At 61.6% G+C, this 57671-nt stretch carries 47 protein-coding genes, 3 tRNA genes and 2 pseudogenes (1 of these 52 running past the window's edge); 28 read left to right on the top strand and 24 right to left on the bottom strand.

All coding sequences use genetic code 11. The features are described from left to right. From ACLEJR_RS23335 to nudC, 18 genes are all read left to right on the top strand, one after another. A protein-coding gene (locus ACLEJR_RS23335; protein ID WP_440816803.1) for a transposase crosses the window boundary here: on the top strand, positions 1-126 show its final stretch. The gene continues 477 nt to the left of window position 1, outside the view; 126 of the gene's 603 nt are visible here — the last part of the coding sequence; its start codon lies beyond the left edge, outside the window; the stop codon is at positions 124-126. 68 nt (positions 127-194) lie between these two features. Continuing rightward, entirely contained in the window at positions 195-1757 is a 1563-nt protein-coding gene (locus ACLEJR_RS23330) for a ShlB/FhaC/HecB family hemolysin secretion/activation protein (protein ID WP_440816816.1), read from the top strand. A 17-nt stretch (positions 1758-1774) separates the two neighbouring features. After that, on the top strand, positions 1775-3574 hold the full coding sequence (locus tag ACLEJR_RS23325; protein ID WP_440816800.1) for a DUF2341 domain-containing protein: 1800 nt from the start codon (positions 1775-1777) through the stop codon (positions 3572-3574). A gap of 10 nt (positions 3575-3584) precedes the next feature. Continuing rightward, complete coding sequence (locus ACLEJR_RS23320; protein ID WP_003201710.1) at positions 3585-4010, top strand: ExbD/TolR family protein; 426 nt, start codon at positions 3585-3587, stop codon at positions 4008-4010. 2 nt (positions 4011-4012) lie between these two features. Further along, a complete protein-coding gene (locus tag ACLEJR_RS23315; RefSeq protein WP_440816797.1) occupies positions 4013-4717 on the top strand; it encodes an energy transducer TonB family protein in 705 nt (234 codons plus the stop codon). 38 nt (positions 4718-4755) lie between these two features. After that, on the top strand, positions 4756-6447 hold the full coding sequence (locus ACLEJR_RS23310) for a putative porin (protein ID WP_440816795.1): 1692 nt from the start codon (positions 4756-4758) through the stop codon (positions 6445-6447). Between the two features lie 15 nt (positions 6448-6462). Then, positions 6463-7110 carry a DNA repair protein gene (locus ACLEJR_RS23305; RefSeq protein ID WP_440816793.1) on the top strand — a complete coding sequence of 216 codons (648 nt, stop codon included), beginning with the start codon at positions 6463-6465 and terminating at the stop codon, positions 7108-7110. An 18-nt stretch (positions 7111-7128) separates the two neighbouring features. Then, a complete protein-coding gene (locus ACLEJR_RS23300) occupies positions 7129-7608 on the top strand; it encodes a YbjN domain-containing protein (RefSeq protein WP_440816790.1) in 480 nt (159 codons plus the stop codon). Continuing rightward, positions 7605-8549, top strand: a complete 945-nt coding sequence (locus ACLEJR_RS23295; RefSeq protein ID WP_440798438.1) for a peptidylprolyl isomerase — start codon at positions 7605-7607, stop codon at positions 8547-8549. Before ACLEJR_RS23300 ends, ACLEJR_RS23295 begins: the two co-directional genes overlap by 4 nt. Before the next feature lie 233 nt (positions 8550-8782). Beyond that, positions 8783-9766, top strand: a complete 984-nt coding sequence (locus ACLEJR_RS23290; RefSeq protein ID WP_440798440.1) for a LysR substrate-binding domain-containing protein — start codon at positions 8783-8785, stop codon at positions 9764-9766. 238 nt (positions 9767-10004) lie between these two features. Next, entirely contained in the window at positions 10005-10676 is a 672-nt protein-coding gene (locus tag ACLEJR_RS23285) for a DUF3313 domain-containing protein (protein ID WP_440816788.1), read from the top strand. A gap of 247 nt (positions 10677-10923) precedes the next feature. Continuing rightward, positions 10924-11424 (top strand): thiol peroxidase, encoded by a 501-nt coding sequence (gene tpx, locus ACLEJR_RS23280; protein ID WP_440798444.1) that lies wholly within the window; start codon positions 10924-10926, stop codon positions 11422-11424. Positions 11425-11617: 193 nt separating this feature from the next. Continuing rightward, the gene (locus ACLEJR_RS23275; protein ID WP_440798446.1) at positions 11618-12934 is read left to right on the top strand and encodes an MdtA/MuxA family multidrug efflux RND transporter periplasmic adaptor subunit; all 1317 of its coding nucleotides are present in this window, start codon (positions 11618-11620) and stop codon (positions 12932-12934) included. After that, positions 12931-16026 (top strand): MdtB/MuxB family multidrug efflux RND transporter permease subunit, encoded by a 3096-nt coding sequence (locus tag ACLEJR_RS23270; protein ID WP_440798448.1) that lies wholly within the window; start codon positions 12931-12933, stop codon positions 16024-16026. The genes ACLEJR_RS23275 and ACLEJR_RS23270 overlap by 4 nt, the downstream gene beginning before the upstream one ends. A 175-nt stretch (positions 16027-16201) precedes the next feature. Then, positions 16202-19306 carry an efflux RND transporter permease subunit gene (locus ACLEJR_RS23265; protein WP_440798450.1) on the top strand — a complete coding sequence of 1035 codons (3105 nt, stop codon included), beginning with the start codon at positions 16202-16204 and terminating at the stop codon, positions 19304-19306. Continuing rightward, positions 19303-20787, top strand: a complete 1485-nt coding sequence (locus ACLEJR_RS23260; RefSeq protein WP_440816785.1) for an efflux transporter outer membrane subunit — start codon at positions 19303-19305, stop codon at positions 20785-20787. Before ACLEJR_RS23265 ends, ACLEJR_RS23260 begins: the two co-directional genes overlap by 4 nt. A gap of 244 nt (positions 20788-21031) precedes the next feature. After that, positions 21032-21844: a crotonase/enoyl-CoA hydratase family protein gene (locus ACLEJR_RS23255; RefSeq protein ID WP_440816783.1), complete on the top strand. Its 813-nt coding sequence runs from the start codon at positions 21032-21034 to the stop codon at positions 21842-21844. A 6-nt stretch (positions 21845-21850) separates the two neighbouring features. Continuing rightward, a complete protein-coding gene (gene nudC, locus ACLEJR_RS23250) occupies positions 21851-22681 on the top strand; it encodes an NAD(+) diphosphatase (RefSeq protein ID WP_440816780.1) in 831 nt (276 codons plus the stop codon). Here nudC and ACLEJR_RS23245 read toward each other — a convergent pair. The 3 genes from ACLEJR_RS23245 to ACLEJR_RS23235 all read right to left on the bottom strand — a co-directional run bounded on the left by ACLEJR_RS23245 (position 22649) and on the right by ACLEJR_RS23235 (position 25556). Continuing rightward, positions 22649-23428, bottom strand: a complete 780-nt coding sequence (locus ACLEJR_RS23245) for a TSUP family transporter (RefSeq protein WP_440816777.1) — start codon at positions 23426-23428, stop codon at positions 22649-22651. The two genes, nudC and ACLEJR_RS23245, sit on opposite strands and share 33 nt — an antisense overlap. Before the next feature lie 134 nt (positions 23429-23562). After that, the gene (locus tag ACLEJR_RS23240; RefSeq protein ID WP_440798460.1) at positions 23563-24735 is read right to left on the bottom strand and encodes a zinc-dependent alcohol dehydrogenase; all 1173 of its coding nucleotides are present in this window, start codon (positions 24733-24735) and stop codon (positions 23563-23565) included. Further along, a complete protein-coding gene (locus ACLEJR_RS23235; RefSeq protein ID WP_440798462.1) occupies positions 24735-25556 on the bottom strand; it encodes an SRPBCC family protein in 822 nt (273 codons plus the stop codon). Before ACLEJR_RS23235 ends, ACLEJR_RS23240 begins: the two co-directional genes overlap by 1 nt. Positions 25557-25905: 349 nt before the next feature. On the opposite strand from ACLEJR_RS23235, the gene ACLEJR_RS23230 reads away from it, so the two are divergent. Continuing rightward, a tRNA-Cys gene (locus ACLEJR_RS23230) sits at positions 25906-25979 on the top strand. Positions 25980-26165: 186 nt separating this feature from the next. Continuing rightward, positions 26166-26252, top strand: a tRNA-Leu gene (locus ACLEJR_RS23225). An 84-nt stretch (positions 26253-26336) separates the two neighbouring features. On the opposite strand, the pseudogene ACLEJR_RS23220 reads toward ACLEJR_RS23225, so the two are convergent. Beyond that, positions 26337-27367: pseudogene (locus ACLEJR_RS23220) on the bottom strand (site-specific integrase). 61 nt (positions 27368-27428) lie between these two features. Next, positions 27429-27578, bottom strand: a complete 150-nt coding sequence (locus tag ACLEJR_RS23215) for a DUF4224 domain-containing protein (RefSeq protein WP_440816774.1) — start codon at positions 27576-27578, stop codon at positions 27429-27431. 416 nt (positions 27579-27994) lie between these two features. On the opposite strand from ACLEJR_RS23215, the gene ACLEJR_RS23210 reads away from it, so the two are divergent. After that, on the top strand, positions 27995-28489 hold the full coding sequence (locus ACLEJR_RS23210; protein ID WP_440816771.1) for a hypothetical protein: 495 nt from the start codon (positions 27995-27997) through the stop codon (positions 28487-28489). A gap of 328 nt (positions 28490-28817) precedes the next feature. Here the strand turns inward: ACLEJR_RS23210 and ACLEJR_RS23205 are convergent, their stop codons facing one another. Continuing rightward, entirely contained in the window at positions 28818-29240 is a 423-nt protein-coding gene (locus ACLEJR_RS23205; protein WP_440799505.1) for a type II toxin-antitoxin system HicB family antitoxin, read from the bottom strand. A 70-nt stretch (positions 29241-29310) separates the two neighbouring features. Between ACLEJR_RS23205 and ACLEJR_RS23200 the strand changes: the two genes are divergently transcribed. Then, the gene (locus ACLEJR_RS23200) at positions 29311-29787 is read left to right on the top strand and encodes a hypothetical protein (RefSeq protein ID WP_440816769.1); all 477 of its coding nucleotides are present in this window, start codon (positions 29311-29313) and stop codon (positions 29785-29787) included. A 16-nt stretch (positions 29788-29803) separates the two neighbouring features. On the opposite strand, the gene ACLEJR_RS23195 is transcribed toward ACLEJR_RS23200, so the two are convergent. Next, the gene (locus ACLEJR_RS23195; RefSeq protein WP_440799441.1) at positions 29804-30166 is read right to left on the bottom strand and encodes an NUDIX hydrolase; all 363 of its coding nucleotides are present in this window, start codon (positions 30164-30166) and stop codon (positions 29804-29806) included. A gap of 245 nt (positions 30167-30411) precedes the next feature. Here ACLEJR_RS23195 and ACLEJR_RS23190 point away from each other — a divergent pair, with 245 nt between their 5' ends. Next, positions 30412-30597, top strand: coding sequence for a hypothetical protein (locus tag ACLEJR_RS23190; protein ID WP_440816766.1), 186 nt, complete (start codon positions 30412-30414; stop codon positions 30595-30597). An 89-nt stretch (positions 30598-30686) separates the two neighbouring features. Further along, positions 30687-30914 carry a PLD nuclease N-terminal domain-containing protein gene (locus tag ACLEJR_RS23185; RefSeq protein ID WP_440799447.1) on the top strand — a complete coding sequence of 76 codons (228 nt, stop codon included), beginning with the start codon at positions 30687-30689 and terminating at the stop codon, positions 30912-30914. Positions 30915-30931: 17 nt separating this feature from the next. Here ACLEJR_RS23185 and ACLEJR_RS23180 read toward each other — a convergent pair whose 3' ends face one another. Then, positions 30932-31162, bottom strand: coding sequence for a hypothetical protein (locus ACLEJR_RS23180; RefSeq protein WP_440799450.1), 231 nt, complete (start codon positions 31160-31162; stop codon positions 30932-30934). Between the two features lie 150 nt (positions 31163-31312). Continuing rightward, positions 31313-31567 carry a DUF6555 family protein gene (locus ACLEJR_RS23175; RefSeq protein WP_245145449.1) on the bottom strand — a complete coding sequence of 85 codons (255 nt, stop codon included), beginning with the start codon at positions 31565-31567 and terminating at the stop codon, positions 31313-31315. Between the two features lie 236 nt (positions 31568-31803). Here ACLEJR_RS23175 and ACLEJR_RS23170 point away from each other — a divergent pair, with 236 nt between their 5' ends. After that, on the top strand, positions 31804-32703 hold the full coding sequence (locus ACLEJR_RS23170) for a polysaccharide deacetylase family protein (RefSeq protein ID WP_440816763.1): 900 nt from the start codon (positions 31804-31806) through the stop codon (positions 32701-32703). 111 nt (positions 32704-32814) lie between these two features. Continuing rightward, a complete protein-coding gene (locus ACLEJR_RS23165; RefSeq protein WP_440799456.1) occupies positions 32815-33006 on the top strand; it encodes a DUF2188 domain-containing protein in 192 nt (63 codons plus the stop codon). A gap of 121 nt (positions 33007-33127) precedes the next feature. On the opposite strand, the gene ACLEJR_RS23160 is transcribed toward ACLEJR_RS23165, so the two are convergent. From ACLEJR_RS23160 to ACLEJR_RS23150, 3 genes are all read right to left on the bottom strand, one after another. Then, positions 33128-34921 carry a DAHL domain-containing protein gene (locus ACLEJR_RS23160; RefSeq protein WP_440816761.1) on the bottom strand — a complete coding sequence of 598 codons (1794 nt, stop codon included), beginning with the start codon at positions 34919-34921 and terminating at the stop codon, positions 33128-33130. A 192-nt stretch (positions 34922-35113) separates the two neighbouring features. Continuing rightward, positions 35114-35968 carry an SPFH domain-containing protein gene (locus tag ACLEJR_RS23155; protein WP_440799458.1) on the bottom strand — a complete coding sequence of 285 codons (855 nt, stop codon included), beginning with the start codon at positions 35966-35968 and terminating at the stop codon, positions 35114-35116. 131 nt (positions 35969-36099) lie between these two features. Next, positions 36100-36187, bottom strand: a tRNA-Ser gene (locus ACLEJR_RS23150). 124 nt (positions 36188-36311) lie between these two features. Here ACLEJR_RS23150 and ACLEJR_RS23145 point away from each other — a divergent pair. Continuing rightward, positions 36312-36983 carry a Bax inhibitor-1/YccA family protein gene (locus tag ACLEJR_RS23145; protein WP_440799461.1) on the top strand — a complete coding sequence of 224 codons (672 nt, stop codon included), beginning with the start codon at positions 36312-36314 and terminating at the stop codon, positions 36981-36983. Between the two features lie 205 nt (positions 36984-37188). Here ACLEJR_RS23145 and ACLEJR_RS23140 read toward each other — a convergent pair whose 3' ends face one another. Continuing rightward, a complete protein-coding gene (locus ACLEJR_RS23140; RefSeq protein WP_440799464.1) occupies positions 37189-37629 on the bottom strand; it encodes an Lrp/AsnC family transcriptional regulator in 441 nt (146 codons plus the stop codon). A gap of 134 nt (positions 37630-37763) precedes the next feature. On the opposite strand from ACLEJR_RS23140, the gene ACLEJR_RS23135 reads away from it, so the two are divergent. Beyond that, complete coding sequence (locus ACLEJR_RS23135; RefSeq protein WP_440816758.1) at positions 37764-38657, top strand: DMT family transporter; 894 nt, start codon at positions 37764-37766, stop codon at positions 38655-38657. Positions 38658-38664: 7 nt separating this feature from the next. On the opposite strand, the gene ACLEJR_RS23130 is transcribed toward ACLEJR_RS23135, so the two are convergent. From ACLEJR_RS23130 to glgA, 11 genes and pseudogenes are all read right to left on the bottom strand, one after another. Then, entirely contained in the window at positions 38665-40290 is a 1626-nt protein-coding gene (locus ACLEJR_RS23130) for an NADP-dependent glyceraldehyde-3-phosphate dehydrogenase (protein ID WP_440816756.1), read from the bottom strand. A 184-nt stretch (positions 40291-40474) separates the two neighbouring features. After that, a pseudogene (locus ACLEJR_RS23125) lies at positions 40475-41041 on the bottom strand (autotransporter domain-containing protein); the annotation flags it as partial. A gap of 111 nt (positions 41042-41152) precedes the next feature. Then, complete coding sequence (locus ACLEJR_RS23120; RefSeq protein WP_440816754.1) at positions 41153-43606, bottom strand: autotransporter family protein; 2454 nt, start codon at positions 43604-43606, stop codon at positions 41153-41155. Positions 43607-43785: 179 nt separating this feature from the next. Then, a complete protein-coding gene (locus ACLEJR_RS23115; protein ID WP_440816814.1) occupies positions 43786-44550 on the bottom strand; it encodes an endonuclease/exonuclease/phosphatase family protein in 765 nt (254 codons plus the stop codon). 495 nt (positions 44551-45045) lie between these two features. Next, a complete protein-coding gene (locus tag ACLEJR_RS23110) occupies positions 45046-45810 on the bottom strand; it encodes a PIG-L deacetylase family protein (RefSeq protein ID WP_440799481.1) in 765 nt (254 codons plus the stop codon). A 248-nt stretch (positions 45811-46058) separates the two neighbouring features. Further along, positions 46059-48218, bottom strand: coding sequence for a glycogen debranching protein GlgX (gene glgX, locus ACLEJR_RS23105; protein WP_440816751.1), 2160 nt, complete (start codon positions 48216-48218; stop codon positions 46059-46061). 224 nt (positions 48219-48442) lie between these two features. Beyond that, positions 48443-48790, bottom strand: a complete 348-nt coding sequence (locus ACLEJR_RS23100; protein ID WP_440816750.1) for a DUF2934 domain-containing protein — start codon at positions 48788-48790, stop codon at positions 48443-48445. Between the two features lie 19 nt (positions 48791-48809). Continuing rightward, positions 48810-51596: a malto-oligosyltrehalose synthase gene (locus ACLEJR_RS23095; RefSeq protein ID WP_440816748.1), complete on the bottom strand. Its 2787-nt coding sequence runs from the start codon at positions 51594-51596 to the stop codon at positions 48810-48812. After that, entirely contained in the window at positions 51593-53671 is a 2079-nt protein-coding gene (gene malQ, locus ACLEJR_RS23090) for a 4-alpha-glucanotransferase (protein ID WP_440816745.1), read from the bottom strand. Before malQ ends, ACLEJR_RS23095 begins: the two co-directional genes overlap by 4 nt. Continuing rightward, the gene (gene treZ, locus ACLEJR_RS23085) at positions 53668-55470 is read right to left on the bottom strand and encodes a malto-oligosyltrehalose trehalohydrolase (protein ID WP_440816743.1); all 1803 of its coding nucleotides are present in this window, start codon (positions 55468-55470) and stop codon (positions 53668-53670) included. The genes malQ and treZ overlap by 4 nt, the downstream gene beginning before the upstream one ends. Positions 55471-55477: 7 nt before the next feature. Then, positions 55478-57049: a glycogen synthase GlgA gene (gene glgA, locus ACLEJR_RS23080; protein ID WP_440799499.1), complete on the bottom strand. Its 1572-nt coding sequence runs from the start codon at positions 57047-57049 to the stop codon at positions 55478-55480. Between the last annotated feature and the right edge of the window lie 622 nt (positions 57050-57671).

The following is a 57671-nucleotide window of genomic DNA, read 5'->3' as shown; positions in this document are numbered from 1 at the left end:
ATCCAGAAAATCATCGGTGAAGTGTTCTGTGGCGCCTTGCTGCAAATGCCCGAGTTCTCCTTGAACTTCGCGCTGCTGCACACCTGGCTGGCTCGGCACGCCACGACGTCGACTGCAAGCAATTGAGCCGTACTTTGAACTCAGGGGGTGGTGTGGAGCATTTTTTCAAATCGCGGCCGGCGCTGTGGGGCTGGCTGTTGCTGGCGGTCGGGGGGCCGTCGGCATTGGCTGGCGAAGCAGGGCAAGACGCTGCCGAACCCGCAGCGCGCCTGGTGGACGTGAACGAGTATTTCGTGCGCGGCAACACCGTGCTCGATGCCCGGGCCATCGAGGAGGCGGTATACCCGTTCCTCGGTCCACAAAAGGCCTTGAGCGACATCGAAGGCGCCCGGGACGCCTTGCAAAAGGTCTATCAGGCGCGTGGCTATCAATCGGTGTTCGTCGAGTTGCCGGAACAGAAAGTCGAAGACGGCATCGTTTACCTGCAAGTCAGCGAGACCAAGGTCGGTCGGGTACGGGTGGTGGGCGCCAAACACTATTCCCCGGTGGAAATCCGCGAAGAAGTACCGGCCCTCCAGGAAGGCCAGGTGCCCGATTTCGCCCAGGTCCAGAGCGAGCTGGCGCAGTTGAACAAGACGCCCGGCCGCCAGGTCATGCCGTTGGTCCGTGAAGGGCAAAGACCAGGCACCATGGACGTGGACCTGCAAGTGGAAGACCAGAATCCCTGGCAAGCCAGCCTGGGCCTGAACAACGACTACAGTGCCGACACCGAGAGGCTGCGGACCGTCGCCAGCCTCGGCCACAACAACCTTTGGCAACTGGGTCACAGCGTTTCGCTGACCTTCTTCACCGCGCCTCAGGACACCGACAATGCCAAGGTCTGGTCCGGTTCATATACCGCACCACTGGACGAACGTTGGAGCGTGCAATTTTCCGGCTACCAGTCCGACAGCAACGTGGCGACCGTCGGCGGCAGCAACGTGTTGGGCAAAGGGCATTCGTACGGGGTTTCGGCGATTTACACGCTGCCATCCAGTGGCGCCTGGGCCAACACCTTGTCCGCCGGCGTGGATTTCAAGGATTTCGATGAAGAACTGACCCTCGGTGGTTCCAGTGACAAGGCGCCGCTCAAGTACGCGCCGTTCACCTTCGCCTATAACGGGCTGCGTTACACCCAGGACAGCCAATTGGGTCTGGGCCTGAGCCTGGTGGCCGGTACTCGCAGCCTGCTGGGCTACGGCAGCTCCGACGAAGATTTCGACTACAAACGCTACCGCGCCAGCCCCAGCTTCGCCGTGCTCAAGGGGGACGCCAGCTACACCTTTACCTTCGGCAACGACTGGCAAACCGCATCCAAGGCGGCCTTCCAACTGGCCTCCGGACCGCTGGTCTCCAACGAGCAGTTCTCCGCCGGAGGCGCGACCTCGGTGCGCGGTTATCTGGCGGCCGAACGCACCGGGGACGACGGCTACCTGCTGTCCCAGGAGCTGCGCACGCCATCCCTCGCCAGGTTTCTTGGCAGCTACGTCCAGGAGTGGCGCTTCTATGCCTTTGCCGAAGGCGCGCAGTTGTACCTGCGTGACGAGCTGCCCGACCAGGACGCCGACTACGCCCTTGCCAGTGTTGGCCTCGGTACCCGGGCGAGCCTGAGCAAGTGGTTGTCCGGGAGTGTCGATTGGGGCCTCCCGCTGCTCGACGGGCCGAACACCTCGAAAAAGGAATCGCGCCTGCACTTCAACCTGCAAGCGACGTTTTGAACCCAGGAGTCATGTCCATGCAACGCTTATTGTTATCTCTGTTGATTTGCCTGGGGCTGGTTCTTCCGGCAACCGCCAATGCCTGGTGGCAGGACGATTGGCACTACCGTAAACAGATCTCGGTGGACACCACGCCTCAGGGCGCGGCTATCGCCCAGGCTCTGGGGCGCAGCGCATTGCTGGTGCGCCTGCACACCGGCAACTTTACCTTCGACGGGGTCAAGGAGGACGGTTCCGACCTGCGCTTCGTCAGTGCCGACGACAAGACCGTGTTCAACCACCAGATCGAAAGCTTCGACCCGCTGATGGGCATGGCGTTGATCTGGGTCGATGTGCCGAGTGTGGAGGGCGGTCAACGCCAGGACCTGTGGATGTACTACGGCAACCAGAAGGCGCCGGCCGCCGGCAGCGGTCAGCTGACCTTCGATCCGGATTACACCGCGCTGTACCACTTCGACGGTGCCACCGGCGTGCCGCCCAAGGACACCACGGCGTACGGAAACAATCCCCAGGGCGCGGTCGGCACCGGCATCGATGGGGTAATCGGCCGTGCCCTGCAATTCAATGGCCAGCCACTGTTGCTGCCGGCCAGTGCGTCATTGCAGCACAACGCCGGTGGCGCGTTCACCTTCAGCGCCTGGTTGCGCCAGGACCAGGCCAGTGGCGAGCAGGTCGTCCTGGCCCGGCATGAAGCCGCCGCCAGCCTGCTGATCGGCGTCAATCAAGGCACGCCGTTCGTGGCCATCAATGGTCAGCGCGCCGTCTCGACCCAGCCGTTGAACCCAGGCCAGTGGCAGCACCTGGCGTTGACGGCCTCGGGCGACCGGGTGGTGCTGTACCTCAATGGCCGGGAAACCGCGAGCCTCGCCGTGGCGATGCCGGCATTCAACTCGCCGATTGCGCTGGGCGCCGACATTTCCGCCGGTGCCTTCGCGCCGTTCAGCGGGGCGATGGACGAAGCACGGCTGTCCAAGGTCGCCCGCCCGGCGCCGCTGTTGCTCGCCGACGCCAACGCCCAGGGCGCCGAATCGAAACTGGTGGCGTACGGCGTCGATGAGGAACAGTCCGGCTTTGGCTTCGGCAGCCTGGGTTTCCTGCTCAATGCCGTGCCGATGGATGCCTGGGTGATCATCGCGATCCTGGTGCTGATGATGTTCCAGTCGTGGATCATCATGCTGCGCAAAAACCGTATGGTCAGCCGGGTCAGCCGTGCGAACGAGGCGTTTCGCGAACAGTTCGCCCGGATCGGCACGCGCCTGGAAATGTTCGCCGACGACCAGGAACTCGCCCAGCGCCTGCAACATTCGTCGCTGTGGCGATTGTACCTGGTGGCGGTCAAGGAGATCCGCACCCGCCGTGAGCAGGGCGCCGACACGTCAAGCGTCTCGGCGGCCACCATCGAAGCGATCCGTTGCTCCATGGACGGCGTACGCACCCGGGAAAACCAGCAGCTCAGTTCGAAACTCTCGACCCTGTCCAACGCCATCGCCGGCGGCCCCTACATCGGCCTGCTCGGCACCGTGCTGGGGATCATGGTGGTGTTCCTCGGCACGGCGATGGCCGGCGATGTGAACATCAACGCCATCGCTCCAGGCATGGCTGCGGCACTGCTCGCCACCGCCATGGGCCTGTTCGTCGCGATCCCCGCGCTGTTCGGCTACAACCGCTTGATCACCCGCAACAAGGAAGTCAGTGCCGACATGCGGGTGTTCGTCGACGAATTCATCACGCGCCTGGCGGAGCTGCACGGCGAAGGCCAGCCCGGCGAAGCGACCCCGCGCCGTGACCATCACGCTCAATCGTTCGTACCGGCCTGAGGACATCGCGATGGCTAGCGTAAACGCTTCACACGATGACGACGATGATGCCGCCGTCGACAGCATCAACATCACGCCGCTGGTGGATGTGCTGATGGTGGTGCTGGTGATGTTCATCCTCACCGCTACGGCACAGGTCTCGGGCATCCAGATCAACCTGCCCAAGGCCAGTGCCTCGGTGTCGCTGTCGGAGGCCAAGACCAAGGCAATTTCGGTGAATGACGGTGGCCAGGTGTTCCTCGATGCCTACCCGGTGACATTGGCTGAACTGGAAGAACGCCTGCGCATCGAGAAGGCCCAGAGCCCGGACTTCCCGGTAATCGTGCGCGGTGACGCCACGGTGCAGTACCAGAAAGTCATCGAGGTGCTGGACCTGTTGCGGCGCCTGGAACTGTCCCAGGTCGGTCTGGTGACCGGCAAACCGAGCCAGGGCTGACCATGACCGCCAGACTTCCCATTAATCCGCCCCCGGTGAAGCCCTCGCCACTGCGCCTGTTCAAGTGGGCCGCTGCCCTGGTGCTGGGTGCCGTGGCGGCATGGCTGCTGTGGCAGTGGGCCAACGACATGAGCGGCGTACGCCGTGAAGCGCCGAAAGTGCCGACCATCATCCCGCTGCCGCCTCCACCCCCGCCACCCCCGGAGAAGCCCAAGGAACCGGAGCCCAAGGTCGAGGAGAAGGTGGTCGAGCCAGAGCCGACCCCGGAACCCGAAGAGGTCAAGCCCGAGGAAGAAGCGCCGCCGTCACCGGTGGATGACCTGGCCAACCCGATGCAGATGGACGGCGACGCCCAGGCTGGTAACGACGCCTTCAACATCGGTGCCGGCAAGGGCTCAGGCATGGCCGGGGCAGGGGGCGGGCGCCTCGGTAATGGCACCTACAGCCAGTTCCTGGCGTTCACCTTCCAGCGTTTGCTGCGGGAAAACCCTGAGCTGCGCAGCCTGGCGTTCTCGCTGCAGGCCGACGTCTGGCTCAGTGCCGTGGGCGAGATCACCCGGGTCGAGCTGGTCAAGTCCAGTGGCAACCCGCAGGTGGATGAGCAAGTGATTTCCGCCCTGCGTGCCGCGCCGCATTTGAGCGAACGGCCACCGGCCTCCCTGACTCTGCCTGTGCGCCTGTCCTTGCAGGGACGGCGTCCGGGTTAACCGAATATTGAAAGTTTGCCAACAGGAGTTGTGTGCAGATGATTTCCAATGTGAATCGATTGTCGTGGGCGGTCGGCCTGGTGGTGCTGGGCCTGGCCGCACATGCGACGGCAGCCCCGGCGCCTTCGGAAAACGCCACGATCAATCTGATCCGCTTGCTCGTGCAGCAGGGCGTATTGAAGCAGGACCAGGCTGATAGCCTGATTGCCCAGGCCGAGCGCGAAGCCGTGCAGGCCCGCCAGGCCTCGGCAACGGTTGCCGCAGCGCCCACGGGCGCGCCGGGCGACGTGCGCGTGCAATACGTGCCGAACATCGTGCGCGAGCAGATCCGCGATCAGGTCAAGGCGGAAGTCATGGCCACCGCCAGGCAGGAGAACTGGGCCCAGCCCAACACGTTCCCGGATTGGGTCTCGCGCATCAGTTTCGATGGCGACATTCGCCTGCGCGATGAGTCACGCTATTACTCGGGGACCAACAGCAACCAGATCGTCGACTTCGCCCGGCTCAACGACAAGGGCCCGTATGACGTCAACCCCAACAGCAGCGCCAGCCTGCCGCCGTTGCTCAACACCCGCGAAGACCGGGAAAACCTGTTCCGCCTGCGAGCACGCCTGGGCATGAAAGCGGTGATCGCGCCGCAATGGACCGCCGGTATCCGGATCGGCACCGGCTCGGACAACAACCCGGTGTCCACCACCCAGACGCTGGGCGGTGGTTTCGGCAAGAAGGACATCTGGCTCGACCAGGGTTACCTGACCTGGAAGCCGTCGGATGAGTTGACCTTGACCGGCGGGCGCATTGCCAACCCGTTTTTTTCCACCGACCTGTTGTATTCCGGTGACCTGAACTTCGACGGCGTGGCGGCGATTTTCAACCACAAGCTCAACCAGGATTGGGGGCTGTTCGGCACCGTCGGTGCGTTTCCGGTGGAGTACACCAACGACACCAGCACCAGCAACGGGACAGACAAAGAGGAGAGCGACACCAAGTGGCTGTACGGTGCGCAATTGGGGGCCAACTGGGCGATCAACGACAGCAACCGTATCAAGGGCGCAATGGCGTATTACCGCTTCGACGACATCGAAGGCCAGCGTTCGTCGCCGTGCCAACCGTGGGCCGGTGATCCGGGTTGCGACAGCGACGGTTCGCGCGTGGCCTTCATGCAGAAGGGCAACACGGTGTTCCTGCTACGCGACATCCTGCCCAACCCACTCAACCCGTCCACCACGCCACAACCACAGTACGTCGGCCTGGCCTCGGAGTTCAATCTGCTGGACCTGAACCTGGCGCTGGATACCGACCTGCCCGCGGACCTGAAACTGCGCAGCCAGGCGCATTACGTACACAACCTGGGCTATGACGAAGGCGAGATGCGCAAGCGCTCGGCCGGGCAGTTCGCCAACAACCTGGACAGCGATGGCGAGGTGGAAAGCGGCGCCAACGCCTGGATGCTCCAGTTCACCCTGGGCAACGCGCTGGAGCTCAGGCGCGAAGGCGACTGGAACCTGTTCGCCGGCTACAAGTACATCCAGCCGGACGCCTTGCCGGACGGTTTCAACGATTCGTCCTTCCACCTGGGCGGCACCAATGCCAAGGGCTATTTCCTGGGCGGCAACTACGGCCTGGCGAGCAACGTCTACGCCACCGGTCGCTGGTTGAGTTCCGAAGCGGTGTACGGCGCACCGTACGACATCGATGTCTTGCAGCTTGAAATCAATACGCGCTTCTAAGCGCAGGGAGGCCTCATGAAAAGGCGAGCCATGAATCCGTATCCCGCCGCATTGTTGATGCTGGGCTTGCTGGTCAATGCCAGTGCCCACGGCGAGGGCCTGGAGGAGCGACTGCGGGCGCAGTTGCGCAGCACCACTGCACAGTTGCAGACCCTGCAGAGCGAACAGGCCCAGGCCAGTGCTGCCCGGCAGGCCGCGGAAAACCAGGCCAGGGAGGCCCAGGCGCAGATCAAGCAACTGACTGCGCAATTGAACAAGGCCCAGGCCTTGAACGAGCAGTTGGCCGGGCACCAGCAAAACCTGCAAAACCAGGCCCAGGCCCAAGTGGCGGCCAGCAACGAACAGATCGGCAAGTTCAAGAAAGCTTATGACGAGCTGTTGACCCTGGCCCGTGGCAAGGAAACCGAGCGGGCCCGTCTGGAGGCGCAATTGACCGAGCGTGACACACAAGTGCAGCAATGTTCGGTCAAGAATCAACAGATGTACGAAGTCGCCAAGAACCTGCTGCACGCTTACGAAACCATCGACGTGGCGGACGTCATGAAAATCCGCCAGCCGTTCGCCGCCAGGACCCGGGTGCGTTTCGAGGAACTGGCCCAAGGCTTTGGCGATGATCTCTACAAGAACCGTTTCGATGCGCCCCAGGCCTCGATCACTCATTGATTCGCAAGGAAGAATGACATGACCTCAATGGTTGAACACGTCAGCGCAAAATCCCTGACCGAACTGTTGCAAGCCGCCGGTTACCGGGTCAACGAAACCGAGCAGAACGGCATCGTGCAATTGCTCAGCGCCAGCCAGGGCATCGGTTTCGCCGTGCGTTTCGGCAACCCGACGGCGACCCCAGGGCATTACATGGACTTTACCTTCAGCTGCGCACTGCGCGTGCAAGGTGAACTGCCGGCCGGTTTGGCCGAGCTGTGGAACGCCTCGCGACGCTTTGCCCGATTGTCGTTGCAAGGTGAGTTCCTGCTGATGGAAATGGATGTGGTGGTCGCCGCCGGCGTCAGCGCCGATCACTTGCGCAGCAACCTCGAACTCTGGGATCGACTGTTGCAGGAATTCATCGTGTACCTGCGCGAGTACAGCCAGAACGCCGCACGTTCGCAGACCCGGGCCGAGCCTGCCGAAACCGCGCTGGAAGAGGCGAGCGCATCGTGAAAAAGCCGACCTTCGTCATCAGCGCCGCTGCGTTGGGCCTGGTCGCTACGGCGGTGGTGCTTGGCCTGCGTCCGGGCAACGATCCGGTGGCGGCGGTGCAGACTGCCAGTGTGTTGCAAGCCGACTCGCCAAGCCTGGCCCGGCTGGGCAACCAGCAAGTCAGCCCGGAAGAACTCAAAGCCCTGCTGGCGGCCCTGGCTCCTGAGGTTCGTCAGCAGATGCGTGGCAATCGGGCCGCGCTTGAGGGTTGGATTCGCGCACGCCTGGCGGAAAAAGCCGTGTTGGAACAGGCGGATGCCCAAGGTTGGCGCCAGCGCCCTGAGGTGGAGCGTCAGACCCGTGCGGCCACCGAGCAGATTGTGTTTCGCGATTACTTGCAGTCTGTCAGTCAGGTTCCGGCCGGGTACCCCAGCGAAGAAGAGTTGAAACAAGCTTATGACGCCGGGAAAGCCAACTGGACCGCGCCAGCGTTGTACCGTGTCAGCCAGATTTTCCTGGCGGCCAGCGAGCCGCAAACGGTTGAGGCGGTACGTCGGCAGGCGATGGACCTGAGCAAGAAGGCCCAGGCTTCACCGGCCGAGTTCGCTGCGCTGGCGACTCGTTTCTCCCAGGATCGCACCAGCGCGGAGCGGGGTGGCGACAGCGGTTTCCAGCCCTTGCAGCAGTTGGTCCCGCAGGTGAGGGAGGCAGTGGCGCGCTTGAAGGTCGGCTCGGTGTCGGATCCGGTGCAGAGCGCGGCGGGGTTTCACGTCATCAAACTCACCGAGCAGCAACCGGCCCGGGAAGCGACCCTCGACGAAGTCCGCGAGCGCTTGACCCAGGCCCTGCGCGCCCAGCGCCAGGAGCAGATCGCCAAGGCTTACCTGGACGGCATGCTCGATACGGCGACGCTGAGTATCGACGGCGCTCAGCTGAGCAAGGTGCTAGAGGAGGTGCGTTAGTTTCTCGCTCCTGATCCCGTGACGAGGGAGCTTGCTCCCGCTGGGACGGTCCGACGCCTCGGGCGAAGCGGCCCCAATAAACTTGACCGCGTTCTTTTCAGGAATCAATCGATGCCGGCTTTAGGGCTGCTGCGCAGCCCAGCGGGAGCAAGCTCCCTCGCCACAAGGGGATGTGCCTGGGTCGAGTCATCGCGCAGCCCTCGCTTTTTTGAACAACCGACAGGGAGTCACCCATGACCTTTACCGAGCCCGCAGGACGCCAGGCCATCATCAGCCCCTACCGCACGCCGCTACGGTCCGCCGATCCCTGGCTGGCATCGGCCGGCAGCATCGAGCCTGCGGTGGCCCAGTGCTTCCTGGTCAGTGCCCGTTGTGGCTGTTTCATGCAAGCGGCCCGTAGCCTCAACGTCAAGGCGACCTGGTTGCGCAAACAGTTGGCGCAGCTCGAAGCGCGACTGCAACGGCCGCTGTTCAGCTTCCAGGGCAGCGCCTTGACCCTCAGCCGCGAAGGCCGGCAATTGCAGGCGCGCTTGATCGCCCTGATGAACGACGGCCCACCGCCGCACGACGAGCAGCCATTGATTCGCCTGGCCGTGGCCGAGCCGATCCTGCATGACATTCTGGGGCGCGACCTGATCTCGTTGCTGCGACGCAACGCCAGCGCACGGTTGCAGATCCTCACGCTGGACAGCGAAATGGCCTTGCACGCCGTCAGCGCCGATCTGGTGTTGTGGTTAAGCGATGCGCAGGTGTCGGCGCCGGGGCCGAGCTTCGCCACGCTGCCGGCTGACCGATTGGCAAGCCTGAATTACGTGCCGCACATCGCCAAGCGCTATTCCCGGCCAGCCACCCGCCCGGACTGCCTTGACGGCCTGAGCGACTACATGCTCGTGCAATGGCAGGCGGACCAGCAGGTGGACAGCTTTGCGCCGTGGAATACGCTGCTGGAGCAACGCCGGGCCGGCGTGGTGCAGGTGCAATCCTACGAGCTGATGCTGGAAATGATCCGCTGCAGCGCCTGCATCGGACTGTTGCCGCAGTACATCAGTCGCTTCGACCGAGGGCTGGTCGCCTTGCCGGGGCTGTTCGAGCAAAACATGCAGCGGCATTTGTGGATGACGGTCAATGCCCAGGCCGAAGCTTCGCCCGAAGTGCAGATGCTCATCGAACTGATTCGCCACACGCTGGATGAGCGCAGGGACTGGTTTCAAACCTGACCGCCCCACAGGGGAGACCCGCATCCATTGTGGGAGCGAGCCTGCTCGCGATAGCGGTGTGTCAGCCAACGTCGATGCCAACTGAACCACCGCCATCGCGAGCAGGCTCGCTCACACAATGGTGGGTGATGCGAGCCCCGGGACAGGCAAATCCCCATGCATTGGCTATACCTGTGGCTATACCTGTGGCTATACCTGTAGTTCCGCCCCGTCTTGTGTGGCTTAAAGGAGTGACAGCATGAAGCTCGCGTCAGTGATTGGAACCGTGTGCATCGCCTCGCTTGTCCTGGCGGGTTGCTCCAGCAAAGTCACCCAGCCGGATGAGTACTCGGGATTTCTCGGCGACTACAGTCGTCTGAAGGAAGAAAAATCACCGTCGGGGGCCGAGGTGATGCGGTGGGTCGATCCGAAGATCGATCTGGACAAATACACCAGCTTCTATATCGAGCCGACCCAGCTGTACCCCAAGCCCCAGCCAACCGTGAAAATCCCCCAGGCGACCCTGTCCGGAATAACCGGCTACTACGACCAGGCGCTCCAGCGCGAAGCGGGAAAATCCTTGCCCCTGGCAACCGCGCCGGGCCCCGGTGTCCTGGTGATGCGTGCGGCCATTACGGCGGTCAGCAGCAAGACCGAAGGCCTGAAACCCTATGAAGTGGTGCCGATTGCGCTAGTGGCGGCGGCGGTCAGCACCGCCAGCGGCATCCGTGACCAGGAAACCACCCTGGGCACCGAAGCGGTGTTCCTCGACGGCGGCACCAATGCCGTGGTGGCCCAGGTCGTGCGTAAGGGCACGGGCAAGCCCTTGTCCAACGAATCCCAGGTGATGAAGCCCGACGACGTCAAGGGCGTGATCGATGGCTGGGCAGCGGATCTGCAACAGTCATACCTCAAGCTCAAATCCAAATAAGCAACCTGAGCAAATCGCCGGCCCCCTGCGGCGAGGGAGCTTGCTCCCGCTGGGCTGCGCAGCAGCCCTATGTGAGTGCTGCGCACTCAAGCGGGAGCAAGCTCCCTCGCCACAGTGTTCGTCCAAACCTTCAGCCAGTAGCGTGGTCCACACCATGACTTTTTGTCTCCAACCATAGGTCGCGCAACCATTTCATGGTTAACTTCCGGCCTCAGCCTTTTTCAAACCTGTCAGAAGGAATCCGTTCATGGCTACAGTCACGCTCAAAGGCAATCCGGTGCAAGTCAACGGCCAGCTGCCGCAAGTCGGCTCCAAGGCGCCAGCCTTTTCCCTGGTGGCCGGCAACCTGTCCGACGTCACCCTGGCGAGCCTCGCCGGCAAGCGCAAAGTGCTGAACATCTTCCCAAGCGTCGACACGCCGACCTGCGCCACCTCGGTGCGCAAGTTCAACGCTCAGGCCAACGGCCTGGATAACACCGTCGTGCTGTGCATCTCCGCCGACCTGCCGTTCGCCCAGGCGCGCTTCTGCGGTGCCGAAGGCCTGGAAAATGTACAGAACCTCTCGACCCTGCGCGGCGCCGAATTCATTCAGGACTACGGCGTGGCGATTGCCGACGGCCCACTCAAAGGCTTGACCGCCCGTGCCGTGGTCGTGCTGGACGAGAACGACACCGTGCTGCATAGCGAACTGGTGAAGGAAATCGCCGAAGAGCCGAACTACGACGCTGCTCTGGCTGCCTTGAAATAAGTTTCCTGATATAAGCATTTATTACATTTGTTGACGGCCCGGGCCTTGAGTCCAGGCCGTTTTCATTTGTGTTTCAACGTCTTAGCTGACTTCGGGATCCGTAAGCCCAAGGTAAATTGCCGGTAAAGGCGCTTTGCTAAATATCCGACAGTGCTTATCGTTCAGCCTTCCGTAAAAGAAGCCCACGCGCCCAATGGTTGACCACTCCATGCCATCCTCTGTTTCCCGCAATTCCCGTCGCTGGCTGTTCGGCCTGTTCATCGTCCTGGTCGTCGCGCTGCTGGCCTGGAAGTTCTGGCCCACCGCCACAGGCCAGAAGCCTGGGGCAGGGCAGAAGGCCGCAGCCGGGCACATGGGACGCTCGGGCGGCATGCGACCTGGATTTGGCGGCGCAACGGGGCCGATCCCGGTTCGGGTGGCGCCGGCGGTCACCGGGGATTTCCCGCTGTATTACAAGGCATTGGGCACGGTCACTGCCCTCAACACCATCAATGTGCGCAGCCGGGTCGGCGGTGAACTGGTCAAGGTGGCTTTCGAAGAAGGGCAGATGGTCAAGGCCGGCGATTTGCTGGCTGAAATCGATCCGCGCCCCTACCAGAACGCCTTGCTCCAGGCCGAAGGCACGTTGTTGCAGAACCAGGCGCAGTTGAAGAATGCCCAGGTTGATCTTGAGCGCTACCGTGGCCTCTACGCCGAAGACAGCATCGCCAAGCAGACCCTAGATACGGCCGCCGCGCTGGTAGGTCAGTACCAGGGCACGGTCAAGACCAACCAGGCAGCGGTCAACGACGCCAGGCTCAACCTGGAATTCACCAAGATCCGCGCTCCCATCTCTGGGCGGGTCGGCCTTCGGCAACTGGACATCGGCAACCTGGTGGCGGCCAATGACACCACCGCCCTGGCGGTCATCACCCAGACCCAACCCATCAGCGTCGTGTTCACCCTGCCCGAAAACAACCTGGAAACCGTACTCGCACGCTACCGCAGCGGTGCGAAGCTGCCGGTGGAAGCCTGGGACCGTGGCGACGTGAAACTCCAGGCCAGCGGTGTGCTGCAAAGCCTCGACAACCAGATCGACGTCACCACCGGTACGCTGAAGTTCAAGGCTCGCTACGAAAACCGCGATCAGTCGCTGTTCCCCAACCAGTTCGTCAATGTGCGCCTGCTCGCCGACACCCTCAAAGGCGTAGTGCTGGCACCGACCGCGGCCATTCAGTTCGGCACCAATGGCACCTTCGTCTACGCCCTGGAAGGCGACAAGAAAGTGACCATCCGGAAGCTGAAGGTCGGGGCCAGCGACGGCGAGAACACCGTGATCACCGAAGGCCTGGCCGCCGGTGACCGAGTCGTGCTCGAGGGCACCGACCGCTTGAAGGAAGGCAGTGAGGTGGAGGTGGTCAATGACAGCCGGGACGTGCCCACCACGCCGACCGAGCACCTGCAGGGCAAGACCGCGGCAGCCCCGGATGAGCCGGCTGCGGCCGACAAGGCGAAAAAGGACGGCGCATGAATCTCTCGCGGCTGTTCATCCTTCGCCCGGTCGCCACCACGCTGAGCATGCTGGCCATTGTCCTGGCCGGCCTGATCGCTTATCGACTGCTGCCGGTGTCGGCCTTGCCCCAGGTCGACTACCCGACCATCCGCGTGATGACCCTGTACCCCGGTGCCAGCCCCGACGTGATGACCAGCGCCGTAACCGCCCCCTTGGAGCGGCAATTCGGGCAGATGCCGGGCCTGACGCAGATGGCGTCCACCAGCTCCGGCGGTGCGTCGGTGATTACCCTGCGCTTCAACCTCGAAACCAACATGGATGTCGCCGAACAGCAGGTGCAGGCGGCGATCAACGCGGCCACCAACCTGCTGCCCGACGACCTGCCGGCGCCCCCGGTCTACAACAAGGTCAACCCGGCCGATACCCCGGTCCTGACCCTGGCGATCACCTCCAAGACCATGCTGCTGCCCAAGCTCAATGACCTGGTCGATACGCGTATGGCGCAGAAGATCGCCCAGATCAGCGGGGTCGGCATGGTCACCATCGCCGGAGGCCAGCGCCAGGCCGTGCGGATCAAGGTCAATCCCGAGGCCCTGGCGGCCAACGGGCTCAATCTGGCGGACGTACGTACGCTGATCAGCGCATCCAACGTCAACCAGCCCAAGGGTAACTTCGACGGCCCGACCCGGGTCTCGATGCTCGACGCCAATGACCAGTTGACCTCGCCCAAGGACTACGCCGAACTGATCCTGGCCTACGCCAACGGCGCGCCGTTGCGGCTCAAGGACGTGGCACAGATCGTCGACGGCGCGGAAAACGAACGCCTTGCCGCCTGGGCCAATGAAAACCAGGCCGTGCTGCTGAATATCCAACGCCAGCCAGGGGCCAACGTTATCGAAGTGGTGGACCGGATCAAGGCCCTGTTGCCGAGCATCACCGACAACCTGCCGGCCGGCCTGGACGTCACCGTGCTGACCGACCGGACCCAGACCATCCGTGCCTCGGTCACCGACGTGCAGCATGAATTGCTGATCGCCATCGCCCTGGTGGTGATGGTGACGTTCCTGTTCCTGCGCCGTTTCAGCGCCACCATCATTCCTTCCGTAGCTGTACCGCTGTCGCTGATCGGCACGTTCGGCGTGATGTACCTGGCAGGGTTCTCCATCAACAACCTGACGCTGATGGCCTTGACCATCGCCACCGGGTTCGTGGTGGACGACGCCATCGTCATGCTGGAGAACATTGCCCGCTACATCGAGGAAGGCGACAGCCCGTTGCAGGCCGCGCTCAAGGGCGCCCGGCAGATCGGCTTCACCCTGGTGTCCCTGACGTTGTCGCTGATTGCCGTGCTGATTCCGCTGCTGTTCATGGCCGACGTGGTCGGGCGGCTGTTCCGCGAATTCGCCATTACTCTGGCAGTGGCGATCCTGATTTCGCTGGTGGTGTCGCTGACCCTGACGCCGATGATGTGCGCGCGGTTGCTCAAGCGTGAGCCCAAGGAAGAAGAGCAGGGCCGCTTCTACCGCGCCAGCGGCGCCTGGATCGACTGGTTGATTGCCGCCTATGGGCGCAAGCTGCAGTGGGTGCTCAAGCACCAGCCGCTGACCTTGCTGGTGGCGGTGGGCAGCCTGGTCTTGACGGTGGTGCTCTATCTGGCGGTGCCCAAAGGGTTCTTTCCGGTGCAGGACACTGGAGTGATCCAAGGCATTTCCGAAGCCCCGCAATCGATTTCCTTTGCTGCCATGAGCGAGCGCCAGCAGGAGCTTGCCAAGGTGATCCTTGCCGACCCTGCCGTGGACAGCCTGTCGTCCTACATCGGCGTGGATGGCGACAATGCGACGCTCAACAGCGGCCGCTTGCTGATCAACCTCAAACCCCACAATCAGCGGGATGACAGCGCAACGGCGATCATTGCCCGCTTGCAGCCGCAGCTGGACCGGCTGGTGGGCATTCGGCTGTTCATGCAGCCGGTGCAAGACCTGACCATTGAAGACCGGGTCAGCCGCACCCAGTACCAGTTCAGCCTGTCGTCGCCGGACGCCGAGTTGCTCAGCCTCTGGAGCGGCCGTCTCGCCGAAGCCCTGGCGCGCCAGCCGGAACTGACCGATGTCGCCAGTGATTTGCAGGACAAGGGCTTGCAGGTCTATCTGGTGATCGACCGCGACGCGGCTTCACGCCTGGGCGTCTCGGTGGCGAACATCACTGACGCGCTGTATGACGCCTTTGGCCAACGGCAGATCTCCACCATTTACACCCAGGCCAGCCAATACCGCGTGGTATTGCAGGCCCAGGCCGGCGAGCGGATTGGCCCCCAGGCGTTGGATCAGATCCACGTCAAGACCACCGATGGCGGCCAGGTGCGGCTGTCGAGCCTGGCCCATGTCGAGGAGCGCCAGGCGCAACTGGCGATTGCCCACATCGGCCAGTTCCCGGCGGTGATGATGTCGTTCAACCTGGCGCCGGGCGTAGCCCTCGGGCATGCAGTGGACGTGATCGAAAAGGTCCAGCAGGACATCGGCATGCCGATAGGCGTACAGACGCAATTCCAGGGAGCGGCCCAGGCCTTCCAGGCATCGTTGTCGAGTACGCTGCTGCTGATCCTGGCGGCGGTGGTGACCATGTACATCGTGCTGGGCGTGCTGTACGAGAGCTACATCCACCCGATCACCATCCTGTCCACCTTGCCCTCGGCGGCCATCGGCGCCTTGCTGGCATTGATACTCAGCGGTAACGACCTGGGCATGATCGCGATCATCGGGATCATCCTGCTGATCGGCATCGTCAAGAAAAACGCGATCATGATGATCGACTTCGCCCTCGACGCCGAACGCAATCAGGGCGTGGACCCGCAGACGGCGATCTATCAAGCCGCGCTGCTGCGTTTCAGGCCGATCCTGATGACCACCCTGGCGGCCTTGTTCGGTGCAGTGCCGCTGATGCTGGCCACCGGCTCCGGCGCCGAACTGCGCCAGCCATTGGGGTTGGTGATGGTCGGTGGGTTGCTGGTGAGCCAGGTGCTGACGCTGTTCACCACCCCGGTGATCTACCTGTATTTCGATCGCTTGGGGCGGCGCTTTGCCCGGGTTGATGGGAAAGAGGTGCAGGCATGAGGCGCAGCGTGGGCCGGCCGCATACCCTGTGGCGAGGGAGCTTGCTCCCGCTGGGCTGCGCAGCAGACCTTTTGGTGAGTGCTGCGTACTCAAGCGGGAGCAAGCTCCCTCGCCAAAAAAGCGTCGGCCACAAAAGTGTTTGCTGCATGGCGCCTGATGGCTGGAGCGCTTGCCCATGAACCTCTCCGGCCCCTTCATCCGCCGCCCCGTGGCGACCATGCTCCTGAGCTTCGCGATCATGCTGCTCGGCGGCGTGTGTTTCGGGCTGTTGCCTGTCTCGCCGCTGCCGCAGATGGATTTCCCCGTGATTGTCGTCCAGGCCAACCTGCCAGGCGCCAGTCCCGAGGTGATGGCGTCGACGGTGGCCACGCCGCTGGAGCGTTCGTTCGGCGCCATCGCCGGGGTCAACACCATGAGCAGCCGCTCCAGCCAGGGCTCCACCCGGGTGATCCTGCAATTTGACCTTGATCGCGACATCAACGGCGCCGCCCGGGAGGTACAGGCGGCCATCAACGCCTCGCGCAATTTGCTGCCCAGCGGCATGCGCAGCATGCCCACCTACAAGAAGGTCAACCCGTCCCAGGCGCCGATCATGGTGCTGTCGCTGACCTCGGACGTCCTCGAAAAAGGCCAGCTCTACGACCTGGCATCGACCATCCTGTCTCAGAGCCTGTCCCAGGTCTCCGGAGTCGGCGAGGTGCAGATCGGCGGCAGCTCCCTGCCGGCGGTGCGCATCGAACTGGAGCCGCAGTTGCTCAACCAGTACGGCGTCGCGCTGGACGATGTGCGCACGGCCATCGCCAACAGCAACGTGCGCCGGCCAAAGGGTTCGGTGGAGGACGACCGGCGCATGTGGCAGGTCCAGGCCAACGACCAGCTGGAAAAGGCCAAGGACTACGAAACGCTGATCATCCGTTACCAGGACGGTTCGGTCCTGCGGCTCAAGGACGTGGCGAAAGTCGCCGACAGCGTCGAGGACCGCTACAACAGCGGCTTCTTCAATAACGACGCGGCCGTGTTGCTGGTGATCAATCGCCAGGCCGGGGCCAACATCATCGAGACGGTCAACGAAATCAAGGCACAACTGCCGGCCTTGCAGGCGGTGCTGCCGGCCAGCGTCAAGTTGAACCTGGCGATGGATCGTTCGCCGGTGATCAAGGCGACGCTGCATGAAGCGGAAATGACGTTGCTGATCGCCGTAGCGCTGGTGGTGCTGGTGGTGTTCCTGTTCCTGGGCAACTTCCGCGCTTCGCTGATCCCGACCCTGGCGGTGCCGGTATCGCTGGTGGGTACGTTCGCGGTGATGTACCTGTACGGTTTTTCCCTGAACAACCTGTCGTTGATGGCGTTGATCCTTGCCACCGGGTTGGTGGTGGACGACGCCATCGTCGTGCTGGAAAACATTTCCCGGCACATCGACGAAGGCGTGCCGCCGATGCAGGCCGCGTACCGCGGCGCCGAAGAGGTGGGCTTCACTCTATTGTCGATGAACGTTTCGCTGGTGGCGGTCTTCCTGTCGATCCTGTTCATGGGCGGGATCATCGAGAGCCTGTTTCGCGAGTTTTCCATCACCCTGGCGGCCTGCATCGTCGTCTCGCTGGTGGTTTCCCTGACGCTGACACCGATGCTCTGCGCCCGCTGGCTCAAGCCCCACGTGCCCGGACAGGAAAACCGTCTGCAGCGCTGGAGCCTGCGCCTCAACGACCGCATGGTCCGCGGCTATGCCACGAGCCTTGACTGGGTGCTGCGCCATCGGCGACTGACCTTGCTGAGCCTGCTGCTGACCATCGGTGTGAACGTCGCCTTGTATGTGGTAGTGCCGAAAACCTTCATGCCGCAACAGGACACAGGCCAGTTGATCGGCTTCGTACGCGGCGACGACGGGCTGTCGTTCAATGTGATGCAGCCGAAGATGGAAATCTTCCGCCGCGCGGTACTCAAGGACGACGCGGTGCAGAGCGTTGCCGGTTTCATCGGCGGCAACAACGGCACCAACAACGCGTTCATGCTGGTGCGCCTCAAGCCGATCAAGGAGCGCAATATTTCCGCGCAGAAGGTCATCGAGCGCCTGCGCAAGGAAATGCCCAAGGTGCCGGGTGCGCAGCTGATGCTGATGGCTGACCAGGACCTGCAATTCGGTGGCGGCCGCGAGCAGACCACGTCGCAATATTCCTACATTCTGCAAAGCGCTGACCTGGCGTCGCTGCGCGAGTGGTATCCCAAGGTCACGGCAGCTTTCAGGGCCCTGCCGGAGCTGACCGCCATCGATGCCCGCGACGGGGGCGGGGCGCAGCAAGTGACGCTGGTGGTGGATCGCGACCAGGCCAAGCGCCTGGGCATCGACATGAGCATGGTCACGGCAGTGCTCAACAACGCCTACAGCCAGCGGCAGATCTCCACCATTTACGACAGCCTGAACCAGTACCAGGTGGTGATGGAGGTCAATCCCAAGTATGCCCAGGACCCGAACACCCTCGAACAGGTCCAGGTAATCACCGCCGAGGGGGCGCGGGTGCCGCTGTCGACGATCGCGCATTACGAGAACAGCCTGGAGGACGACCGGGTCAGTCATGAGGGCCAGTTCGCCTCCGAGGGCATTTCGTTCGACATGGCCGAGGGCGTGACCGTGGAGCAGGGCACGGCGGCCATCGAGCGGGCCATTGCCAAGCTGGGGATGCCCGAGGATGTCATCGCGAAAATGGCCGGCACCGCCGATGCGTTCGCCGCCACCCAGAAGAGTCAGCCGTTCATGATCCTCGGGGCATTGCTGGCGGTGTACCTGGTGCTGGGCGTGCTGTACGAAAGCTATATCCACCCGCTGACGATCCTGTCCACCTTGCCATCGGCCGGGGTCGGTGCGCTGCTGTCGATCTACGTATTGGGGGGGGAGTTCAGCCTGATCTCGTTGCTCGGGCTGTTCCTGCTGATCGGCGTGGTGAAGAAAAACGCGATCCTGATGATCGACCTCGCCCTGCAACTGGAACGTGGCGGCCAGTCACCGCAGGAGTCGATCCGCAGTGCCTGCCTGCTGCGGTTGCGACCCATCCTGATGACGACCCTGGCCGCAATCCTCGGTGCCTTGCCGCTGCTGCTCGGCAGCGCCGAAGGCGCGGAGATGCGCCAGCCGCTGGGCCTGACCATCATTGGCGGGCTGGTGTTCAGCCAGATCCTGACCCTGTACACCACGCCTGTGGTTTATCTCTATCTCGACAAACTGCGCCATCGTTTCAATCGCTGGCGCGGCGTGCGCACTGATGCTGCCCTGGAAACTCCGCTATGAACGACCGTTCGCTTTTCAACCTTGCCACCGCGCTCACGACTGCCCGTGGTTCGCGGGCGCTGAGCCTGGCGCTGTGCGTGGCGCTGCTCAGTGCTTGCGCCATCGGCCCGGATTATCAGCGCCCGGAGGCTGCCGCACCGGCGCAATACAAGGAGGCCCAGGGCTGGCGCCAGGCCAACCCCAGCGACGCACTTGCCCGTGGCGCCTGGTGGGAGCTGTACGGCGATGCCCAACTCAACGGCCTGGTGGAAAAGCTCAACACCTCTAACCAGACCGTGGCCCAGGCCGAAGCCCAGTATCGCCAGGCCCAGGCCCTGGCTCGCAGTGCCCGGGGCGCATTTTTCCCGACCGTGGACCTGACCGTCGGCAAGAACCGTTCGAGCCAGGGTACCGGCAGCAGCAATTCAAGCCTCAGCAGCTCGGCCAGCGGCATCCGCGACACCTACAGTGCCCAGGCCGGCGTGAGCTGGGAGGCGGATGTCTGGGGCAAGCTGCGGCGCACGCTGGAAGCCGACGAGGCCAGCGCCCAGGCCAGTTTTGCCGACCTGGCCGCGATGCGCCTGAGCCAGCAGTCCGAGCTGGTGCAGAACTACCTGCAGTTGCGGGTGATCGATCAGCAGAAGCGGTTGTTGCAGACCACCCTGGACAACTATCAGCGCTCGTTGAAGATGACCGAAAACCAGTACCGTGCCGGCGTTTCCGGCAAGGACGCGGTGGCCCAGGCGCAGAACCAGCTAAAGACCACCCAGGGCGATTTGATCGACCTGATCTGGCAGCGGGCTCAATTCGAAAACGCCATTGCCGTGTTGATGGGCCTGCCTCCGGCCGAATTCAGCCTGGGCGAAACCCAGGACATCCCGTCATTGCCGCAGATCCCGGTAGCGTTGCCGTCGCAGCTGCTGGAGCGCCGGCCTGACATCGCCTCGGCCGAGCGTTCGGTAATGGCCGCCAATGCCAACATCGGCGTAGCCAAGGCCGCCTATTACCCGGACTTCACCCTCAGCCTGAGTGGCGGCTACAGCAGCAGTACCTACGACAACTGGATCAGCGTACCTAACCGTTTCTGGTCGGTGGGGCCGCAGCTGGCCATGACCTTGTTCGACGGCGGCCAGCGCTCGGCGGAGGTCGACCGCACCATCGCCGCCTACGACCAGACCGTCGCCACCTACCGCCAGACCGTGCTCGACGGCCTGCGCGAAGTGGAAAACTACATGATCCAGCTCAAGGTGCTGGAAGACGAAGCCCGCGTGCGCCAGGAAGCCCTGGATGCCGCCCGTGAATCCCTGCGCCTGACCCAGAACCAGTACAAGGCCGGGCTGATTGCCTACCTCGACGTGGTGACCGTCCAGGCCACGGCCTTGAGTAATGAACGCAGCGTGCTGAGCTTGCAGCAGAGCCGGCTGATCGCCAGTGTGCAACTGATCGCCGCGCTAGGTGGGGGTTGGGATGGGCAGATGGAAGCGGGGGAGAAGCCCGAGTAAATGGGGCATACCGTTCTTCACTGGGAGTCCGGTAAACCCGTGGCGAGGGAGCTTGCTCCCGCTGGGCTGCGCAGCGGCCCCATTTTTATGAGCGCTTCGCGCTCAAGCGGGAGCAAGCTCCCTCGCCACGGGTGATTTTTATTACAGCCACCAAGTCCCGCATTTGGCCGATGCACTGTCTACGACCTGTCTCATAGCCTTGCTATAGTTCAAGCCTCTTTTCAACCGGTAAAGGATCACTGCCATGTCGCAATACCAAGCGTTCACCGTCGAACTTGCAGACAACATTGCCCATGTGCAAATCAACCGCCCGGAAAAGATCAATTCGATGAATGCCGCGTTCTGGAGCGAGATCATCGAGATTTTCCAGTGGATCGACGACACCGACGAAGCTCGGGTGGTGGTGCTCAGCGGTGCCGGCAAGCATTTTTCCTCCGGGATCGACCTGATGATGTTGGCGGGGGTGGCCAATGAACTGGGCAAGGATGTAGGGCGTAACGCGCGCGTGCTGCGGCGCAAGATCGTGCAACTGCAAGCCTCGTTCAATGCCGTGGACAACTGCCGAAAACCGGTACTGGCGGCGGTCCAGGGTTACTGCCTGGGCGGCGCCATCGATCTGATAAGCGCCTGCGACATGCGGTATGCAGCCCAGGATGCGCAATTCTCCATCAAGGAGATCGACATCGGCATGGCGGCCGATGTTGGCACATTGCAACGCTTGCCCCGGATCATCGGGGACGGCATGCTGCGTGAACTCGCTTATACGGGGCGCACCTTTGGTGCTGACGAAGCGCGCAGCATCGGCCTGGTCAATCGTGTCTACAGCGATACCGCCAGCCTGCTTGACGGTGTGATGGGCATTGCCCGGGAAATAGCTGCCAAGTCGCCGATTGCCGTGACCGGTACCAAGGAAATGATCAGCTACATGCGCGATCACCGCATCGACGACGGGCTGGAATACGTCGCGACCTGGAACGCCGCCATGCTGCAATCGACTGACCTGCGCGTGGCCATGGCCGCCCATATGAGCAAACAGAAACCCGAATTTCTGGATTGATTGATCATGATTGAACGCTGGACCACCGCAGTACTCGATACCGATCTTCCTGGCGGCTGGGCGGTTGCCCGAAGCCCGGAAGGCTTTCTGTACGATGCCAATGGTGCGCTGTTTCCCCGCGACTGGCTCAAGCGCCAGGAACTGTCGGTTCTGGCCGAGCATGGTATCGGGCACCTCGATGGCGAGCCGGTCTATCTGCTGGAACTACACAGCTCGCTGGACATTCCCGGTTGCAACTGGAAAGGCCTTCGGGCGTTTATGCTCGAGGACGATCACGCCTTGTACAAGGTGCTGGGCTACGCGGCGCAGATCGGCACTTGGGCCCGGGAACATCGTTTCTGCGGAAGTTGCGGCAAGCGAATGAGCCAGATCCCAGGGGAGCGGGCCATGTATTGCGACGGTTGCGATCTGCGTCACTACCCACGGATTTCGCCGAGCATGATCGTACTGATCACCCGCGGCGACGAGATTCTGTTAGGGCGTTCCTACCGCTTCGTTCCGGGCGTCTACAGCACGTTGGCCGGCTTCGCCGAGCCGGGCGAGTCGATGGAGGATTGTTTGATTCGCGAGGTGCGCGAAGAAGTCAGCATCGAAGTGAAGAATATCCAGTACATGGGCAGCCAGTGCTGGCCGTTTCCTCATTCGATGATGCTGGGGTTCCACGCGGAATACGCCAGTGGCGAGATCGTTTGCCAGGAAGAAGAAATCGAGGATGCCCAGTGGTTCAGCATCCACAACTTGCCACCGCTGCCGGCCTCGCGCTCCATTGCACGCTACCTGATCGATCTCTACGTGGCGCGGCGTCTAGGCCATGCTGAACCAGTGCTGCCAGGCTAGGCGCACGGTCAACCCCAGGACCACGGTGATGAACACCGGTCGGATGAACTTCGCGCCGCCGCTGATGGCGGTGCGGGCACCGAAGAACGCTCCGACCATGACCGACAGGCCCATGCTCAGGCCGATCACCCAATCCACCTGTCCAGAAAAGATGAACACTGCCAGCGCCGCGATGTTGCTGACGAAGTTCATGCTACGCGCCACGCCGCTGGCCTTGACCAGGTCGATGGGGTAGAGCAGCAGGCTGCTTACCGTCCAGAACGCCCCGGTACCCGGGCCGGCCACGCCGTCATAAAAGCCCAGGGTAAAGCCTTGGGGCGATTGCCACTTCTTCTTGATCGGCGCATTGCTGTCCAGCGGTGCCTTGGGCGTACCGCCAAACAGCAGATACAGGCCACAGGCGAAGACGATCACCGGCAGCATCTTGTTCAGCCACTCGGCGGGCAGGTAATGCGCAACGATGGCACCGGTCAAGGCGCCGACCAGGGTGCCGACCAGGGCGTGGGTCCACTGCCGGGGGTGGAACAGCTTGCGCCGGTAGAATGTAAAGCTGGCCGTGGCCGAGCCGAAGGTCGAACTGAGCTTATTGGTCCCCAGGACCAGATGGGGCGGCAGGCCGGCAGTGAGCAGGGCGGGCGTGGTCAGCAGGCCACCGCCACCGGCGATGGCATCGATGAAACCGGCAATGAACGCGACAATGGCGAGGATAGCGAGGGTAGTGAGGTCGACGCTGAGTTCAAAAGGCATGGAATGGGCTTATTCGGCGAGGCGCAGAAGGGCTGCGGGGAAAGCCGGTATGTTACCCATAATGGCAACGGGCTGCGACTCTATCAGGACACTTACAGGGTCGGTGGCGAGGGCGCGAACGCCCTCGCTACGTTTCACTCTGGTCGAAACACGGCCCGCAAACAGTTTTCGCGCTTGTCCTTGAACATGGCATAACCCTGCGCCGACTGTTCCAGACCCATGGGATGGGTCAGCAGGTAGGAAGGGTCCAGTTCACCTTTCTGAATATGCTCGAACAGGCGCTTCACGTACCGCTGGCCGGGTTGCTGTCCCGAGCGCAAGGTCAGCGCCTTGTTGACAATGGCTCCCATCGGGAACTTGTCGAGCAAGCCGCCATACACGCCCACCACCGAAACCGTGCCGCCCTTGCGACAGGCCCGGATCGACTGACGCAGCACCGTCCCGCGTTCGGTGTGCAGCCGCATCATTTGCTTGGTCTTGTCGTAGACATAGTCGAGTTCGGTGCCATGGGCTTCCATGCCGACGCAATCGATGCAGCGGTCCGGGCCCCGGCCGCCGGTCAGCTCCAGCAAGGCGGCATGCACGTCAGTTGTTTCGTAGTTGAGGGCAATCGCCCCGGCTTTTTCTTCCGCCAGGCGCAAGCGATCCGCAAAACGGTCGATGGCGATGACCCGTTCGGCGCCCAACAGATAGGCGCTGGTGATCGCCATCAGGCCGACGCCGCCACATCCCCAGACCGCTACGGTATCGCCGGGCTGGATATCGGCGTTGTCGGCGGCGAAATAACCGGTGGGTACCGCATCGGAGACGAACACGGCCTGCTCATCGCTGACACCTTCGGGAATGGTAAACAGGTTCACGTCGGCAAACGGTACGCGGATATAAGTCGCGTGGCTGCCGGCAAAACCGCCGAACGCGTGGCTGTAACCGATGATGCCGCAAGCCGGCTGGCCATACGCAACCTCGGTTGCGGTGGGGTTGGGGTTGGAGTTGTCGCAGCAGGAAAAATCCGAGCGCTGGCAATGCTCGCAATGCCCGCAACCGATAATCGACACCGTGACCACCCGATCGCCTTTCTTGAACTGCGTGATGGCCGAGCCAGTCTCCACCACTTCCCCCATGAACTCATGGCCGATGATGTCGCCGGCCTGCATGGTTGGCACATAGCCGCCCAGCAGATGCAGGTCCGAGCCGCAGACTGACGACAGCAATACGCGGACAATGGCATCGCGGGGATTGAGAATGGAGGGATCGTCGACGGTCTCGACTTGCAATTTGTTCGGGCCCTGCCAGGTCAATGCGCGCATCAGGCGGTACCTCCAATGGTCGGGGTGGTTGTAGGGGCTTGCGCCGCACTGGCAGCCGGGTGGACGAACAGGAAATCCCTGGCACCCTGAGCACGCATCCGGTTCGTGGTGACTTCGCCGGTTTCCAGCTGTTGTTTGATGCTGCGCAGCAGGTTCAGCAGGGCCTTGTCGGAGAACTTGGAGACAGCGGCGGCCAGGGCATAACCGGCGGTACCAAACGAGGTCTCGCAGGCCACGATCACCTTGATCTGCGTGCCACGGCCAGCCGGCGCGTCGCTGAAAAGCATCTGGATATCATGTTTGAAGCGTGTCTGTGGCGCCGCGATCCAGTGCAGCTTGCGGCCCTCCTTGGGCTCGGACTGTTCAAGGTCGCAATACAGGACCTTGTCCCTCGGCCCATTGGCAACCCACCGATAGGTATGTTCGCCGGTTTGCTCGATCGCATCGATCCAGGGCACCAGAGCACCGAGCTCTGCCGGATTACGGCAAAATGCGAATACCTCTTCACGTGGCTTGTTCACGGTGATGCTGCGGGAAATCACTTTGCTGCCGTCCCAACCCCGATCCTGCTCGAAAGCGCGTTCGAACGGGGTATGGGCCAATGCACTCTTGATTCGGCAGGCACCGGAATACCCGCGCCACGCAGCGCAGGCCCCGACCAGAGCCTGGGTCCAACCCTTAAGCCCGCCCTGGCGCAGGCCGTTGGCGATCAACAGCGTGCCGGCCAGCAGCGACACTGTCCGTTCCGGTGTGCCGAGATTGGGATGCGACGGGGTCGGCACCGCTGCCCGACTCGCAACCAGTTGAGGACGTTCGGTCATGATGAGTGATCCTTGTAAATCCGCAGAAGACATAAGGAATGAACCGGTAAGGGGCGCGGTTGTTCCATCGGCATGCGGGGTTTCCGATGAGGCGGGTGGCAGCGCCCCGGCCAAGCGTCGCCCGGCATCGAGTCCGTACACGCAGTGCAAAACGTCGCTCGCTGACCGATTTTTTTTTGAAATCAAGGGGTTGCCAGTCCAGGTAAATGAGTACATAATTGCGCCCATCGAACGCACTGGGGTCTATAAAATCTCAATGTTTTCAAGGAGATAGCGCTCAGTGAGCGTACTGTTTCCTTAGCAGGTTCGTACAACGGTTGATGTGGTTGCATCGCATCAGGCGTCTTGAGGCCGAATAGCAAAATGGTTATGCAGTGGATTGCAAATCCACCTACGCCGGTTCGATTCCGACTTCGGCCTCCACTTTTAGAAAGCTCTGTAGATCTATGATTTACAGAGCTTTTTTGCTTTAGGCTGTCGCAAGATTTTGTCTCGAAAAGGACAGATGCAACCTTGCTTCATGGGGTGGGGATGTATATATTTCCCCCTCTGCTGCATCAGCCGGAGACCAGGTTATCCAAAGCCTCTCCATGGCTTGAACGCGCTACCGCCCGAATGGCGAAACTGGTAGACGCATGGGACTTAAAATCCCCCGCTCGTAAGGGCGTGCCGGTTCGATTCCGGCTTCGGGCACCATCTAGATCAAGGGTTTGCACGGTTTTCTCTGCCGGGCGAGCCCTTTGTGTTTTCCGCAATCAGAAAATCATTTCCGCAATTCGCTTATTTCGTCGGCGTAACTTTGGCCCCGCGGCGCCGGCGAATGTACTGTTCCGTCATGCTTACGGTAGTGTGCCCAAGCTGGTCCCTGGTCTCTCTTATGCTGCCTGTCGACTCTTCTTTGTCGGTAGCGGCCTTTGCACGCAGATCCCGCATCTGAAACGCAGCCTTTGGAATGCCGGCTGCCTCCCGGGCGTCGTCGAAGCGCTTGCGCAGCATGCTCACGGTCATAGGTTGCCCGTCCTCCATCACTACAAGTCGGGTCGATCTGACCTTGTAGCCCGCCTTTCTGGCCGCAATGCGATCAATCACGGCCTTTAATTCCCCAATAATCTCAATCCGGCGCTTCGCTCCGGTCTTGTTCTGGGAAACTGTAAGTGTTCCATCCTTGATGTCCCGTTCATCCATTTTCAGGGTATCGGCGATTCGCTGAGCGGTCAGATAGAAAAGGTCCAGGGCGTCATGGAGTGGACGATCGCTCTTTGCGTAGACCGCTGCGAACATGTCGTCCTCGACGTTTACATCACGGCCGGTCTCCTTATGCCCCTTTACCCCGGCGCAGGGGTTGGCAAGTGAGGTGTATCCACACTCGCGCGCGAAGTTCCAGATAGCGCTGAGTAGCGCCTTTTCCCTGTTTGCCCGAACTGGCGCGACCTTTCCTCGCTCCCGAAGGTATTGCCGCACATGTTGTGGCTCAATATCCTCCAGCGGGGCCGGCGGGTCGTTGAAGAAATCGAGCAAGTTTTTCAGCTCGCGCTTGTTGTCTTTCTGGGTTGCAGCCGACTTGGTTGGGACGACTTCCTTCATATAGAGGTCGGCAACATAGGCAAAGGTCAGCACTGATTTCGCCAGGGCTGATGCGGTTCTTGTCTGCTCGAGCTTGGCATACTCCATGATAGCCAGCCCGTAATCAGTCCCCAGTGAGATCTCTTTGCGTGGCTTGCCGCCGGTGTCGTATAGGTAATAGATCTTGCCCCGCGCTTGCGGAGGCGCAGGCGGGGGATGCTTCCAGGGTATGTCGGTTTTCTGCCCATCATCCCGCCTTACGCGGTTGCCATTTCGCGCGCTCTGTCGGTAGTTCAACTTTTCCGGCGATCAGCGCTGCAGTAGTGACACAGGGCCAGCCGCTACGCTTGATGGTGTGCCTGATGCCGTTTTGCACAAGACAGCGATCTGGTTGGCCTTGGTTTTGGCTCCGGTCAGCTCACACACTTCTTCGTGGCTCAAGAACTCACTGATGCTCATATCGGTCTCCATGCCGCGCGTGGCGGCAGAAGGTGGTGGTCAGTAGGTCGGCGTCGGTTTCTGCGCGACTCCACAGCGCGCTTGAGCAAAAGCATTGGGATGCGCTGGTGGCGAAGTACAGCACCCACAAGGAGCGAAAGGTGCAGGCCATCTCTGCATTCCAGGCCCTGGTTAGGACCCCAGCCCCGAAGCTGTTTCTGTTTAAAGCGACCACTTCAATGAGCGGATGAGCGAAATTATACCCATCCTGTCATTCCTGCGCGTATCGGGGATTGGATAAAGAGGCCGGCCGTTGTGTCGGGCTTTTTATTGCCCGCCCGTCGCCGCTCTTGCACTTCCTGGCATAGCTATCCATCACAACTGTATGCGCAGATCCTGCGCTCCACAGAGGAGATACGCTATGGTGGACGACAACAATGGGCCAGAAGCCCCATACCCAGGCCCAGATGAAGATGCTCCTAACACCGGCGAGGATCATGATTCCGGTCTTGGTCAGGCCGAGTCTGAGCCGAAGCAAGGCGAAGGTTATAGGCCCGCAGACTGGGATCCGCCTCCTGGAAATCCAGGGTCTGACCAGGATGCCCAGACGGGGCGAGGAAACGGCGGAGCTTGATAAGCGGCGAGCCAAGCTGAATGCGACACAGAACCCGGCCACCGCGCCGGGTTTTTTATTGGCGGTTCCTAGGATTGTCGCTGGCGCCAAGACGCCAATAACTCAATCGCAAGGAGTCGCAATGATGGAAGTCTTTGATGAGCAGGGTGAGCCGGCTGCAACAGTTTCGTTTGCAGACATCAAAACCCTGGCTCCCTTGACTACAGACCCGGAGCAAACGCTGAAGAAGCTTGGCATTGATGATGAGAGACTGAAACAAGTCCTCGTCAAGCTAAGTAAGATCGCATGCTCTCGCTGATCTAGATACAAAAGAAAGCCCGGCCAAGCGTCGGGTTTTTTATTACCTCAAATTCGCCGTCATAGCTTTAGCGGTAGAGCAGTCGCCTTGTAAGCGAATGGCCCGGGGTTCGATCCCACTCTCGCACCTGTAGCCAGGACAGCCTTCGGGAAGGCCTGGACGTCGATAGCCGGACAGTGCGACGTACGGAAACAACGCCGGCAGCCCTCGCACTCCGACCTCAAATGCTTTCTGGGTGGCGCGAGACTGGAACGGCGAGATCGATGCATTGGGGCGTCGACGCTGGGTCAGTCTTCGGCGGACGGCGTGGAAAGACACGCGTACCTATTCAGGCTGCCTCGACGGTTAGCGTTACGCGCTTTCCAAGGGCGGCCAGGGCTTTCTCGATCGCTTCCATTTTGGAAGTGTGGAGAAAGTCCATCAGGCGGTCGCCCTGGGTCTGGGCAACACCCAGCAATCGGCACAGGTCGGCCTTGCGCATATCCCGCGCCATCATTTCGTTCCACAGCGCGATCTTCGCCACGGTCACCGCTGGCAGGTGAACAACGTGCTCGCCATCCTGGGGAGCGGATGCCGACGGAATAGCTCGGCGCTGATCGACATACAGCGACAGGGTTGTCTCGAAAGCGTCCATCGCCTCGCTTATCGCGTGCTCGACGTCATCCCCAAAGCTGTTCAGCTCGGGCAAGTCCCGGCAGAAGACAGCCACACCGGTGGCGTCTTGTTCAAATCGAAGTGCAAAGTCGTACATGGTCATTCCTCGGAGGTGATCGTTCAGCTTGCAGAATGGCGAAGGGGGCCCTTAGAGCCCCAGTTGTTTAATGATCATTCAGGAATACGTTTGTTCGTGGATCTTTGACACGCGCATCAAATGTAGCGGAGGCGCAGCCAACACCCTGATTGCCAGTACCTTTCTGCTCCGCAATTTTCCAGATCAGTGCGCAGCTCAGCGGCGTATGAGCGACCGGGTAGCCAATAACCTGTACATGAATTATATTTTTGTACAGGTTTTAAGCGGAATGCAGCAAGTGACTCCTCTCGAAAAGCTGATCGCCTGGCATGAAAGCTGGGCCCTGCGAAATCAGACCGTGAAATGCAAAGGCTGCGGTGCGGAGCAGTCCGAGCGTGATCGAGCGCTCAGGTTTACCCATGAATCGGATTGCCCAAATGCCCGGTTCGGCGCCGAACCCTGGCAGGCATTGGATGAAGTGCGGGATGCGTATTGGATCCCGCCGAAAGGCTCGTCAGCCGAACAGGACGCCGATGCCCGGCTATCGGAGCCGTCGGAATCCCAATAGATGACACGCGGTAGCATTACAGCCTGCGCCGAAACGCCTCGAGGATTTCCCGCGTACCTTTTTTCAATTGCAGTTGGGCCATCGCATCCAATGGGTGCCACAGGCAATCGCTGATTTCGTTGCGCGGTCCGGCCTCGGTGAGATTGGCGACCGACACTTCAAATACATGGTGTTCGGTGGTCCCGTCCTTGACCTTCATCAGGTACAGCAGGTTTTCGGCGGTCAATCCGGTTTCTTCCGCGAGCTCTCTGATGGCCGCGTCCGTATAGGTTTCACCACGCTCGACGGTACCGCCTGGCAGCGCCCAACGGCTGTTGGGCTTGCGCACCAACAGCACTTGGCGTTCCTCTTCGCAGATGACGGTCGCTCGAATTTTCATGGTCATGCCTGAGTGGGTGTCATAAAACTGAAATATGACTGAAATATTAGCGCGTAAGTCACCAGCGCGCCGTTATATGTCGCTTATCAATCCGACCGCAACCAAGTGGGAACGATGCTTTTCATGTCCCGCCTTTGGGCGGCTGGCATCAGCGCGGACCGGTCATCGCCTAAAATGAATCAGAGGGCAAAAAACGCATCCATGTTGGGTGAACCGCAGACCCCGGCATGGGGAAGTGAGGAGAAATGACTAGCCTTGACGATTTCCGAGTCAAATCTCACGAGCTCCTGATGGAACTCGACGCAGCGACGGCTGAAATGATGAAGCTCATTTGTGCCCGCCAAATGACCGGGGCAGTCTGGGAGGAAACTGTTCGACTCCAACATGAGGCCTATGAGCGTTGGGTCGAGTATCTGAATGAGCGAGCATAGATGCGAGGACGGTGGAGCGAAGCGGCAAATTCTTTGAACGGTCCACGCGGGGGTGTGCCTAATCCATAGACCGACAAGAGGATTAGACCATGTCTGAATTAGCCAGTTATTTCTGGATTGCCGTTGCGGTAATTTTGCTGCTTGTGGATTTGTGGGCAATCGTCAGTGTGTTTCGTAGCGACAAGTCGGCCGGAACCAAGGCTGGCTGGGCCCTGTTGCTGATTATCCTGCCCGTGCTGGGCCTGGTCATCTGGGGTGTTGCCGGACCGCGTGGTATCAAGGAGGGTCCGACATCTGCCGAACACAGTAAAGGCTAGGCTCTGTAGCGCGAAGCTCAGCGGAACCTGGGCAGCGGTCGCTCGACCGGTTTGAGTGAGGTCAGTGCGCTCTGGATCGACGGGGTATCTTTCTCGATATCGTTGAGTCGGTCACGGATGCGTACGGCTGTGGGATGCCCGCCCTGGTTGTCGACCCAGTCGGCGATTTCCTTGCAGGCCGCAGCCAGTCGGACCTGACGTGATTCCAGCAAGGTGAGCAGGGTGGTGATGGACTCTTTTTCCGACATGTCACACCTCCATGGATGGGTGGATGAGGCAGCGCAATACCCACCAGCGGCGGTTTGCACTGTTGATTAAGAGTAGTTGAATTATTTTGGATCTGTCGAAGAAACCGGTGTCCGGCTGGACAGCCGGGCACCGGAACATGTTTTTTCGAATCAGCCGGACTCCTTAATCCACGACGGCGCGACACTGGCACGCCAGCGCACGTCGGTAATGCCATATTTCTCCGCAAGGGGTTTTGACACCCGCTTGACTTTCTCCCTGCCGAATTTGGGTATACGCCCAACACCCGCGTCGCAACTGGCCCAATGCCAAGCTTCTGAGTTATTCATCACCTCGGCGCGGATGATGAATGACTTCGGCTCGCCGTGGAGCATGTAGTCGATGATGTAAAGCGATGGCCCGCCCATAAATCCTCCCTAATTAGTCCTATACGGATGGATACGGAGGCGTGCGGAAAATTCCATCGGATTTCCAGACGGTCGAAATGAGACTCATCGTCCACGGGAGAGGCCCGCCGGCCAGCCGTGTGAATACGCATTGCTCGCCGCTCGGAACCAAACCCGGTTAACCTTCTCCAAGGTGAGCTTTTACACCGTGGCCAGGGATCAACGGCAGGGCATTGCAGCATTATATAAGGCGAAACATGAAGAGAATCACCCGGGCGCTGGTTGTAACAGTCCTCGCCTTCGGTGTGTCGGGGTGCATCCGTCCTCCCATCGAACTGACCCCGCAAACCGAGCAACGCTTGAAGGAACACCCCCCGATCCGTTTTCTGCTGACATTCGATGATGGCCCCAGCGCGTCATCGTTCTGGAACCCGAGCAAACAAGTGTTGGATGCGCTTGCCCATAACGCTGTGCAGCCCAGTATCAAGGCGGTTTTTTTCGTCCAGACCCGCGCATTGAGGGCCGGCAACAGTGATATCGGGCGTTCGGTGATGCACCGGGAGCAACGCGAAGGCCACATACTCGGCTTTCATACCGCTACCAACGGACACGACAATCACCGTTTCCTCAGCCCGGATGTGCTGGAACACTCCCTGGTCGATGGCAGCGCCGACATCGCTGCCATTACCGGGGCGGCGCCCGTCCTGCTGCGGCCGCCGTTCTGGAGCTACGACCGGCGTACCTTCGCTGCCTACCAGAAGCATGGGCTGCACATACTGCTGACGGACCTGAGCGCCAACGATGGCAAGGTCTGGGGGTTCACCGCCAGCCCGCGACGGCGGATCAACCTGGTGCGCCAACTCTCTGAAGTGCGTGAGCGTATCGCTGCAAACGAACTGCCTGCCGTCGATGGCGTGATTCCGGTAGTGGTCACCTTTCACGACCTCAACCGCTACACCGCCCGACATACCCGGGAGTATCTGCAGATCCTGCTCGACGCAGCCCGTGAGACGGGCATGAGTACGGACGTCAAGCCATTCTACGATGACCGCTTGGCATTGGAGCGAGCGGCCATGGCTCGTACGGTCAAGAATGCCGGGCAGCCGGTGCATCTGCCCGGTCTGTGGGACTGGCTGTGGGATTCGGATTCCCACTGAGGGGCCGCGGCTGTGCGGCGTCGCTACGCGTTGCGACACTCGGTCGTTACCCAGTCGCGAACTGGAGTATGGTGGGTGACGTAACCCAGGTTTAGCTCGCAGGAGGTGACTATGAGCAGTGCGATGCTGACGAAAATGCACATCAATGGTTATGACGTACTCAGCGTGAACAGCGGACCCTGGCGGGTATGTACCCAGGCTGACCGATTGGGCTCCTTTGCGTCACGCGAGGAGGCACTGGCCTACGCCGCGGCGTTACCGGCCAGAAAAGAGCGTAGGGCGCGGGCTGTCAATGTGAAGTGACGGACTAGCCTCCTGTGGGAGCGAGCCTGCTCGCGATAAGGCCGTCACATCCGGCATCTTTATCGGCTGCCGGACCGTTATCGCGAGCAGGCTCGCTCCCACAACGTCCTGGCTCACTCGATCAGGTGGGCGCGCGCTCCAATGGAATCTCAAGGGTAAACAGCGCCCCCTGACCCGGGCCGTCACTGTGGACATGCAAACGGCCATTCATCTCAACGGCGGCCAGCGCGCAACTGTGCAAGCCGAAGCCATGGCCATCCTTGCGGGTCGTGAAGCCATGATTGAAGATCCGCGCCAGGTTCTCGGGGGCAATCCCTTCACCTCGATCCTTCACGCTCAGGCACAGCGTGGTCTGATCGACGATCCGGATGCCTAGGATCATTTCACGCGGCTCAGAAGTGTTGGACATGGCAAACTTCGCGTTGCTGATCAGGTTGATCAGAATCAGTAGCAGTCGGTGTTTGTCGCCGAGGATCGCGGGGGCGTCCTGGTAGTCCTTGATGACCGTCACGTGATGACGGCTCAGCGCGCCGGCGTTCATGCGCAACGCATCTTCGAACAGGTCGCTGACGTTGAGCGGTTCGATCAGTCGGGCGGCCCCTGCGTAGGACTGTTGAGTGGTGACAATTTCCTTGATGTGGTCGATGCTCTTGGTCACTTGCGCCAGCTCGTCGATAAGCAGCGCCTGTTCGGCAGCGATGGAGCCCACCAGTTCATTGAAATAGCGCGGCAGCAACTTGCCCTTTTCATCCTGGGTGATGAAGTGGCCCAGATCGTCGGCGTGCTCGTTCATCATGTTGACCGCTTTTCCTAGCCCGATAGTCTTGCTGTTTTTGAGCTTGCGGGTCACCAGCTCGGCGGAGATATTCACGCTGTTGAGCACGTTGCCGACGTTATGCAGCACATTCGTGGCGATCTCCGCCATGCCCGCCATGCGTGCGGCATCCATCAGTTCGCGTTCGGCTTCCTTCAATTCACGGGTGCGTTCCTGTACCCGTTCCTCGAGCCGGTCATTGGACGATTGCAGTTGCTGATTGATCAGGTTGATGACGGCGTAGCTGCGCACCAGACGCACCGCCAGGTAGATCATCAATAGCGCCATGAGGCTGGCACATACCGCGAGGTAAATATGGTACTGACGGTCCGTCGCGGCTGTCCTTCGTTGTGTTTCGTTCAGCAGTTCATTGATGTTGTCCAGCTCCTGGGCCACTGGAATGACACTGACACGATCGAGCAGGTCGTTGACCAGCGGTTGTTCCTGGAGAATGGTCCTGACGTGTTCGGCCAAGGTATTGAAGGGCATCTGTTGGGGTGGCGGCAATTGCTGGATGTAGGGCGCCAGTTCATCAAGCTGGCTTTGTACTTCCTGGGCTTTGTCTGCTGTGACATACAGCGCGAACTCCAGCGTCGTCAGCGACAGTTCCAGCACCCTGGACGCAGCGGTCACGCGGTGATCAGGATTTTGCGTGTCCAGCTCCTTGAGCTGCGTCTGAATCTCGTCTTCAACCAGCGGCAGTGCATCCAGGGAAGCGCGCAGTCTGGCGTTGTGCTGTTCGAATTGCTCGACCAGCACGGTCTTGTTCTTGACCGCGTCCACGTAGCCCTGGCGCCTGGAGGCCCACAGACCCGCCAACGGACCGGATTTGTTGAGCCGCTCCAATTGCGCCCATCGACTGCCTGCGTCCGCCGGGGGCAGCAGCGACAGGCTGTTATTGAATCCGATCTTCTTCCTGAGGATCTTTACGTTCCAGTTCGCATCGGATTGTTTGAGCTGGCGAATGAAGTCACGGGATTCAAAGTAAGTCGAGGAGTCGTAGGTGTAGGACTTGATCAGGAAGAATATCAAGGCGCTGAACACCACCAGCGCGACGGCCAACAAGGCGGGCCATTTGTATTTTCCAATAAGGTTGGTCACGCCAGTCTCCTTTGCAGCGTCTCTATCGAAGGCGTCGGTGAAGCTCCGTGTGGGGAGGCATGCCAGGCGCTGTACGATAGGGCCTTGATGCTTGCGCATGCAGCGTTGAAACAGCCTGACCTCCGAGTGTAGCGCTAACGAGACGGTCAGTGGATTGGGTGGGCGCGGCCATGGTAGGCCGCGCGCCGGGGTTTACTTGACGTCGATGAAGGGCAGGGCGCTGTTGGGTAATACGGTGGTTGGCAGGACGCCATTCCAGCGCTCGGCCTTGGTCAGTTCCACCAGGTTCTGGTTGCTCGCCAGGGCCTGAGCCCGCGCCTTGATGGCCTCGGCCTCGGCCTTGCCCCGAAGCTCGGTGGCCAGCGCGTCGGCCTTGGCCTGGGCAACTTGCGAATCGGCTTCTGCCTGGGCCTGGGTCACCCGGATCTGCGCCTGAACCTGCTCGGTGGCGAGCTGCTGCTCACGGGTCTTGACTTGCACCTCCGCCGCCATGCGCGCTTCGATAGCTTTTTCGTAGGCATCGCTGAAGTCGATGTTCTCGACTTGGACGCTGTCGATGATCACGGGGCCCGTGATGGTGGATTTGATGGCGGCTGAAATGTCATTGACCAGTTGGACACGATTCTGCACGGCGGCCACGGCGTTGAAGCGCCCGAAGACGTTCTCGACCTGGGTCGGCACTTGGCGGCTGATCATGCGGTCACGGATGCCTTCGATGTCCTTGAACTGGGTGTATACCTTTGCCACGTCGGACGGCGCGATATGCCAGGAAACCGAGACCTTCAGTTCGGCGGACTGTTGATCCTTGCTGTAGGCCTGGAGGTCTTCATAGGCGGTGACCTGGCTTTGGATGCTGATCAGGCGCACCGACTCGATGAAGGGCATCTTGAACGACAGGCCCGGTTCCACGACCCCGACCAGCGCGCCGTTGCGCAGCAATACACCGCGCTCGGTTTCATCCACCGTGTACCAACTGCCGAAGAATACGCATAACAGAACAACGCCGATGATGGCCGCAACGAAGGAGCTGATGGTTTTGCTGGTCACTTTTCTTTCCTTGATGACGTGGGGAGGATTGCAGCGCAACGTCAGGTCGCCATTTGTGCAGACCAATGCCGGTTTTCTTGAACGCCAGACACGAAAAAGCCCTGAATGATCAGGGCTTTTTCGTAGGAAAATGGCGGAGGCGATGGGATTCGAACTCATGGACCTGTTACAGTCGACGGTTTTCAAGACCGTTGCCTTAAACCACTCGGCCACACCTCCGTATTGCGTTGCGGGCGCCATAATACCCGAATGAAACACACTGTCAAACTCTCTACGTAGCTTGTTACAGAGCGTCTGTTATTATCCTTGCCACTGAATGTTTCAAAACCGGAGGAGTGTCGCCATGCGCGAACAGGATTACGCAGTGAACAACAGCGTGCAGGCTGAGCAGCTAGAGGTTAGCCGCGTCCTGCGCAACACTTATGGCCTGCTGGCACTCACGCTCGCTTTCAGCGGTGTGATGGCCTACGTCGCACAACAGATGCGGGTAGGGTACCCGAACATCTTCGTCGTGCTGATCGGCTTCTATGGCCTTTTCTTCCTGACCAACAAGCTCCGTGATTCGGCCTGGGGCCTGGTATCCGCCTTCGCCCTGACCGGTTTCATGGGTTTCCTGCTCGGCCCGATCCTCAACCGTTACCTGCAGATGCAGGGCGGCGCCGAAGTTGTCAGCTCGGCCTTCGCCATGACCGCGCTGGTATTCGGTGGCCTGTCGGCCTACGTACTGATTACCCGCAAGGACATGAGCTTCCTGGGCGGCTTCATCACCGCGGGTTTCTTCGTGTTGCTGGGTGCGGTTCTGGCCAGCTTCTTCTTCCAGATCAGCGGCCTGCAACTGGCGATCAGCGCTGGCTTCGTGCTGTTCTCGTCGGTCTGCATCCTGTATCAGACCAGCGCGATCATCCACGGCGGTGAGCGCAACTACATCATGGCGACCATCAGCCTGTATGTTTCGATCTACAACCTGTTTGTCAGCTTGCTGCAGTTGTTTGGCCTGATGGGCCGTGACGACTGATCCCATCGCGGTTAGAAGAACGGCGCTTTCCTGAATAGGGGAAGCGCCGTTTTTTTGTGGCCGGATCTGGACGGTTGCGTTCATCCTGTGGAGCGAGCCTGCTCGCGATGGCGGCGGTTCATTCGACATCAATGCAAGCTGGTCCACCGCTATCGCGAGCAGGCTCGCTCCCACAGTGGTGCTATGGCGTATATAAATTCCCCATCTATTCAGCCATTGGCGGCAACCGACGCTTGACCGGGGTCTTCTTGACGATTGCCGTATTGGTCTCGGCGTGGACATTGAGTCTGTCCAGCAAGGTATCCAACTGCTCCATCGAACGCACATGCAGCCGGGCGATGAAGCAGTCTTCGCCGGTCACTTTGTCGCATTCGGTGAATTCGGCAATCGCCTGGATCTGCCGTTCCACTTCCTGCAACTGCCCAGGCAGCGGTCGGATGCGTACGATGGCTTGCAACTGATAACCGAAGCTCTTCGGGTCCACTTCCACGGTATAAGCCCTGAGCACGCCACGCTCTTCGAGCCTGCGCAGGCGCTCGGCAACGCTGGGGGCGGACAGGCCACTGAGGTTCGCCAGGGCCTTGAGGGAGCGGCGGGAGTCTTCCATCAGGGCGCTGATGAGAATCTGGTCGATATCGTCGGTCATCTTTGACTCCGTTAGGCGAATTGGGAAAATCGCCTTGATAAAAAAGGCCAGATCGCAGTCTAGCCTTTTTCAAACCATGGAGAAGCCCTGTATCGGCTCGGCATACTGTGCCCACTTGCTGAAGGAGCCTCAAGATGGATAAGTCCCTACGCCGCGGTTCGCTGGAAATGACGGCCGCCATGCTGATTTCCGGAACCATTGGTTGGTTCGTGCTGGTTTGCGGCCTGCCGGTGCTGGATGTGGTGTTCTGGCGCTGCGTATTTGGCGCAGCGACCTTGCTGCTGATCTGCGCCGGCTTCGGCTTCCTGCGCCCAGGGATCCTGACCCGTACCACTTTCCTGCTGGCGGTGCTCAGTGGGGTGGCGATCGTCGGCAACTGGGTATTGCTATTCGCTTCCTACTCTCGGGCGTCGATTGCCATTGGTACCGCAGTCTACAACGTCCAGCCGTTCATGTTGGTCGGGTTGGCGGCGCTGTTCCTGGGAGAAAAGATCACTGCGCAGAAACTGTTCTGGCTGGCGGTCTCGTTTCTTGGAATGCTGGCCATCGTCAGTGCGCACGGCGAGCAGGGGCAGGGCGGCGGCGACTATCTGATGGGCATCGAGTTGGCGCTGGGGGCCGCGTTGTTGTATGCGATCGCGGCGTTGATCATCAAACGCCTGACCGGCACGCCACCGCACTTGATTGCGCTGGTGCAGGTCAGCACAGGTGTGATGTTGCTGGCACCCTGGGTGAACGTCTCGGCATTGCCGCAACAAGCCCAAGGGTGGGCCAGCCTCATCACGCTTGGCATCGTCCACACCGGCGTGATGTATGTGTTGCTGTACAGCGCGATTCAACGCTTGCCCACTGCGATTACCGGCGCGCTGTCGTTCATCTATCCCATCGCGGCGATCTTCGTCGACTGGTTTGCCTTCGGCCATCGACTCGAACCGCTGCAATGGCTGGGTGTGGCGGCGATCCTGCTGGCAGCCGCCGGCATGCAACAGGGCTGGGGTATCAAGCTGCGTCGCCCAGCCCTGTCGTAATGCGCGGTCAGAAGATGTAGTCGGTGGTCAGGAAATTCGAATCCCGCTCCCGGATGATGTCGCTGATCAAGGCCTTGTTGCTGTCCTGGAATTTGGTCGCGACCAGGGTGCGGATGGAGAACGTACGTAGCGCGTCGTGGACGGACAAGGTGCCTTCGGCCGAATTCTTCCGGCCGTTGAATGGGAAGGTATCCGGACCACGTTGGCATTGGGCGTTGATGTTGATACGACCGACCTGGTTGGCGAAGGTGTCCACCAGCCTGCCGACTTGCGCCGGGTCGGTGCCGAAAATGCTCAGTTGCTGGCCGAAGTCGGACTCGAGTACGTAATCGACCACAGTATCGAGATCGCGATAAGGCACGATGGGCACCACCGGGCCGAATTGCTCTTCGTGGTAGACGCGCATCGCGGTGTTCACCGGATAGAGCACTGCCGGATAAAAGAACGAGCTTCGCGATTCGCCGCCGTGGGCATTCTGCACGGCGGCGCCTTTGGCGACCGCATCGGCCACCAGCGAATGCAGGTAGTCGACCTTGCCCGCTTCGGGCAGTGGCGTCAGTGCCACACCGTCCTCCCACGGCATGCCGGGTTTCAGGGTGGCAAGCCGAGCATTGAATTTTTCGATGAAGGCCGGCGCCACGTCTTCATGGACAAACAGGATTTTCAACGCGGTGCAGCGCTGGCCATTGAAAGACAGCGAGCCTGTCAGCGCCTCGCTGACGGCGTTGTCCAGGTCCACGTCCGGAAGCACTAGGCCAGGGTTCTTCGCGTCCAGCCCGAGGGCGGCACGCAAACGGTGCGGACGCGGATGAAGTTTCTTCAGGTCGCTGGCGGCCTTGTTGGTGCCGATGAACGCGAAAATGTCGATCTTGCCACTGGCCATCAGCGCACTAACGGTTTCCCGACCACTGCCGTAGATCACATTGATTACCCCGGCCGGGAAGCTGTCGCGGAAGGCTTCGAGCAACGGACGTATCAGCAGTACGCCTGGTTTGGCCGGCTTGAACACCACCGTGTTGCCCATGATCAGCGCAGGAATCAGCGTGGTGAAGGTTTCGTTCAACGGGTAATTGTAAGGCCCCATGCACAACGCCACGCCCAGCGGTACGCGACGGATCTGCCCGAGGGTGTCCTGTTCCAGCTCGAAGCGGCTGGAGCGTCGGTCCAGTTCCTTGAGGGCGTTGATGGTGTCGACGATGTAGTCACAGGTGCGGTCGAACTCCTTCTGCGAGTCCTTGAGGTTCTTGCCGATTTCCCACATCAGCAGCTTGACCACCGCCTCCCGTTGTTCACGCATGCGCGTCAGGAACGCCTCGACATGGGCGATGCGCTCGGCCACGCGCATCGTTGGCCACTGGCCTTGACCCCGATCGTAGGCACGTACGGCAGCGTCAAGGGCGGTGAGGGCGGTCTCGGCATCCAGCAGCGGCGTGCTGCCGAGAATCACCTGCTCATCGCCATCGGCACGTGTCAGGTAGACCGGGCTGCGGACCACGGCCAGTGGCCCCTGCCAGGTACGCAACACACCGTCGACCAGGTATTCGCGCTGCTCGGTCAGGCCTTCGAGACGGTAAGCGTCCGGGATATCGGCAGCGTCGGGGAACAGGTCGGCGAGGAAGGGGGCTGTGGTCATGTCGTTACTCCATCAATGAAATGAGCCATGGGAAGGCTTGCAGGCGTAGATTGTTTTTAGGGTTATACGCCTTAATGGAGGTGGTTTTTAAGTAGGATGAGCTGGCAATGGCTTTTTTGACCGCCCTCGACCGGGGAAATACAGCGGGCCGGCGGCTGGCTGCGCCGGCCCTGTATCGCGGGATTTACCAGCGCATCCGTACGCCCATGCTGGTGATGATCCCGTTCAGGTCGTTGTCGTCGACATCGCTGCTGTAGTCGGCGCTGACGTACAGGCTCACTGCCGGTGTGACCCGAGCCACCAGGCCCAGGCCCACCTCGACCGTGGACGACTTGCGGCTGCTGCTGATCTTGTCGACCTTGTCCAGGCTCAAGGTCTCGGTGTTCTGCACGGTGTGCCACAGGTTGGTAAGCACATAGGGCTCCACACCGAGCCCGTTGAGCTGGTAATTACCTCTGAATCGGGCGCCGACGCGACCGTTCCAGGCGCTCATTTCGTTGCGGTTGCCATTCTCGGCGTTCGGGGTGTCGAGAGAGACGCGCTGGTTGATCAACTGCCCCTAGGGTTCGACCACCCAGTTGGTGCTGATGCCGATCGGAAACCCACCTTCGACCGACAGCGTCACTGCGCTGCCTTCTGCTGCCTGGCGTTGGCCTTGTTCGGTCCGGCTGTAGCCGTTGACCCGGCCACCACTGGCACTGAGGTCCACGTGCCAGCCCGCCGGGCCGGTCAGGCTCCAGTAGGCACCAAGAAGACCGTTGCGCCTGCGTCAAGAAAGCCGCGGATGTATGGAAACTCTTGATCAGACCCGCTAATGGAGTGATTCCTCTGGCATATTTTCTGTCAATGAACCGTCTCCGGCCTACCAGCTGATCCGCACGCCGAGATTGCCCGCCACACTGCGTTGTTGGTTGCTGTCCAGGTTGTTGCTGTAGTCGGCGCCTGCGTAAAGGCTGACCGCAGGCGCCAGGCTGACAATGACCCCAATGCCTAGGTCGGCGGTAGAGGATCGTTGCTGGGTCTCGACCCGGTCGGTGTTGTCGAACGTCACGGTATCGGTACCGGAAAAGGTGTGCCAGAGGTTGGCACGCAGGTACGGTTCCACCGGCATGCCGCTGACCTGATAGCGGCCCTTGAGCCGCGCACCGAGGCGACCGGTCCAGGCACTGTCGGAATCGAATTCGACCCGGGAGACCCCATCGTCCTGGGTATCCAGGGAGACTTTCTGATGGATGATCTGGACTTGGGGCTCAAGCACCCAATCGTTCGCCACGGCGAAAGGGTAACCGGCCTCTGCCGAGAGGGTCAGGGCATGGCCCCGGTTATCAATCTTGAGGCCGCGTTCGGAGCGGCTGTCGCCATTGAGCCGCGTGCCCATCACCACCGCATCAACGTAGCCGCCGGTAGGGTCGATGAGCGTCCAGTACAGGCCATAGCTGTCGCCGTCGAGGTCGACTTTACCGGCGCGTCGGCCTTCGAAGCCGAGGTTGAAGCCATCGACGTTGCCATTCAATTCGGTATGGCCGACAAAAAAACCGATGCGCTGGGTCTGGCCGCCGGACGTTGGCGCGCTGTACAGGTCGTTACCCACCTGGAAGCCCTTGATGGACCCGTCGAAGCGCGGCGTGACGGTGCCGGCCCAGGTCTGGTCCAGATCCTTGCCATAGACCCGACCCCAGCCGGCCCCGAATGCACCGGTCTCGGTCAGCAGGCGCTGGTCGCCCTGACGGTCATGGAACGTGCCCAGGGCCATCAGGGTCAGTTGCGCTGCCACAGGTGGCATGGCGGACCAGGTGGGCACTTCCGGACGATACAACGGGATCGGCGCCGCGCCCGCGACGGGCACCGGCAGCGGTGGCAACGGCGGCGCGGCCGGCGCGTTCGGCAGTGACGGGGCAGGGGGCGCCGCGACTGGTCCGGCCACCACTGTCGAGCGCAGGTACCAGTTGTTTGCATTGCCCGTCACGCCGCCCTTGAACAAGCGATAGTCGAATGCGCCGGCCGAGACTGACTGCGCCAGGGAAAAGGCGTTGCTGTCACTGACGGCGCCGCCCTGGGCCTGGACCACTTCGATCCCGTCCTGGGTGGTCAACCCGCCAGCTCCTCCGACGTTCGTGACGGCAATGGCGGTATTGCCGGTGAGCGTTCCGCCGTTGACCACCAGTTTGTCGCTGGGCGAACCATCAGCGCCGAGCACCGTCTGCAGGCGTAACTGGCCGTTGTTGCCGACATAGTTGCCCTGTACGGTGAGGCTGTCGTTGGTGCGGGTATTGTCGCGGGTCAGGTCGATCGTGCCGCTGTTATTGAGGGTGGCCAGTTGGCCGGCAGTGAATGGATTGACGCTGCCCTGGATCGACGTCAGAACGCTGCTGCTGTCGATGTTCAGCACGCCGGTGGCCGTGGCAGAGTCGCCCAGTACCAGTGTGTCATTGAGGTCCAGGCGCGATCCCTGAGACAGGTTCACCGTCTCCCAGTTGACATAGCGCGCCCCGGTGCCAGAGGTCGTGGCTTCGAAGGTCAGACTGTCCTGGCCCAGGCCGCCATCCAGGCTGGGAGTCGTTGCGAGTACGGTTTCATTCAGGTTGCGCAGCAGTGCCGTATCGGTGCCGTCGCCCATCAGGATCGCCGAACGGATGAGACCGCCGCTCCATTGCAGTTGGTCATCGCCGAAACTGGTCCGGACTTCGCCGACGATCTCGCCTCCACTCACCGTGACGCTGTCGTTGCCGCCGCTGACACTGACGTTGCCGCCGATGCGCCCGGCGGAAAGGATAATCGTATCCTGGCCGAACCCGGTCACCAGGTTGCCGAGAATTTCGCCGCCCGACATGTCGAAAATGTTGTCGTCGAGCTTCATGTCGACCCGCCCGATGGTGCCACCGGTCATGCGAGCCTCATCGCCGTCCTCGAACGCGCCAACGATGGTGCCGCCGGTCATCAGGAAGGTATCCAGGCCATCGCCCTGGGCCAGGGACTGGATGCTGCCGCCATTCATCACGAAATCGTCGATGCCTGAACCCTGTTCCACGTCACCGGCAATCACCCCGTTGGGGTTGATCAGGATGTGATCGGTGCCGGCGCCGAAGATGACATCGCCTTGTATGACGCCGCTGCCATTGGCTGGCATGGTCAAGGTGTTATTGCCGGAAAGGTCCGTCAGCCCGGCGCTGGTGCCGCTGTCGCAGACATGGGCATCGTCGCCCGCCGTTGGCGTCAGGGTACACGCTGCGATGGCGCTTGGAGCGTCCAATTGGAACAGGAGCAAAATCCACACAGCGTTGAACAGCCGATTGAATCCTTGATCGTGCAAGCTCATGTGCTATCCCTCTGCGTCGGTATCCCTGGACACCGGTTTCAGCATTGGTTGCACAACGGCTGGCACACAGGGGCCTGGCAACGCTCGCTGTATGGAATGGCACCCTAGCAACGAAAAGCTGGCGCCGCTACTGTCAGAACTTACAGGTCGGCGCACGCTGGAGAGGGACAGGGAGAGGGTTACAAATGCACTTCCACTGACAACGGCAGGTGGTCGCTCAGGTGTGTCCAGGGCCTGTTGCCGAGGATTTGCGGCGCGTGGCTGGTGGCGTTGCGCAGGTAGATACGGTCCAGGCGCAGCAGCGGGAAACGCGCTGGGTAGGTGCGGGCGGGGCGGCCGTGATGATGCTCGAAAGCTTCGTGCAGGTAGCCACGGCGGGCGAGGGCGATGTTGCCGCGCAATTGCCAGTCATTGAAGTCACCGGCAATGATCACCGGGGCATCCTCGGGCAGTGAGTCGAGCAGTTGGCAGAGCAACTTCAGTTGGAGTTGGCGATGGCTTTCCAAAAGACTCAAGTGCACGCAAATGCCATGGACCTCGGCGTGGCCCGGCACTTCCAGTACGCAATGCAAAAGTCCGCGTCGCTCTGGGCCGGTGATGGATACATCGAGGTTGCGGAACTGGCGAATCGGGTATTTGGACAGCAGCGCATTACCGTGGTGGCCGTCGGGGTACACCGCGTTGCGACCGTAGGCAAAGTCGTTCCACATGCTGTCGGCGAGAAATTCGTACTGCGAGGTCTGGGGCCAGTTGTCGTAGCGTGAGGCGTGGCGATCGTGCTCGCCCAGCACCTCTTGCAGGAACACCAGGTCGGCACCGGTACTGCGCACCGCCTCGCGCAATTCGGGCAGGATGAAACGCCGGTTGAGGGCGGTGAACCCCTTGTGGGTATTGACCGTCAGAACCCGCAGCCGATGAACCGCTGCGGGCGTGTCCAATGGCATGGTTTCCAGGGCCTGCCAATCGGGATCTTGAGTCACGTTCGCTCCTGAATCAGACGTACCTGTTCATGCGACTGGCGAGAGGCTGTGGCAGTTCCGGATTTTTCATGGTGACTGCACAACGCGTCACAGCCTGAACCACCGCCATCGCGAGCAGGCTCGCTCCCACAAGGAATTGCGGTGTACTCAAGCTCCATGGACGGCGATAAACCCATGTGGGAGCGAGCCTGCTCGCGATGGCGTCGGCGCTCACAACATCATTGCAAGCAGGCCAACCGCTTTCGCGAGCAAGCCCGCTCCCACAGGATGCTTGTCAGGCCTGGATCCCAAGGACATCGCAGATCCACTGTGGGAGCGAGCCTGCTCGCGATGGCGTCGGCGCTCACAACATCATTGCAAGCAGGCCCGCCGCTTTCGCGAGCAAGCCCGCTCACACAGGATGCTTGTCAGGCCTGATCCCATGGAGATTTCACAGGTTTGTAGTGCCAGGCCTGGGTTTCAGATGAACACGATCTCATACGGCATGCCCATGCGGTCGAGGATGACCCGAGGCACCAGCGGGGCGATGCCGCTGGCGGGTTCGCCGTTCAGTTGGCTGGCGTAGGCATGCATGGCGTGGCGTTTGCGCGCGGTGGTCCAGACGTCGAGGCGCAGTTTGCGGGCGCGGTGCCAGGGGATCTTGTTCTGCTCGCGTACTGGCCAGTGCCAGGCCCACACCGGCAGTTCGTTGAACGCCGCTCCGACCTCCTCTGCGGCCTGCGCGCCGGCCCGGCCGACCGTGTCGTGGTCGCTGTCGCCGTCCTTGCGCCAGGTGCCGAACACCACGTCACCGGGACGCAGATGACGGCCAATGAAAGCCGCCAGTTCAGCTTCGTGTCCGGCCAGGGCCTTCTCCGGGAAACCGCCGCGGACCCATTGCAGACCGTGGGTGGCGATACCCAGGCGGCTCAAGGCATCGACGCTTTCCTGGGGGTGAGGGCGTTGCGTGCGCAGGCGTTCATCGGTCCACAACGGTGAGCCGGGATGGCCGAGGGCACCGTCGGTGACCGAAATCAGCAATACGGGCCGGTCCAGGTTGTTCAACAGCTGGAGCAAACCGCCACAGGCGCCGATCTCATCGCCCGGGTGCGGGGCGAGGATGACGGCGCGGGCACCGCTGGGAATGAGCGTCTGGGTACTGATGATGGGGATATCGGCCAGTTGCGCAGCACTGTTCCAGATCTGCGGGTGCTGCCGGCCATGCAAGCGAGAGGCGGGTTTCATCGGGGACGTCCTTGTTGTATTCAATCTTGCAACCGGCAACGGGCCTCTGCCCGACGGCGCTCGTAAACGCTTGGTTGCGATTCGCGGTGCTCCCAATCCTGGAAACTCCCGCAGGCGAAGTATTGACCATGGCGGTCGATTCGTCGCGTCACATGTGTGTCTGAACCGGTTTTTTTTCTCCAGACTGGGATGCAGGTATCGAGAACCGCGTCCTTGCGGTTCGTTTTCGATCATTTTCAGCGCGAGGTTCAGTCCTCTTCTTCGCGCTGCAATTCGAACAGCAGCAGCGAACGCCCCGTGACGGCATATTCGGCGTCGAAGTCGAAGCGCTCCTCGCCACGGATCGTGGGCTGGTTGGTGTCGATCATGCAGGTCCAGAAGCTGCCCTCAGGCACTTGCGGCAGGCGGAAGTTGACGATGTCATGGTGCGCATTGACCACCAGCAACAGCGTCGCGTCGCCGCCCTTGCGGCGGATCCCCGTTTCCTGGGCGCGCCCGTCCATCAGCATTCCCAGGCAGCGCCCGTGGCCGTCCTGCCACTGCTCGGTGGTCATCTCGCTGCCATCCGGGGCCAGCCAGGTCACGTCCTTGACGCCGATGTCCTCGTTGTAGTTGCCCACCAGGAACCGGCCGCGGCGCAGGATCGGGTAGGCCAGGCGCAACTTGATCAAGCGCTTGACGAACTTGAGCAGCGCCGCGCCGTCCTCGCTCAGGTCCCAGTTGACCCAGCCGATCTCGCTGTCCTGGCAATAAGCGTTGTTGTTGCCGTGCTGGGTCCGGGCGAACTCGTCACCGGCCACGATCATCGGTGTGCCCTGGGCCAACAGCAGGGTGGCGAAGAAGTTGCGCATCTGCCGGTGACGCAGCGCATTGATTTCAGGGTCATCGGTCGGGCCTTCGACGCCATGGTTCCAGGACAGGTTGTTATTGCTGCCGTCCTGGTTGTTTTCGTCGTTGGCTTCGTTGTGCTTGTCGTTGTACGACACCAGGTCATTGAGGGTGAAGCCGTCATGGGCAGTGACGAAGTTCACCGAGGCGTAAGGACGTCGGCCCCGCTGGTTGAACATCTCCCCTGAAGCAGTCATGCGGCTGGCGAAATTGGCCAGTTGGCCGTCGTCGCCTTTCCAGAACGCGCGGACCGTGTCACGGAATTTGTCGTTCCATTCCACCCAGCCCGGCGGGAAGCCGCCGACCTGATAGCCACCGGGGCCGCAGTCCCACGGCTCGGCGATCATTTTCACCTGGCGCAGCACTGGGTCCTGCCGGCAAGCCACGAGGAAGCTGTGGCGCTCGTCGAAACCGTCGTGGTAGCGCCCCAGGATGGTTGCCAGGTCGAACCGGAAACCGTCGACGTGCATTTCCGTGGCCCAGTAGCGCAGGGAGTCGGTGACCATCTGCAGGACGCAAGGGTGGCTCAGGTCCAGGGTATTGCCGGTGCCTGAATCGTTGATGTAGTAGCGTTTGTCGTCGGGCATCAGCCGGTAGTACGAGGCGTTGTCGATGCCGCGCATGGACAGGGTCGGGCCTTGCTCGTTGCCTTCGGCGGTGTGGTTGTAGACCACGTCGAGGATGACTTCCAGGTTGGCCTCGTGCATGTGCGCGACCAGTTCCTTGAACTCGGCGATCTTGCCGCTGGCCAGGTAGCGGGGGTCCGGGGCGAAGAAGGCGATGCTGTTGTAGCCCCAGTAGTTGGTCATGCCCTTTTGCAACAGATGCTGGTCATTGACGAAGGCGTGGATCGGCAACAGTTCTACCGATGAAACACCCAGCTTGCGGATGTGTTCCAGCACGTCGTCGACCATCAGCCCGGCGAATGTGCCGCGCAGGTTTTCCGGCACCGCCGGGTGACGCATGCTGATACCACGGACATGGGTTTCATACAGGATGGTCTTGTCCCACGGCACGCTGACCCGGTGGTCGTGGCCCCAGGTGTGCGCGGGGTCGATGACCTTGCACTTGGGTACGAACGGCGCGCTGTCGCGCTCGTCGAAGCTGAGATCACCGTCGGGATGGCCGATGGTGTAGCCGAACAGTGCCTCGGACCATTTCAGTTCGCCGACCAATTGCTTGGCATAGGGGTCGATCAGCAATTTGTTCGGGTTGAAACGGTGGCCATTCTCCGGGTCGTACGGGCCATAGACCCGGTAGCCGTAGATCAGTCCCGGATGGGCATCGGGCAGATAGCCGTGGTAGATCTCGTCGGTGTACTCCGGCAGTTCGATGCGTTCAAGCTCGACCTCGCCGGTGTCATCGAAAATGCACAACTCCACCTTGGTGGCATTGGCGGAAAACAGTGCGAAATTGACCCCGAGGCCATCCCAGGTCGCACCGAGTGGAAAAGGCAGCCCTTCACGAATCCGCGAAGCCTCGATAACCGGCGGCGGCGTGGTTTTTTTTGGACGGGTCATAGTTGCTCCTGCAAAAGACAGATACGGCAATTCAATTCACGTAGGACGGGTGACTATGCGCTGCACCCGTGGCGGGGGATTTATCCCCGCTGGCGTGCGCAGCGCCCCCAGAAGGATTGACTTGGGTCGGTCAGTCATCCGGGCCAGATATCCGGGCTGCCATGGCAGCCCAGCGGGGATAAATCCCCCTCGCCACATTGGGTTGGTCGCGGTCAGGAGACGAGTCAGACCACCGGCGGCTTACGGGCTGCCCGGGGCTTTTTCTCGGCCGGCTTGACCGCCGGCGCTGCGGCTGTGTTCGCCGCAGGCTTGGCCGCCGGTTTAGCCTTGGGAGCGGCTGCCTTGGCGGCCGGTTTGGCAGCGGTCGGCTTGCTGGCTACCGGCTTGATAGCGTCAGCCTTGGCTGCCGCAGGTTTGCTGGTCGCCTTGGCCGGTTTGCTCGGCGCCAGGGCTTCGGCCTCCGCCAGCTTGCGCGCCATCTCCCAGTGGCGTTCTTCCTGCCCGGTGGGCTTACCCTCGGATTCCCAGATCTGATAAGCGAATTCGCGGATGCGTTTATCGTCGGTACTCATTGCAGTGCTCCTGACTAACTCAAGATTGAATAAAGACATTGACCGGGAAATCCCCCAGCGCGGCGCTGATCATCAGTTCCCCTTGGGGTGTGACTGCTGCGCTTGCAAAAAGTCCCTTCAGTTTTCCGTCCCCACTGGCAAACGGTAATTTCACGCGGGTATCGCCCCAGTCCGAGGCGGCGACTTGCGGCACCGCTGCATTTTCGAGCAGCCGGGCGGCATGGATCGGCACCACGATGATCGCCTGTTGTTGCTCGTGCTCACGCATGAACGCCAGGACCCGCTGGGCCTGCTCGCCGACCACCTCCAGCGGCTGGTAGCGGCCCAGGCGGAACAGCTGCGGGTATTGGGCTCGCACCGCCAGCGTCCTGGCGATCAACGCCTGCTTGACCCGTCCGTCGCGCCAGTCGTTGATCAATGCCGCCGGTTCGCTGTCGGCCTGTAGCGCCTCACGGCGTGCGGTGAAATCCACCGGGCGGCGGTTGTCCGGATCCACCAGGCTGAAATCCCAGAATTCGTTGCCCTGGTACAGGTCTGGAACACCGGGTACGGTCATGCGCAGCAAAGTCTGCGCCAGGCTGTTCAGCGCGCCTGCCGGTGCAATGGCCTGGACGGCCTCGGCGATGGCACTGCGCAACGGCAGCCCCTCGTCCCCCAGCAATAAGCGCTCAAGGAACATCTGGGTGGCCTGCTCATAACTATCGTTGACCGCTGCCCAGCTGCTTTGCAGCTTGGCTTCGCGCAGGGCCTTGCGTTGCCATTGCCACAGGCGTTCGTTGTACTCGGCCAACGCCTTGGGATCTTGCAGGTCGAGGTCCAGCGGCCAGCTACCGAGCAGCGCCTGGTAGAGAATCAGCTCGTCACCCGCCGAGGGAGCCGCCGGATCGCTGTGCAGCGAAGGCGAGAGAATGCGCCATTGCTCCACACAAGCGGTGTACCAGTCGGCGCGCTCGCTGAGTATCGCCAACCGGGCGCGGGTGTCTTCGCCACGCTTGTGGTCGTGGGTGGCGGTGGTCATCAGGTTATCGGGGAAGTGCGCAAGGCGCTCGATACAGGCGTTGTGGAACTCCTCTGGCGGGGCGCTGAAGCGCTCGGTGTTGTAGCCCACATCGTTACGTGACAGCAGCACCGCCGAGCGATACAGCGCCGTGTCTTCAACGGCCTTGGCGGCCGCCGGCGAGGTCAACTGCTGGAAGCGCACGCAGGCATGGCGCAGACGTTTGCGCTGGCTGCCGCGCGGGCGTTGGCGCCAGGGCATGCCACCGAGCCAGTCGGCCAGGCAATCGAGCACCGGCCAATCGGCTTCGCTGAGCGTCTGACGGGCACCCTCGAGCGCCTGGTTGAAAAACACCTGGTCCTCGGCGGAGCGGCCCAGCGGGTTGATGTAGGTGCGGTACACCGGGAAGTGCACGATCAGCTCCTGCAAAGCCCGCCGAATCGCGCCCAGCGTCAGGTCACGGGTCATCACATCGTCGCGGGCCACTTGCAGCAGGGCCTGGGCGACGCTCTCGAAGTCTCCGGCCAGTGAGCCGTTGAGAATCTGCTGGCGTGCCAGTCGCGCTTCGTCGATGAACTGCGCCGGCCGTTCGCTGTGGCGGCTCCAGAACTCGGCGAGCGGGGTGGCGCCGGCCGGATCATGCTGCAACAGCGAGATCTGGTTCATGAACTCGTAGCCGGTACTGCCGTCGACGTTCCAGTCGCGGCGCAAGGTCTCGCCATCGCCGAGGATCTTCTCGATGAAGATCGGCAGGTGGCGCGACGGTGAGATCGAATCCAGGCGCCTGCGCAGTTTGCGGCAGTACCCGCGTGGGTCGGCGAGACCGTCAACGTGATCGATGCGCAGCCCATCCACCAGGCCTTGCTCGACCAATTCAAAGATCTTGGCATGGGTGGCTTCGAATACGGCCGGGCGTTCGACCCGCAGCCCACCCAGCTCATTGACATCGAAAAACCGCCGCCAGTTGATGTCGTCCGCCGCCGTACGCCAACTGGCGAGCCGATAGCTCTGGCGCTCCAACAGTTGATGCAGACGTTCGAACCCTTCGGGCTGCGTTGAATCATAGCCACGCAGGTTATCTTCGACAGCCGCGAGGATCTCCGGTCGGGTCACCAGCTCGCGCAGTTCTGCTTGCAGCGGACGGGCGAGGGTATGGGCGTCGGTCTGGTAGTTCAGCGTGGTGAAGCGTTCGGCCAGCGCCTTGAGTGCCTCGGCCTGTTCGGCCGGCACGCTTTCTGCGGGCCGCAGCAGCTCGCCATACTGCATCGGGCAGATCGGGAAGCGGTGTTCGTAGTGCTCGACATAGAAGCTGCCCTGGTGGGCGTCGAGTCGCAACTGCAACGTGCCTTCCTGCAACGCGACCCCGTAGTCGCTGCCCAGGAACGGCAGCAGCAACTGGCCTTCGAGCAGCGGATCAGGGGAATGCCACTGGATATCGAAGAACTCGCCATAGGGACTCAGGCGCCCCCATTCCAGCAGGTCCAGCCACCACGGATTGTCATGACCGCCAACGGCCATGTGGTTGGAGACGATGTCGAGGATCAGGCCCATCCGATGCTCGCGCAGGGTTGCCACCAGGCGCCTGAGCGCTGCTTCGCCGCCCAGCTCCGGATTGACCAGGGTCGGGTCGACTACATCGTAGCCATGCATCGACCCGGCCCGGGCCTTCAGCAACGGCGAGGCGTAGAGGTGGCTGATGCCCAGTGAAGCAAAGTACGGCACCTTTTCGATGGCGTCGTCCAGGGTGAAGCCTTTATGAAATTGCAGGCGCAGCGTCGCCCGCAGCGGTTGGATTGATGTCTCTTTCATCGGTCACGCTCGTTCGCCTGAAGTCTCGCGCAGGCGAGTATTTCCAGACGCCGGGCAGCGTCCGGGTGATCCAGCAACGCCTGGCTTTCATGAGCCAGGCGGCGCCGCCAATTGGGGTGGGTGTCAATGGTGCCGGGCAGGTTGGCCTGCTCCTCGATGCCCAGGGCATCTTCGAGCGGTAGCAAGACCAGCGGCGCGCGAGTGTGGCCGAGGAAGCGCACACTGGCGTCGAGCACCTGGTCGGTCTCGCGGTGTTCTTCGCGAAAGTTCTGTGGATCCTGGTTCAGTGCATCGCGCAGGCCCTCGCGCTCGCGTTCGCGGTGTCTGCGCCATTCCATCTCGCCATGGGAGTCGACCAGGTCGAGCCGGGCGTTCCAGTCGATATCGTGCCCGTGCCACCACCCGTTGAGAGTCGGCAGGTCATGGGTGCTGGTGGTTGCCAGAGCGTCGTCCGGCCAGTCGAGGATCGGCTTGAAGCGGGCGTTGTCCTGTTCGAACAACAGCACGCGCATGCCGAGGATTGCGCGGGCACTGAGCTTGTCCCGCAAGCCATCGGGCACCGTGCCGAGGTCTTCGCCGAGAACGATGGCCTGGTGGCGGTGGGATTCGAGTGCCAGCAGGCGCAGCAGGTCATCGAACGGGTAATACAGATAGGCACCGTCGGAGGGTGGGGCATCGTTGGGGATGACCCAGAGCCGTTGCAGGCCCATGACATGATCGATACGCAAACCACCGGCATGGGCGAAATTGGCCCGCAGCATTTCAATGAATGCCCGGAAACCGTTACGCACCAGGCCTTCTGGGGAAAATGCCGAGATTCCCCAACCCTGGCCGGAGCGGTTGAGGATATCCGGCGGCGCGCCCACGGTCAGCGAAGCGAGCAGCTCATCCTGTCGGCTCCAGGCCTGGCTGCCGGCACCGTCCGCGCCTACCGCCAGGTCGGCGATCAGGCCGATGCCCATGCCGCTTGACTTGGCGGCGCTCTGGGCGCGCTCCAGGCATCGGGCAATCAGCCATTGGCAAAAGGCGTAGAAGCCGATTTCGTCGGCGTTTTCTTCGGCGAAACGCGCCAGCACGGCGCTGCGTGGGTTGCGCCAGTCTTCCGGCCACTGGCGCCAGTCGAGGCTTTCTCCCCGGGCTGCGCGTTCGGCCTGCAAGGCTTCGAAGCGGCAGTGGTTTTCCAGGGCTTCGCCACTGGTGTGGCGAAAGCTGCTGAAGTCTTCATGCAGCGGATGCTCGCCCTGGCTGAAGCCGTCGTACAAGGCCCGCAGCACTTTCTGCTTGGCCTGCGCGGCAACCGGCCAATCCACCAGCGGCTGTTCTTCGAGTGAGCGCAGTTGATTGGTCAGCCCCGTGGCGTCGATGGCGGTGCGCAGGGCCCGTTCGCCCAGGATGGTGCCGGGGGCGGCGTACAAGCTGTTGAGGAACAGGCGGCTGGACGGAGAGTAAGGGCTGTAGCGTCCGGTGTCGCTGCTGAACATGGCGTGCATCGGACTGATGGCAATCGCCTCGGCGCCGCGCTCACCGGCCACCCGTGCCAGTTCTTCCAGGGCCTGGGTGTCCCCGAAGCCGCCGTCGCCAGGGCGGCGCAACGCATACAACTGCGCGCTCAGGCCCCAGGCCCGTGGTGTCGGGTCATCCACCGCATCGGCCACGCTGTAGCAGCGAGCGGGCGCGACCGCCAGAGTGAAGTCCTGGTCCCGGATACGCACATGCTGGTAACCCACCGGGATCATCCCCGGAAGCCGGGCGTTGGCATCGAGTTTGAGGTTCAGCGTGGAGCCGTCCTCGCACTGGATTTCACAGGCCGTCTCGGCGTCGAAGTAACGGCTCAGGTCCAGGCTTGAGCCCACGTCGACGGTGAGCAGCGGTGGCAGTTGGTGGTTCTGTTGATCTTCTTGCAGTTGCAGCAGGCTGGCGTCGATTTCCTGGGCAGTGCCGGCTGGATGGCCAAGGGCCGTGAGGACCGAACGCAACACCGCCGGCGAGACTTTCTGTGCCCGGCCGTTGGCGTCGATCCAGTCCACCGCCAGGCCTGCGCGGCCGGCGAGGATTTCCAGTTGCGCATCACTCATGGACGCTCTCCAGTCAGGTTGGGCAAGGTTGCCGCTTGCGTCAGGGTGACCAACGCGCTGTAGGGCGCCAGGACGCCCTGTTGCAACTGACCCATGGCCTGCTCAGGATGTTCGAAAAGAATGCGTGCATCTTCGGCAGCGGCATGGGCCACCGGTCGGTCGCTGAGGTTGAGGTCGATGCGCAACACGCTGCCGTCGCCCAGTTGCCAGCGCGCACTGACCGCGCCGTAGCCCAGCACGACGGTATCCAATGCGTGCGCCCCCGGCAGGCGTGGGACGATCTCTTCACGGCGGATTTTCAGCAGGCTGCGGTAGAGCGTCTCGTTGGCCAGTTGTTCAGGTTCGTGGGCCTCCAGGTTCGGACGCGAGGATTCGAACGTCGGGGCGGCGTTGGGATCGGGGATCCGTTCGCGTTTTTCCGGATCCGCAAAGGCACTGAAGGCCTTGAACTCGTTGCGCCGGCCTTCGCGCACCAGCTCTGCCAGTTCGCCGTGGTGACTGGTAAAGAACAGGAACGGTTGTGGCGCCTTGGTTTCATCGCCCATGAACATCAGGGGGATCATCGGGCAGAGCAGCCACAGGACGGTCGCCGCTTGCAGGGCCTGGGGCGGCGCGAGTTGGTGCAGGCGCTCGCCCAGGGCGCGGTTGCCGATCTGGTCGTGGTTTTGCAGGAACAGCACGAAGGCACTGGGGGGCAGATGGCCGCTGGGCTCGCCCCGGGATTCGCCGTGACGGTTGATGTGCCCCTGGAACACGAAGCCCTGGCTGAGGCAGCGCGCCAGCTGTTCCGTCGGTTGTTCGGCGTAGTCGGCGTAATAGGCGTCCGTCTCGCCGGTCAGCAATACGTGCAGGGCGTTGTGGCCGTCGTCGTTCCACTGCGCGTCGTAGCCCTGTTCCAGCAGGCTCGCCTGGTTGTGTTCGTTCTCGACAGTCAGCCAGACGTAGCGGGTCGGGTCCACCTGCTCGCGGACCCTGGCTGCCAGTTCCTGGAGAAAGTCCGGGCTTTCGATGGCGTGCACCGCGTCCAGGCGCAGGCCGTCGAAACGGTATTCCAGCAACCACATGAGTGCGTTGTCGATGAAGAAGTCCCGCACTTCGCGGCGACGGAAATCGATCGCCGCGCCCCAAGGGGTGTGCTTGTCTTCACGAAAGAAACCCTTGGCGTAGCGGTGCAGGTAGTTACCGTCCGGGCCGAAATGGTTGTAGACCACGTCCAGGATGACCGCCAATCCATGACCGTGGGCGCTGTCGATCAAATGCTTGAGTTGTTCCGGGGAGCCGTAGGAGGCCTGGGGCGCGTAGGGCAGGACGCCGTCATAGCCCCAGTTCCGGTCGCCGGGAAATTGCGCCAGCGGCATCAGCTCGATGGCGGTAACCCCAAGCCCCGCCAGACGCGCCAGTTGTTGCTCGACACCTTCGAAACCGCCAAGGGCGCCGACATGCAGTTCGTAGATTACCGCCTCGTACCAGGGGCGACCGCGCCAGTGGGTGTGTCGCCATTGGTAGGCATGGGGATCGACCACCACACTGTGGCGATCAAGGTCGCCGGCCTGGGCGCGGGAAGCGGGGTCCGGCACCTCCAGTTCGCCGTCGATGTTGAAGCGGTAGCCGGTGCCGGCGGGGCAACGGGTCTGGATCATGAACCAGCCGTCGGACTGGGGCAGCAGCGGTATTGAATCTCCAGTGTCCAGCTCGACACTGACAAAAAAAGCATCCGGGGCCCAGAGGGCGAAGCGGGTGTGCTCGGCATCGAGCATGACCGCGCCATGGGTCCATGTATCACGCGTCCTTGACGACATTGCTACCTCATTGTCTGGCCGATTTGCCCAGTGACTTCGCCACCAGTTGTTCGTAGAGCTCTGCGTAGGGCTCCACCGCCTTGCTCCAGTTGAAAGGTGCCGACATGGCTCGGCAGCGCATTGCGTTGAGCAGGTCAGGGTATTGAAAAACCTTGAACGCCCGGCCCAAGGCCTGTTTGTAGCTGTCCACGGTTGATTCATCGAACAGGAAACCGGTGATGCCATCCTCGATGGTGTCCGCCAGTCCGCCGGTATTGCGCGCCACGGGCAGCGATCCAAAGCGCTGGGCGTACATCTGGCTCAAACCACACGGTTCATAACGCGAAGGCATCAGCAGGAAGTCGCTGCCGGCAAACATCCGTCGTGCATCGGTTTCGTTGAAGCCGATGCGCACGCCGATGCGTCCGGGGAAGCGCAGCGCCAGCTCACGCATGGCCTGTTCTTCTTCCGGTTCGCCACGACCGATGATGGCGATCTGTCCGCCTGACTCGACGATGAACTCGGCGACGGCTTCGGTCAGGTCCAAGCCTTTCTGGTAAACCAGGCGCGAGACCACGGCGAACAACGGGCCGTCAGAGTCGTGCAGCCCGAACAGCTCACGCACATGGGCCGCATTGACTGCCTTGCCTTCCCAGTCACCGATGGCGAATTTGCGGAACAGGTGAGTATCGGTGGCCGAGTCCCAGCTCTCGTCGATGCCGTTGGGAATGCCGCTGAGCAGACCCTGCTGGGTCTTGGACGCGAGGAAGCCGTCGAGGCCGCAACCGAAGGTCGGGGTGGTGATTTCCTGGGCGTAGGTGGCGCTGACCGTGGTGATGTGGCTGGAGTAGGCCATGCCGGCCTTGAGGAACGACAATTTGCCGTAGAACTCCATCCCTTCCTGTTGCAGCGCATGTTCGGGGATGCCCAGTTCCGGGCAGCACGCCAGGCTCACCACGCCCTGGTAGGCCAGGTTGTGGATGGTGAACAGGGTTGGAGTGCGTTGCCCGCGCCAATGCATATAGGCCGGTGCGAGGCCGGCTGGCCAGTCGTGGGCGTGGACCAGGTCGGGGCACCAGTGGATCTGCGCCAGGTTGGCGGCGATGTCCGCGGCAGCCAGTCCCAGGCGGGCGAAGCGGATGTGGTTGTCAGGCCAGTCGCGGCCGTTGTTGGCACCGTAGGGCGAGCCTTCGCGCTCGTAGAGTTCCGGGCAGATCAGTACGTAGATCACCAGGCCATCGGCCATGTCCATGCGTCCGATCTTGCAGGGCGGCAGCGCAGCGTGGCCGCCCAGTTCGCCGATGATGTGGATCGGATTGCCGCTTTGCATCACTTGCGGATACCCGGGAATCAGGATCCGGACATCATGCAGCCCGGCCATCGCCCGCGGCAGCGCGGAGGACACGTCACCCAGGCCGCCGGTTTTTACCAGGTCGGCAATTTCCGACGTTACGAACAAGACCTTCTTGCGATTGGGATTCTGTCGAACGACGGGGAGCAGTGCCTTGCCGCCGGTGGCCAGCACCGGAGCCGTCGGCGATTCGGCCGCCGGCGGTAGTTGTGAACGGACCTGTTGTGGTTCCAAGGCAGCACTGATCATAAATATCTCCCATGTTTTCGATCTGTTTCCGGCAAGCGCCAGAGCTGTTGTTTCATTGGCCGAATCCTGCGGCCAGGCGCACAAGCGCTACGCAAGGAAAGCAAAACACTGCCCTTGCGGCGAAGCGAATCAAGTGAAGGAGCTGCTGCAAGGACTATTGCAAGGACTGCACCAGTCGTTGTTGCCCTACCTTTACCCTGACCTGTCGCCGTTGCGAAAAGTTTCGACTTTTTTTCGTTCGGATGACTGGCCGGTTTTTTCGCCGGATTGCGAGTCTAGGGTAGAACTTAGAGCGGTGCGGGACGGTTCGTCGAATTGTCGGACAATCACGTTTTTTGTCGGCAATGTCTTACATGAGGCGGGGTAAATCCCACCCGACGAAATGCAGATGATGGAAACGTAAATGATGTATGGGGTGGTGGGGGTTTTTGTGTCGGTGAGCGATGGGATGGCGTGATGCACTATTGTGGGGCGCTCCTGATGGCGGCCTTTTAATAGCGCTCCGATGGCGGCACTTTCCCCCTTGTGGGAGCGAGCTTGCTCGCGATGGCTGTGTCATAGTCGACCTGGATTTCCGGGTACATATCCATTTCTGCGGTAACGGCCACTTAGGGTTCCGCCT

The sequence above is a fragment of the Pseudomonas sp. SMN5 genome, assembly GCF_052041925.1.
GTDB lineage: Bacteria > Pseudomonadota > Gammaproteobacteria > Pseudomonadales > Pseudomonadaceae > Aquipseudomonas.
Note: the sequence above shows the minus strand (reverse complement) of the source record. Positions and strands in the feature narration are given on the sequence as shown.

Excerpts from the sequence above, each read along its gene's own strand:
- ACLEJR_RS23235 (WP_440798462.1), bottom strand. The coding sequence starts at position 25,556 with ATGACCGAACGTCCTCAACTGGTTGCGAGTCGGGCAGCGGTGCCGACC.
- ACLEJR_RS23200 (WP_440816769.1), top strand. The coding sequence starts at position 29,311 with ATGATCATTCAGGAATACGTTTGTTCGTGGATCTTTGACACGCGCATC.
- ACLEJR_RS23265 (WP_440798450.1), top strand. The coding sequence starts at position 16,202 with ATGAACCTCTCCGGCCCCTTCATCCGCCGCCCCGTGGCGACCATGCTC.
- ACLEJR_RS23285 (WP_440816788.1), top strand. The coding sequence starts at position 10,005 with ATGAAGCTCGCGTCAGTGATTGGAACCGTGTGCATCGCCTCGCTTGTC.
- ACLEJR_RS23310 (WP_440816795.1), top strand. The coding sequence starts at position 4,756 with ATGATTTCCAATGTGAATCGATTGTCGTGGGCGGTCGGCCTGGTGGTG.
- ACLEJR_RS23115 (WP_440816814.1), bottom strand. The coding sequence starts at position 44,550 with ATGCCATTGGACACGCCCGCAGCGGTTCATCGGCTGCGGGTTCTGACG.
- ACLEJR_RS23100 (WP_440816750.1), bottom strand. The coding sequence starts at position 48,790 with ATGAGTACCGACGATAAACGCATCCGCGAATTCGCTTATCAGATCTGG.
- ACLEJR_RS23315 (WP_440816797.1), top strand. The coding sequence starts at position 4,013 with ATGACCGCCAGACTTCCCATTAATCCGCCCCCGGTGAAGCCCTCGCCA.
- ACLEJR_RS23195 (WP_440799441.1), bottom strand. The coding sequence starts at position 30,166 with ATGAAAATTCGAGCGACCGTCATCTGCGAAGAGGAACGCCAAGTGCTG.
- ACLEJR_RS23205 (WP_440799505.1), bottom strand. The coding sequence starts at position 29,240 with ATGTACGACTTTGCACTTCGATTTGAACAAGACGCCACCGGTGTGGCT.
- ACLEJR_RS23185 (WP_440799447.1), top strand. The coding sequence starts at position 30,687 with ATGTCTGAATTAGCCAGTTATTTCTGGATTGCCGTTGCGGTAATTTTG.
- nudC (WP_440816780.1), top strand. The coding sequence starts at position 21,851 with ATGATTGAACGCTGGACCACCGCAGTACTCGATACCGATCTTCCTGGC.
- ACLEJR_RS23145 (WP_440799461.1), top strand. The coding sequence starts at position 36,312 with ATGCGCGAACAGGATTACGCAGTGAACAACAGCGTGCAGGCTGAGCAG.
- ACLEJR_RS23290 (WP_440798440.1), top strand. The coding sequence starts at position 8,783 with ATGACCTTTACCGAGCCCGCAGGACGCCAGGCCATCATCAGCCCCTAC.
- ACLEJR_RS23130 (WP_440816756.1), bottom strand. The coding sequence starts at position 40,290 with ATGACCACAGCCCCCTTCCTCGCCGACCTGTTCCCCGACGCTGCCGAT.
- ACLEJR_RS23210 (WP_440816771.1), top strand. The coding sequence starts at position 27,995 with ATGGGCCAGAAGCCCCATACCCAGGCCCAGATGAAGATGCTCCTAACA.
- ACLEJR_RS23175 (WP_245145449.1), bottom strand. The coding sequence starts at position 31,567 with ATGGGCGGGCCATCGCTTTACATCATCGACTACATGCTCCACGGCGAG.
- ACLEJR_RS23180 (WP_440799450.1), bottom strand. The coding sequence starts at position 31,162 with ATGTCGGAAAAAGAGTCCATCACCACCCTGCTCACCTTGCTGGAATCA.
- ACLEJR_RS23135 (WP_440816758.1), top strand. The coding sequence starts at position 37,764 with ATGGATAAGTCCCTACGCCGCGGTTCGCTGGAAATGACGGCCGCCATG.
- ACLEJR_RS23170 (WP_440816763.1), top strand. The coding sequence starts at position 31,804 with ATGAAGAGAATCACCCGGGCGCTGGTTGTAACAGTCCTCGCCTTCGGT.
- ACLEJR_RS23215 (WP_440816774.1), bottom strand. The coding sequence starts at position 27,578 with ATGAGCATCAGTGAGTTCTTGAGCCACGAAGAAGTGTGTGAGCTGACC.
- ACLEJR_RS23165 (WP_440799456.1), top strand. The coding sequence starts at position 32,815 with ATGAGCAGTGCGATGCTGACGAAAATGCACATCAATGGTTATGACGTA.
- ACLEJR_RS23325 (WP_440816800.1), top strand. The coding sequence starts at position 1,775 with ATGCAACGCTTATTGTTATCTCTGTTGATTTGCCTGGGGCTGGTTCTT.
- ACLEJR_RS23120 (WP_440816754.1), bottom strand. The coding sequence starts at position 43,606 with ATGAGCTTGCACGATCAAGGATTCAATCGGCTGTTCAACGCTGTGTGG.
- ACLEJR_RS23190 (WP_440816766.1), top strand. The coding sequence starts at position 30,412 with ATGACTAGCCTTGACGATTTCCGAGTCAAATCTCACGAGCTCCTGATG.
- ACLEJR_RS23275 (WP_440798446.1), top strand. The coding sequence starts at position 11,618 with ATGGTTGACCACTCCATGCCATCCTCTGTTTCCCGCAATTCCCGTCGC.
- ACLEJR_RS23095 (WP_440816748.1), bottom strand. The coding sequence starts at position 51,596 with ATGAAAGAGACATCAATCCAACCGCTGCGGGCGACGCTGCGCCTGCAA.
- ACLEJR_RS23305 (WP_440816793.1), top strand. The coding sequence starts at position 6,463 with ATGAAAAGGCGAGCCATGAATCCGTATCCCGCCGCATTGTTGATGCTG.
- glgA (WP_440799499.1), bottom strand. The coding sequence starts at position 57,049 with ATGATCAGTGCTGCCTTGGAACCACAACAGGTCCGTTCACAACTACCG.
- ACLEJR_RS23270 (WP_440798448.1), top strand. The coding sequence starts at position 12,931 with ATGAATCTCTCGCGGCTGTTCATCCTTCGCCCGGTCGCCACCACGCTG.
- treZ (WP_440816743.1), bottom strand. The coding sequence starts at position 55,470 with ATGTCGTCAAGGACGCGTGATACATGGACCCATGGCGCGGTCATGCTC.
- glgX (WP_440816751.1), bottom strand. The coding sequence starts at position 48,218 with ATGACCCGTCCAAAAAAAACCACGCCGCCGCCGGTTATCGAGGCTTCG.
- ACLEJR_RS23255 (WP_440816783.1), top strand. The coding sequence starts at position 21,032 with ATGTCGCAATACCAAGCGTTCACCGTCGAACTTGCAGACAACATTGCC.
- tpx (WP_440798444.1), top strand. The coding sequence starts at position 10,924 with ATGGCTACAGTCACGCTCAAAGGCAATCCGGTGCAAGTCAACGGCCAG.
- ACLEJR_RS23140 (WP_440799464.1), bottom strand. The coding sequence starts at position 37,629 with ATGACCGACGATATCGACCAGATTCTCATCAGCGCCCTGATGGAAGAC.
- malQ (WP_440816745.1), bottom strand. The coding sequence starts at position 53,671 with ATGAGTGATGCGCAACTGGAAATCCTCGCCGGCCGCGCAGGCCTGGCG.
- ACLEJR_RS23240 (WP_440798460.1), bottom strand. The coding sequence starts at position 24,735 with ATGCGCGCATTGACCTGGCAGGGCCCGAACAAATTGCAAGTCGAGACC.
- ACLEJR_RS23320 (WP_003201710.1), top strand. The coding sequence starts at position 3,585 with ATGGCTAGCGTAAACGCTTCACACGATGACGACGATGATGCCGCCGTC.
- ACLEJR_RS23260 (WP_440816785.1), top strand. The coding sequence starts at position 19,303 with ATGAACGACCGTTCGCTTTTCAACCTTGCCACCGCGCTCACGACTGCC.
- ACLEJR_RS23110 (WP_440799481.1), bottom strand. The coding sequence starts at position 45,810 with ATGAAACCCGCCTCTCGCTTGCATGGCCGGCAGCACCCGCAGATCTGG.
- ACLEJR_RS23300 (WP_440816790.1), top strand. The coding sequence starts at position 7,129 with ATGACCTCAATGGTTGAACACGTCAGCGCAAAATCCCTGACCGAACTG.
- ACLEJR_RS23245 (WP_440816777.1), bottom strand. The coding sequence starts at position 23,428 with ATGCCTTTTGAACTCAGCGTCGACCTCACTACCCTCGCTATCCTCGCC.